Below are 56,674 nucleotides of genomic sequence, written 5' to 3'. Positions count from 1 at the left end.
ACGCAAAACGGTACTGCTTCAAACGGTACTGCTTGTTTATTACATGCGCTTTTGGTTAAGCGCTTGATGCTGTTTTCCGTCCGAAGGCGGGAAACCTGAATTAAGTGGTGCGGCTGGCAGGATTCGAACCCACGACCCCTTGGTTCGTAGCCAAGTACTCTATCCAACTGAGCTACAGCCGCACGCAGAAGCGGAATTATAGCCAAGCCTGTTTGAAAAAGGAAGGGGCGTTGACCAAATTATCGCTTTAGATGCGTCCTCCACGCTCAACGCGCGTGGTAAGTTGTTGGTTTGGGGGCGGAGAAGCCCCGGAAATTCGAACTTGGTCTGTGCGATGAACAAGGCATTTGTCAAAGAGTCGGACGAAAGTGACGACGATCTCGAACTCGGTCAGCCGGACGTTCCGGCGGGGACCAAGAACTACATCACGCCAGCGGGCCACAAGCGCCTGCGCGACGAGTTGCTGCAATTGCTCGATACCGAGCGCCCCGAAGTGGTCAGGCTCGTGTCGTGGGCGGCGTCAAATGGCGACCGCTCGGAGAATGGCGATTACATTTACGGCAAGCGTCGGTTGCGAGAAATCGACCGGCGTATCCGCTTTCTCGGCAAGCGTCTCGATCTCGCGGAAGTGGTGGACAGCAGCAGGCAGGAGAACGTCGACCAGGTGTTCTTCGGTGCGACCGTCGACTATTCCGGCGACGACGGCGAGGTGCATACGGTGACGATCGTCGGCGTGGACGAGGTCGACCTGGACGTCGGTCACGTGAGTTGGATCTCGCCGGTGGCGCGCGCGCTGCTCAAGGCGAAGATCGGCGATACGGTGCCGTTGCATACGCCCGCAGGCGTGCAGCAGATCGACATCCTCGACGTGCGCTATCCGCGCTAAAAGTTTTGAAGGCGCTTCGGTGCCCGGAACGTTGGACGAAAAAAGGCCGCTCCGAAGAGCGGCCTTTTTCATACTGATGAAACCAGTCCAGCTTAGAAGCGGTGACGCAGACCAACCGTTGCCGAGACTTGGTTCGGCGTCGACGAAACGCCTACGCCGTTGATCGTCGCGCCCAGACCCGTGCCATCCAGATCCGAAACGTGTTGGTATTCGCCTTGCAGATATACGTCCGTACGCTTGGACAGCGCGTACGCCGTTTGCAGGTCGACTTGGTGGAACTTCGGCTTCACGCCATCGATGCGGCTGTCGGTGTACGTGTAGTTCGCTGCGAGCGACAAAGCCGGCGTGAGGTTGTAACGGCCGTTGACTTCGTAGTTCGTGAAGCGAACGTGGCCGTCCGTCAGACCAACCAGGCCAGCGCCTTGCGAACCCGTGTTGCTGATGGCCGTTGCGTTGTCCAGCATCGTCTGCGTGAACACGAAGCCAACCGTTGCCGGGCCGAAAGCGTAGTTCACGCCGCCGCCGAAGATGCGTTGACGGCCAGCCACGAACGGGTTGTCGCCGCTGATCGCGCCACCGGTGTTCAGCGAACCGGCGTTGTTCAGTTGCATGTACGCGCCAGCGATGTTCAACGGGCCGTAGTTGTACGATGCGCCGACGCTGTATTGACGGTTGTCCGAGAAGCCGCCTGCTTCGTTCGAGAAGCCATACTGCGCGCCAAGCTTGAAGCCGGCGTAGTTCGCGCTCGTGTACTTGACCGAGTTGTTCACGCGGAACGTGTTGTCGAGGTTGTCGTTGTCGAACGGGTGGGCGAACTGCGTGCCGCCGTATTGCGTGCCCGTCAGAGCCAGAGGCCCGAGGAAGTCGACCACGGAGTCATATTGACGACCGAGCGTGACCGTGCCGAACTGTTCGCTCGACAGACCAACGTACGCTTGACGGCCGAATTCGCGGCCACCCTGGCCCAGCGTGCCGTTAGCGATGTTGAAGCCGTTTTCCAACGTGAAGATTGCCTTCAGGCCGCCGCCGAGGTCCTCAGCGCCGCGCAAGCCCCAACGGCTGCCGTTCACCGAACCGCTGGTTTCCTTGAAGTTGCTGTGGCCGTTCTGATTGTTCGTGTAGGTGATGCCTGCATCGATCAAGCCGTACAGCGTGACGCTGCTTTGGGCGTGAGCTGCAGTGGCGAAGACACCCGAGAGGGCTGCGACGATGAGAGTCTTTTTCATCTTTGTAACTCCGAGAGCAGATTGGGCCCTAGACCCAGGCTTTGAGGAAACCTCGTTCCGGCGCGCTGCGAGAGGCGCTGTCGGAGGAGTCATGCGTCACGAAGAGACACATGTGTTTCCGGACCAGACGAAGTGTAAAGACGGCGTTACAAGCGGGGCGTTCCAATTTCCGCAATAAATCATTCTTCTAACAGCAATGATCGATGAACCGCTTATTCTTCTTTTAATACAACGCTTTAAGCGCGAATAAAGTCGTAAGGGCGGAAGTGTCAACCAACTCGCGTTGCGCAAGCGCTACATATAAGTTGGCGCAAAGCAACAGGCGCTTTCCGAAAATACGGATTATTGAGCCAAGTGAAACAGAAGATTGCTTTTTTCGAGGGTAATTATTGCTGCAGCCGTAGCTATACTGAGGGCTCTGCTTTCCGAAGCAGACTTTTTCGTTGACGGAAAAGATCTCCAAACTTTGTCAGCGCGATCTTCGGGTCGCGCTTTTTTTTGCTTGAAATTCGCGGGCTCACCGGGCCGCGATCAGGCCGTGGCTTTCTCCTCTTCCCGCTCGACGACGTCCGCGCCGAGCGGCACTGCCCAATCCTCCATCACGTAGCGGCGGGCGTCCATGGGCGATGCGAGCAGGTTTTGCCAATGATCGCCGTGCCAGGAAGGATCGATTTGGAGCAAGCCGGCCGATGACGTTTCCGGCGCAATGGTCGGAGCGAATGCCAGTTTTAGCCAAAGCGCGATACGCTTGAATTGGATTATCACCGCGTCCTCCTTTACAAGTTAGTTTCGATAATCCTTAATTTCATAGAATTGGGCAAGACGAGTAAACACTTACGATTTTAATAAATCGGTTACGGGCGCGGTAATTTTTCCACTTAATAAATGCGTCTGCCTGTCGCTTGAGATAACGATGACGGAAAGCAATAATCGGGATGGTCTGAATTACAGATTAGTTAATGTGCAACAGCGATCGCCGTATTATCTTCCGGGCTCGATAACGATTATCGACCTCGGACTTGTGAGACCGGAGATTCGCAGGATGCGCTCCATCGCGGTAGCTCGCGGCGCGTCCATCGCCGGTCGACGGCCCGCTGGAGCGGCCTCTGGCGCGTATGGACGGTGTCCAAGCGACCATGACCAAAATCTATAAATAATCAGGGTTATCCGCCATTGTGTCAAAACTCGTGTTCAACGTTGTCGCCGCAAAAAATTCTAATTGCGACGACTCAAGCGTCGTAGATCGTAAATCCGGGTAATCACGTAAACCGACAAGATATTCCCTTAACCAGAATTACTTACCGATTACCGCGGCAGCTCGGCGACCAAAGCCCCGGTCACCCCGCTGCGTTAGAATGGGCAATCTCGTCCCATCGCTTACTCCCGCGAATCCCGCAATCTCCCGCCGTCCGATAATGCATTTCGATCCACCCGCCGAATTCAAGCTTCCCACCGATCCCATCGTCTTCGTCGATCTCGAGACGACGGGCGGCACGTTCGGCATCGATCGCATCACGGAGATCGGCATCGTCGAGGTCGGGCCAAGCGGCGTGTCGCAGTGGACCACGCTCGTCAACCCGCAGAAGCCGATTCCTGGCTTCATCCGGCAATTGACGGGCATCACCGATGCCATGGTGCGCGACGCGCCCACCTTCGAAGCGCTCGCGCAAGACCTGCTCGAACGCATGAACGGGCGGCTTTTCATCGCGCACAACGCCCACTTCGATCACGGTTTCCTGAAGGGCGAATTCCGGCGGCTCGACCTGCGCTTTACGCCGGATGTGCTGTGCACCGTGCAACTTTCGCGCGCCGTGTATCCCGCCGAAAGCCGCCACGGACTCGATGCGCTCGTCGAGCGTCACGCGCTCGTGCCGTCCGCGCGTCACCGTGCTCTCGCCGATGCGGATCTGCTTTGGCAGTTCTGGCAGCATCTGCATCGCTCGCACGCGGCCGATTTACTGAGCGCGCACGTCGAACGCGTGACGCGGCGCTTTCAGATCGCGGCTCATATCGATGAAGACACGATCGAGCGCATACCGGTTGGCTGCGGCGTCTACGTCTTTCGCGGCGACGACGATGCCCCGCTATATGTCGGCCGAAGCGTGCGCTTGCGTCAACGTGTGCGTTCGCATCTGGTCGGGCCACGCCGTTCCGCGAAGGATTTGCGGTTGTCCGCGCTCGTGCGGCGCGTCGAGTGGCGCGCGACCGGTGGAGAAATCGGTGCGTTGCTTGCCGAAGCGCAACTGGTGGCGGCACTGCGGCCGGCGCATAACCGCGTGCCAAAGGCGCGTACCGGCGACATGCGTGGCGCGCCGTGGCCCTATGCGGGTCCAATCGCAATCGAAGAACGTGATCCGGCGATGGCCGAACGCGTCTGGCATGTCATCGACCGATGGCAATATCTCGGTTCGGCTCGGAGCATCGTCGACGCGCGCGCCTTGTCGGCGATTGCTTCGGCGCCCGTCTTCGAACTCGCTACCTATCGCATCCTCGGCGAGCGCCTCGCGCGCGGACTGGGGTTCGTCGCACTCGAATGCGCGCCAGCAGCTTTCGCGAATCAGGTCACCAGCTAGCCAACCGCGCCCACGCCGCCCGCCGCGCACACATGCGACAACGCGTGTGAGAGCGGACCGTTCATCGACGAGTCATAGCGCGTCAGATGCTTCCAGCGCGCCACGCTTTGTGCAAGACGCAGCGGACAATCGTCGGCTTGACGTAGCGGTTCGACGCGCGCGAGCGCGGTCATGAGCGACTGCGTCAGGCGATCGAGCTTCGGGCGCGTGTCATGCGCGAGATCGGGCGGCGTGCCTTCTGGCGCAGCCTTCGCCGCGCGCCAGTTGGCGAAGAGCGCGTTCTGCACGTCCTTGCTGGCATCGATCTGATCGCGAAAGAACTGGCGCGCGAACGCGGGATCGACCTGCGCGGCGCTGGCTTTGTCTTCGACTTGCTTCAGGAGCGCGGCTTCGCGCGGTTCATCGGTGATCGGTTCGTGACGCGCCCACTTCCAGCGCGCGACGGGTTCGGCAAGCGCAAGCCGTTGCGAGACGAGAGCAATGAGATTGGTGAAGGCGGTGTCGTCGCCATCGGCGCTAACGGGCGCCGACAACGTGAAGAGCAGAGCGGCGACGCCAGTCACCGCGAGCACGCGAGATGAAGCGAGAAGAGAAGTCAGAGATCGGCTGCGCATGGGCTCGATGCAAAAGCGCCAGCATAACGCACCGCTGTGAGAGTTCATCCTGGATAGGCGAGTCTTGCCGCACGACTCTCGGCTGCCGTCAAAAGGATAAGGCGCGACTTCGCCTGGCTTCTGCCATGAAGAGACCGTGAGGTCCGTGCGCGCCGTGCGCACCGGGCGTCGTTTTCACGACGACGGCGTGACGATCCAGCGCGCCGCCTATTTCGAGCCGGTCGAGTTGCGCTGTTCGTCGAAGAACGCGCGAACATGCTCGGGCAACTCGGTGGCGAGAAATTCGACGGCAACCGGGTCCGGGTCCGGACTGTTCACTTTGTCGGGGGTCGGGATTTTCGTCGGTCTGGCGTCCATGATGCTCTCCTCTGTGTCGACAACGATTACTTACTAGCCATTCCGCGACGCAAGCCCGTTTCATGGCTTTTGCAGCGCCGCATGCGGCCTTGCGAATTCATTACTGCGTTCTGTGTGAATGCGTTATCGGTACGCCGGCAGTCCGACTTGAGCGATTTATCCAGTACGAACGGTTTTAAATAAGCATGTGGTCACGAATTACCGAATTTAAAAAACGTCCAACGCAAAAATTACTTAAAAAGCCAGATAATCGGTAGCTCCGGAAGCCGCGCCCAGCTTGGCTCGGCGACCGTGAGGCCATCGCGCACTAATAGTTTAGCGATTCCTCTATGGATATAACGATACCGGGAAACCAGCGTTGACGCTCGATTGTGCGCAGCGGAAAATAGCTCGTTGTTGTACGAAAGCGCACATAAAGAATCAATCATCGAAGTGTGACGCCCGAATGTGAAATCGGCGTGGTGATTTCGCTGTTAGTACGCAAGCGTTTCGGATCGAAACCGTACTGTTGTAATCGCACACTGAAAGCGTCTTCATGGCGTCACGCAAATCAGCTTGCGCTGCCGAATAGCTGCGCCACGACGGATCGCAGCCAGCGGTTTCCTGCTTCGTGGTGGTATCGCGCATGCCAGTGCTGACGCACGGCAAATCGATCGACGGGAAAAGGGCAGGGGTGAACGGCGACGTCGTTGACTCGCGCCAGCGTCTCGCCGATATTGCGCGGCAGCGTGGCGATGAGGTCGGTGGTCTTGATGATCGATCCGAGGCCGAGAAAGCCCGGCAGTTCAAGCACGACATCGCGCTCGATATGCTCGCGTAGCAGCGCCTGCTCAAGCAACTGCGCGCCCGTGCCGGCTGCAATCGCCACATGTCCCTCGGCGCAATATTGCTTTCGGCTGAGCTTCGCGCGCAGCCTCGGGTGGCTGCGGTTGGTCAGGCAAACCCAATCCTGCATATATAACTGCTGCTGGTAGATTCCTCCGCCAAGCCAGGGTACATGTCCGATCGCCAGATCCGCCTCGCCGGATTCCAGGGCGCGTTCCGTGTTGCCGTCGATTCGCGCCGCATCGAGACGCACGCCGGGCGCCTGCGCGCGCACATGCGCCAGCATCCGCGGGAGCAGCGTGATGTGACTGGCGTCGGTCATGCAGATTCGAAACCGCCGCTTGGCGGTCGATGGATCGAACGCAATTTCCCATGCAGCGAAGCGTCGCAGCGATTCGAGAATCTCCCGGCATGGACCGATCAGCGCGTCGGCCTGCGGCGTGGGCGCCATGCCGCTCGGCGTACGAATGAAAAGCGGGTCCTGCAGATGCGTTCGCAAGCGTCCGAGCCAGATGCTGATGGTCGGCTGGCTTTGTCCGAGCTGCTCTGCGACGCGCGTCACGCTGCGCACGTCGTAGAGCAAATCGAAGAGTTGCAGCAGCTTGAGGTCGGGAAGTTCGATCGGTTCCATCGGCCTATTGTCACGGAACAAGCCGCGCGAGTGATATTGCCAAACGCAATGTGGTCATTGAATTCATTGCATTGCCGATATGACCCGTGAGCCGTATCTTGGTCGCAGATCAGGGGGACGGCTGTGAAAATCGCGATTCTGGGTGCCGGTGCGCTCGGCTGCGCCATCGGTGCGGCGCTGACCGAAGGCGGCAACGAAGTGTGGTTGCTGAACCGCTCCGTCGCGCACGTGGACGCCATGCGCCGCGACGGCCTGCTCGTCGACGACGCCACCGGCTCGCGTCGCGTCACCGTGCGCGCCACGACGCAAGCCGCCGAGGCCGGCGCGGCCGATCTCATCATCGTGCTGGTCAAATCTTTTCATACCGATGCCGCCATGCGCGGCGCGCTCGAACTGATCGGTCCCGAAACGGTGGTGCTTTCGCTGCAGAACGGTCTCGGGCATGAAGACGTGCTGGCGGGAATCGTCGGACGCGAACGCGTGCTGGCCGGCAAGACATACGTCGGCGGCGTCATGCGTGGCGCGGGGCATATCGAGTCGGGCGTGGCCGGCAAGGCGACCATCGTGGGCGAACTCGACGGCCGCGTTACCGCGCGCGTTGCGGCCATCGCCGACACCTTCAACGCGTCCGGGCTCGCCACGACGGTCAGCGACAACATCCTCGGGACGATGTGGGACAAGCTCCTCGTCAACGTCGCCACCGGCGCGCTCACGGGCATCACGGGCCTGACTTACGGCCAGTTCTATGAAGACGCGCATCTCAAGGCCACGTCTCTCGCGGCGGTTGCCGAAGCGATGGCCGTGGCGAAAGCGGCGGGCGTCGCGCTCTCCGTCACCGATCCGGAACGGCCGTGGATTCTCGCAGGCGAAGGGCTCTCGCCCGCCTTCAAGACGTCGATGCTGCAAAGCCTGGAAAAAGGCTCCGCTACCGAGATCGATTTCATCAACGGCGCGGTCGTGCGCTGGGGCGAGCGGCACGGCGTGCCGACTCCCGTCAACGCGACGCTCGTCGCCTGCATCAAGGGCATCGAGCGGGCCATGACCGACCGAAAAGAATAAGGAGACAACCGCATGAACGGCAGCAAGGCGTATCTGGAACACGTCGCCATCTGGGTGAAGGACATCCACTGGCACATCCGTTTTTTCGAGGACGTGCTCGGCATGACCATGCGCGAAGTCGACGGCACGATCGACGAACCGCGCCAGTACTGGACGCTCGGCGGACTGCAGTTCATCCACAAACCGGACCATGACGCGCCCGAAGGCCGGCTCGGCCATTTGGGCGTGATGTGCGAGGACCTGGAAGCGGCGCTTCGAGCCGCGCAGCGCTACGAAGTCAATGAAATGCCGCAGGGACGCAACTGGATTCGCCTGCCGGACGGCCTTGCCGTCGAGCTGATTCAGGCCAAGCCCGCGTCGTGCGTGGCACGGGCGCTTTCCATCGATCCGCGGTCGGAGGCATGAGATGACGATTGTCGATAAATACTGGGACGACGCCCACGAAGGCGACGAGTGCACGAGCCCAACCTATACGGTCACGAAAGCGCGCATCCTCGCTTACGCCGACCTCACGGGCGACCACACGCCGGTCCACGTCGATGAGGACTACGCCAACGCGAGCCACTTCGGTTCGATCGTCGCGCATGGACTCTTCGGCTTGTCCATCGCGGACGGCCTCAAGACGCAGAGCGACTACCGCTTCCTGCCGGGCATGTCGCTTGGCTGGACGTGGGACTTCAACCTGCCGATCAAGGTCGACGACGTGCTGCATGTGAGGTTTCGCATCGGCTCGATGCGTGCCAGCAAGAGCCGTCCGGACTGGGGCATCGTCATCTTGCCGTCGGAGTTGATCAATCAGCACGGGCAGGTCGTCCAGCATGGCGAGCATCGTCTGATGGTGCCGCGCCGACCGGGAGCAAGGTAATGCAGGCACGTCCTCTGGAAGGCATGCGCGTCGTCGATTACAGCCACTTTCTGGCCGGTCCCTATGTCGGACGCTGTCTCGCGGCGCTCGGCGCGGAAGTCATCAAGGTCGAACGTCCGGTCAGCGGCGATGCGGGCCGGCAGCATGCAACCGTGCTCGACGACGAACAAAGCGCCTACTTCCTGCAACTCAACATGGGCAAGCGCGGCGTCAGCGTCAACATGCGCGATGCGCGCGGCAAGGAATTCATGCAGCGCCTGTGCGACTCGGCGGATGTGTTCGTCGAGAACTACCGGCCGGGCGCGCTCAAGAAGCTCGGCCTCGGTTACGAAGAGCTGTCCGCGCGCAATCCGGGTCTCGTCTATTGCTCGATCTCGGCTTACGGCCACACGGGACCGGACGCGCATCGCGCGGGCTTCGGGCTGATCGCGGAAGCGAAGAGCGGCATCATGCAGATGATCGGCAATCCCGGCGAGCCGCCGCCCCTGATGCGTATTTCGCTCGGCGACATGTACACCGGCATTCACGCGGTCGCGGCGATCAATGCGGCGCTGCTCGGCCGCGTGAAGAGCGGGCGCGGGCAGCATATCGACATGGCGCTCTACGACACGCTCGTGTCGATGCACGAATACGCGGTCCAGTGCTACACGATGCAAGGCGTCGTGCCCGAGCAAACCGGTCATGACATGCCGACATCGACGCTCTATGGCGTGTTTCGCGCCGCCGACGGCGACCTCGTGATCGCGGCGCAAGTGGACGATGCATGGAAGCGCTTCGCCGCGCTGCTCGAAGCGCACGGCGCACCGGCGGGCTTTGGCGCCGACGCGCGCTTTCACACGCTCAACGGGCGCAATGCGAATCGGCTCGACATTCTCGCGGTGGTCAAGCCCTGGGTCGCATCGCGGCCCGTTGCCGACGTGCTTGCGTTGCTCGACAGCATCGACGTGCCGTGCGCGAAGGTGCAGCGGATCGACGAAGTGCTTGCGGACCCGCAGATCATCGCGCGTGGCATGGTGATCGAGCAGGAGCATCCGCGCTTCGGCAAGCTGCGTCTGCCGAACCTGCCGTTCCGGTTCTCCGATTGCGATACGACCATTCGCGAAGTCGGGCCGGACCTCGGTCAGCACAACGCGGAAGTCGCGCAGTCGCTGGGGTTCGACGCGGCGCAGATCGACGCCATGCAGACCGACGGCGTGCTGTATTCGAAAGCGAGGCCGCGATGAGCGATCGGTACGCGGTGATCGGCAACCCGATCGGCCACACGAAATCTCCTTTGATCCACGGCCTGTTCTCGGAAGAAACGCGGCAGGACATGCGCTATACGGCAATCGAAGGACCGCTCGAACCGCACGACGCCTTTGCCGATACGGTGCGCGCGTTCATCGCGGACGGTGGCAAGGGCATGAACGTAACCGCGCCGTTCAAGCTCAAGGCGTTCGCCATGGCCGATGAACGCAGCGAGCGCGCAACCCTTGCGGGCGCTGCCAACGCGATGAGCTTCGAAGACGGCAAGGTCGTCGCCGAGAACTTCGATGGCGTCGGCCTGGTGCGCGACATCGAGATGAATCTCGGTTTGCCGATGGCCGCCAAACGCGTGCTTCTGCTCGGCGCGGGCGGCGCGGTGCGCGGGGCGCTGCTGCCGTTTCTCGATGCGCGGCCCGCCGAACTCGTCATTGCGAACCGAACCGTGCGGAAAGCCGAAGCGCTGGTGCGCGAAGTCGGCGCGCAAGCGTCGTTGACGGCCTGCGGATACGACGCGCTCGAAGCCATGGGCGGCTTCGATCTCGTGGTCAACGCGACCTCCGCGAGTCTCACGGGTGACTTGCCGCCCGTGCCGCCAAGCGTGTTCGATCCCGACGGCGCTGCCTACGAACTCGTCTACGGCAAACGGTTGACCCCGTTCCTTCGGCTCGCGCGCAATGCCGGCGTAAGGGAAATAGCCGATGGCGTCGGCATGCTGGTGGAACAGGCAGCGGAAGCCTTCGAATGGTGGCGCGGCGTGCGTCCGCGGACGCGCGCGGTAATCGATCGGCTCACCGTTCCGCTCGACTGACGAGGCATCCATGACACCCGAAACGGTTCGATTCTGCCGCTACGAAGTCGAAGGCCCGCTCCTCATCTTGACGATCGATCGTCCCGAGGTGCTCAACGCGCTGCATCCGCAGGCGCATCGGGAACTGGCCGAAGCGTTCGATCGATACGCCGCCGATGCTTCATTACGCGTCGCCATCGTGACCGGTGCCGGCGAGCGCGCATTCTGCGTCGGCACCGACCTCAAGGCGCTGGCGGCGAGCGGCGACCATACGAAGCCCGCGACGGGTTTCGCGGGCATCACGCATCGCTTCGACCTTTACAAGCCATTGATCGCGGCGGTGAACGGCCTGTGTCTCGGCGGCGGCATGGAGATTCTCGCGGCATGCGACCTGGGTGTCGCCTCCGATCACGCGCAATTCGGTTTGCCCGAGCCGCGCGTCGGACTGGCCGCGCTGGGCGGCGGTCTCTTGCAGCGCTTGCCAAGGCAGATCGGCATGAAGGACGCAATGGGCCTCGTGTTGACCGGCAATCGCATCTCGGCCGATGAGGCGCGCCGCATCGGTCTGCTCAACGAAGTCGTGCCGGCGGCTGAACTGATGAAGCGCGCGCGCGCCTTGGCAGAAGACATTCTCGCGTGCGCGCCGCTGGCCGTTCAGGCATCCAAGCAAGTGATGCTGCAAAGCCTTGCGCAAGCGAATCTTGCCGCGACCCTGCACGAAGACTATCCGCTCGCGCGGCGCATGCTCGATAGCGACGATGCCCGCGAAGGACCGCAGGCGTTTGCCGAGAAGCGCAAGCCGAACTGGACCGGACAGTGAAGCGCCGCGTTCTAAGCGGTGCTTGCGTAGGAAAACCGGAAGAGCGCGCGGTCGCAATCCGCCGCCGATACTCCGAGCGCGTCTTGCATGGCCGCCGCGCCGCATTCCAGCGCTTTGCGTGTCAATGCGCCCGCGAAAAGCAGATGACCGAAGCCGCCCGTGTCCTCCGTTCCACGCATGCGCTTTTCCTCGGTCTGCCGGCCGCTGAGCGCGTCGTGGACGCGGCCGAGCCGCACGCGCGTGAGCGCATGTGCGTCGCGAAGCTCGCGAATGGTGTCGCCGATATCGACGCCTTGCTCGAGATCGAAGCGCATGCACCATTGAAAAGGTGCCAGGCCGCCGCCCACATCCACGAGCGTCTCGCACAACGCGCGCTGAACATTCCGGTAATGCGGCATCAGCTTGCGGGTCCACTCGGTCGGTGCGTCGAGTCTCGCGAGATAGTCCGGCGATTCGAGATCGCGCGCGGAATCGACGTCGATCACGCACAGATAGCGCGGCCCGTCGCCACTGATACGTTCCCATCGCTCCGCATGCCGGAAGCCGGGCAGGGCGAGCCGTTCTGGCAGATGCTCGAACGAATGCCAGCGCAGATATTCATCGACCGTGTCCGCGTCCACGTCGTGGCGGATAACGACCATGGCCTGCGTGCGCGTCGTCATGAGCGTTCCCCGTGGAAGAAGTCGTCGAAACACGAGCATGCGCGCGTCATTGCCGTAATGCAATTACCGATTGAAATACCTTTCCAAAATCGATACGCTTTCTAAGAACATAGACGGCCGCGATCAGACGGCTGCATCGAGCGAACTGGCATCGGAGAGAGACACATGGCTTTCATCAGATACGCCGCAATCGGCTGCAGCGGCATGGGACGACGACATCTGCACGGTCTCGCGCAACTGAAGCGCAGCGGACTTGCGAACATCGAGCTTGCGGCCGTCTGCGATCTCAACGCCGAGAGCGCGCGCAGCATGGCCGACGAAGCCGCCGCGCTCTTCGGCGCGCGGCCCGCCGTGTACGCGGACATTGGCCAAATGGCGCGCGAGAATCCGGAGATCGTCGCCGCCGATATCGCCACGGACGCCGGCTCGCACATGAGCGTCGCGTTGCAGTGCTTCGCGGCCGGCCTTCACGTGCTGTGCGAAAAGCCGCTCGGCATCACGGTGTCAGAGTGCCGCAGGATCGTGAATGCGGCGAGGGATGCCGGGCGCGTGCTCTCGGTCGCGGAAAATTTCCGGCGCGATCCGATCAACCGGCTCGTGAAGGCGCTGCTCGACGATGGCGCCATCGGCACGCCGCGCCTGATGCTGGAAACGAGTATCGGCGGGCGCGATGTGATGGTGCAGACGCCGTGGCGGCATCAAAAGCCATCGGGCATGGTGGTACTCGATTCGGGCGTGCACAACGCGGACATCATCCGCTTCTACATGGGCGGCGTGGCGAGCGTCTACGGCGAAAGCCGGCTGGCACGAGAAGACGCGCCGCGTGGCCGCGCGCGCAGGCGGTTCGGCATCCGAGACGGACAAGTGGTGGCGCGCGCCGGACGGCATGCCAACGGAATTCGAAGCGAGCGGCGACGACGCCACGTATTCGCAACTGCGCTTTACTTCGGGCGCCATCGGCCAGTGGGTGAACGATCGCGCGGGACATGGCGAGCATCGCGAGAGCCGCGTCATTCACGGCTCGAAAGGCTCCATCGTGGCGCCGGGCGACCGCAATGGCCGTCCTGTCACGCTTCATCTCGACGATGGCTCCGTCATCGCCGATGCGCGCATTCTCGAGCATGCGCCGAGCTATCGCCTGGGGCCAGTTGCTGCCGCGCTTTTCGGCGATGCGCGTCCGTGGACCTATTCGTTTGCCTTCGACGAAGTGGACCAGCGCATTCTCGCGCTTCAGCTTCACGAACTCGCCGATTGTGTGATGCACGGCAAAGCGCCCGAAGTGACCGGCGAGGAAGCGCTTGCCGATGTCGCGCTCGCGTATGCGCCGATCGAATCGGGCAGGCTCGGCCGCAGCGTGAGCCTCGCCGAAGTGATCGATGGCGAGGCCGCACCCTATCAGGCGGAAATCGACGAGATGCGCCGCCGGTCCTGACACGTCGACTTCGGGAGCGAAGTTTGAATCCACATCACGTACAGCCGCTTGCCGCCGACCGCGCGCCCGCAGCGCGCGCGGGCGTCTCCACGCGCCGTCTGAACCAGATCGGCATGTTCGCGCTGCTCATCGCGGCGCTCGCCGTGCTGATCGTCCTGCCGCTCGGCGCGTTGATCCTGCGCGGCTTCGTGCGTATCGACAATGGTCATGCCAGCGCATCGCTTGCCGCTTTCGGGAAGGTATTCGGCGATATGAGCTACTGGATGGCGATGGGCAACACGCTCGTCATCGCGCTCGGTTCCATGCTGCTCGCGACCGCGCTCGGCGTCATGCTCGCGTGGTGTCTCGTGCGCACCAACGTGCCGTGGCGCGGCTTTCTCGAACGCGCCGCCGCCATGCCGATCTTCATTCCGCCGTTCATCGGCGCGTTTGCGTGGATTCTGTTCGGCGCGCCGCGCATCGGCATCTTCAACGTGGCGGCGAAGTGGATGAGCATCGGCCAGCCGTTCAACGTGTACTCGTATCTCGGCATCGTCTGGGTGATGGGCATCTACATCGCGCCTTACGTGATGATGATCGTCGCCGGCGCGCTGCGGAACATGGACCCGAGTCTCGAGGAAGCCGGGCAAGTGGCCGGCCTTCAGCCGCTTTCGCACGATGCGCGTCATCACGCTGCCGGTGGTCGGTCCGTCCATTCTGTCGGGCGCGGTGCTCGCGTTCGTCATCAGTCTCGGGCTCTTTGGCACGCCTGTGCTGCTTGGCATGGCGAAGGAGATTTATCTCGTCACCACGCGCATCTACCTCGAATTGCAGCAGTTTCCGCCCGATGCGGGCATCGTTGCCGTGCTGGCGATCTATCTCATGGTGCTTTCGGTCGCGGCCAATCTCGTGCAGCAATGGATGCTGCGCGGCCGTTCCTTCGTCACCGTCACCGGCAAGGGATTCAGGCCGCGCCTGATGAAGCTCGGCGCGAGCCGTCATGCGATCGCCGCCGCGATCTGGTGCTATCTCGCGCTCACGGTCTTCGCGCCGATTGCGATCATCGCGGCGGCGGCGTTTTCGACCTACGCGTGGTCGGGACACTTCACCTGGAACAACCTGCGCTTTCTCTGGACCACGGTGGACGTGCGCACGACCTTCGTCAACAGCCTTCTCATCACGATCATCGCGGCGAGCGCGACGACGGTTCTGGGCGTCGCGGTGTCGTGGTTCACGACGCGCTCGAAGATGCGCGGCCGTCAATGGATCGAAGCCATCGTCCTTTTGCCGATGTCGGTGCCGAGTCTCGCCTTCGCGCTCGGCGTGTTCTTCTTCTGGGTCGCCATGCCGAAGTGGGTCGGCGTGTACGGCACGGTGTGGATCATCATCATCGCGCTGGTGGGGCGCTACATCAGCTACTCGGTGCGCGCCATTTCCAGCAGTCTCGTGCAGATTCATCCCGAACTCGAAGAGAGCGCGCGCATCTCGGGCTACGGCTGGACGCGCGCGCTGTCACGCATCACGTTGCCGCTCATCATGCCGAGCGTGATTTCGAGCTGGGTGATGATCTACAGCATCTTCGTGTCCGAGCTTTCCATCGTGCTGCCGCTTTATACCGCCGAGACGCGCACGCTTTCCATCCTCAGCTTCGATACCTGGTCGATCGGCCAATTCTCGCAAGTCGCCGCGCTTTCGCTGCTGCAACTGATGATGGGCGTGGGTGTCATGGCGGCGGTCGCCGTCATCACGCGCCGCCGCGAGAGTTCGATTGTCTGACGCGCGCCATACGATCACCCGATACGAGAGTCCACGCCATGACCGTTGCCATTCAGTCCCTTACCAAGCGCTTCGGCGGCGTGCACGCCATCGACGATCTCACGGTGCAGTTCCGCCCGAACGCCATCACGGTGCTGCTGGGCGCGAGCGGCTGCGGCAAGACCACGACCTTGCGCTGCATCGCCGGGCTGGAGCAGCCGACGAGCGGCGAGATCGAGATCGACGGGCGCACCGTGTATTCATCGACGCGCAACATCGACCTGCCGCCCGAGAAACGCGAACTCGGCATGGTGTTTCAGTCGTATGCCATCTGGCCGCATTTGAGCGTGATGGAAAACGTCGCGCTGCCGCTGCGGGCGCGCGGCACGGCGCACGCGGCCATCGACACGCGCGTGCGCGACACGCTCGCTTCGGTGGGGCTCGGTCAGCAAGTGGATCGCAGCGCGATGCAACTCTCGGGCGGCCAGCAGCAGCGCGTATCGATTGCGCGCTGTCTCGTGGCCGATCCGCGTCTCATCCTGATGGACGAGCCGCTCAGCAATCTCGACGCGAAACTGCGCGTGGAGATGCGTCACGAGATTCGCAATCTGCAGCGGCGCATCGGCGCGACCATCTTGTTCGTCACGCACGATCAGGAAGAAGCCATGTCGCTCGCCGATGAAATCTTTCTATTCGATCGCGGACGTATCGTGCAGCGCGGCGCGCCCGAGGAACTGTATTTCCGGCCGGCGGTGCGCTATGTCGCGGAGTTTCTCGGCAAGGCCAATCTCTTTCCGGTTGCGCTGCGTTCGCACGCGGGCGAAACGGAAGTCGTGGCGCAATCCGGGCAGATCGTCGTGAAGGGCGATGTGACGGGCGCCGCCAACGGCAACGAAGCGCTCTGCATGGTGCGGCCCGAAGCGTGGCGCGTGCAGGCGCGCTCGCACGCGGGCGTGCCGGGCCGCGTGCGTGAAAGTTCGTTCGTCGGCGACCGGCGCGAGTTGCGCGTGGAAACGCCGCTCGGCGATCAGACCGTGGTGACGCCCGGCTTCGAACGCTACGCCAACGGCGATGAAATCACCCTGAGCGTCGCGCCCCAGCATTTGCATCTGATGAGAGGAGAGCTTCAATGATCGCTGTCGGCACCGGTCTCTTTACCATGTGGAACGACATCCCGCCCGCCTACGGCCGCGAGTTTGCGCTGATGCACACGCGCGACCACGTGCCCGAGCACATGGCCTATCTCGGCGATGACGGCATCCGCTGGGCGCGGCGCTGTATCGACGGACAAGGCGACATGCCGCGCTTCTTCACGTTTTACGGGCTGACGAGTCTTGACGTGCTCACCGACGAGAAGCACGCGAAGTGCAAGGTGACGGAGACCGCCTGGTTTCTGAAGATGCGCCCGCATTACCGCGACCGCATTGCGTATCACTGCTCAGTGCTGGCAAGCGCGGGCGGCGGCACGGGCGGCACGGTGGCGACGCTCTTGATCGACTTCGCCGACGATGCACGGCAGGATGCGCCGCGTCTCGCGGCGCTCGTGGATGACCTCACGCGTTTGTCGCCCGTGGTCGGCGCGCATCTCGCCGCGCCCGAATGGAACGTGCCGATCCGCGTCGGCGAAGCATTGCCGGCCGGGCGCGAGGGCAACGAAGCGGTGGGCGTGGTGATCCTCGAAGGTTTCGATCGATACGAACTGGCCGCGTGTCTCGAGGACGTGCGCGAGCAACTCGTGGCAAGCGGCGTCGCGGGACGCGTGCGTTCAGCCGGGCATTACGCGCAGGCGTACCGGCTGGACTATGACGAGCTTGCGCATCTCGAACACTTCCGTCGCGACGACGCGCTCATCACCGAACGCTTCGACCTGAAATAGCCGAACGACTACAAATCATCAGGAGACAACATGACCACTTCGATAAAACGGCGCCGCCTCGTCCAGACACTCTCGCTCGGAAGCGCGGCGCTCGCGCTCGGCATCTCGCCGCTGATCGCGCACGCCGAGCCCGACAGCACGCTGATCGCGGATGCGAAGAAGGAAGGCAAGCTCGTGGTGTATGGCGATCTCTTCACGGTGCAGATCATCGTCAAGGGATTCACCGCGAAGTATCCGGGCATCGACGTGACGACCGCGACCGGCGACGCCTGGCAGATCTATAACCGCTTCATCGGCGAACAGCAGGCGGGACGTCCGGTGATGGACGTGTTCTATCAGGCCGAGGACACCATCATCACGGCGGGCGCGTCGGGCACGCTCGCCGATGTGTCGTACGGCGACAAGGGCGTGCTCTTGCCCATCGCCACGCCCGCACAGGGCACGACGTATCTGCGCGGCAACGGCCAGCTGTGCCTCTTCGCCTACAACAAGCAGTCGATCGGTTCTGCGCCCATTCCCGCCGACTGGCAGGACTACGCGAAGCCGAAGGACGAATGGGACGGACTCGTGGCGACGACGAATCCGGCGTCGTCTTCCGCGACCTTCGCGGTGATCGCGAGTCTTTATCAGCATTACGGACCCGAAGCCGGCGGCGCGATCCTCAAGGGCGTGCGCAAGACCAACGCGGAACTGGTGGCCTCCATGGGCGTGATGACGACCAAGCTGCAAACCGGCGAACGTCCGCTCGATTTTTTCACCAACACGACGGCCGCGACGGGTCTCATCACGCAAGGTGTGCCGGTTGAAGTGAGAGTGCCGGCATCGGGCGCGGTGGCGCAGTTCAACGCGGTGGCGATCAGCAAGACGGCGCCGCATCCGAACGCGTCGAAGCTCTTTCTGGATTACGCATTGAGCGCGGAGACGCAGACGCGGCTCGCGGCGGCGGGCGCGTATCCGGTGCGCAAGGACGTTGCCGCGCCGAAGGGCTTGCCCGCGCTTACGAACGTCAAGCTGCTCAAGCTCGATTTGCCGCAGGCGCTGAAGGATCGCGACACGATCCTCAAGTGGTGGTCGGCGAGCACCGGTTTCAATACGCGTTGAGGAGAAACGATGATCGAGGAAGTGAATTTGCATGACGTGTCGGTGGCGAACCTGACCGTGGCGGGCGGCGCGCCCGTTGCACTGATCGAGGCCGCCGCGGCGGCGGGACTCGGCAAGGTCGGCTTGCTTTTGCGCACGGCGACGCCCAAGCCGCTCGCGCACGAAGTCATCGGCCGGCCAGACGTGGTGCGCGAGATCAAGGCGGCGTGCCGTGCGAACGACATCCGCGTGTTCGACGTGGAAGCGTTCATTCTTTCGCCCGCCGCCGATATCGACACTTATCGCGCGGCGCTCGCCACCGGCGCGGAACTGGGCGCGACGCATATCTCGGCGGTCGGCACGGAACTGCTGACCAACGACGCGTTTTTATCGGCGCCGGAACGCATCGAACTGTTCGGCCGCTTGTGCGATGCCGCCGCCGAATATGGCCTGCATGTGGGCGTCGAATTCATGCTGTATCGCGACGTGCGCACGCTTGGTGAAACGCTCGAGTTGCTGAATGCGGCGGGGCGCGCCAACGCGGGCGTGATTCTCGACGTGCTGCATTTTCATCGTAGCGGCGCGCGCCCGGAAGAACTCGACGCGGTGCCGGCCGAACGTATTGCCTACGTGCAGTTGTGCGATGCCATCGAACGAAGTCCGTCGCTCGACGGGCTCGCCAACGAAGCCCGCACCGCGCGCCTGCATCTAGGCGATGGCGTGATTCCGCTCGATGCGATTCTCGACCGCTTGCCCGCCGACGCGCAACTCGTGATCGAGACGCCGGTTGCGGCGGATGCCGATCTATCCGATGCACGCAAGGTAGCCCATTGCACCGATGCCGCACGTCGTTTCTTCGCGCGGCGCGCAAGCCAGCGAGGTTGAACATGACGATCAGCCAGGCATTCGAAGGACGCGTCGCCCTCGTGACGGGCGCTGCATCGGGAATCGGGCTCGCGTGCACGGAGCGCTTGATGTCGGAAGGCGCGACGGTGGTCCTATGGGACATCGACCAGAAGCGGCTCACCGCGTGCCAGGAACGTCTGGGCGAGCGCGCGATTGCGCAGCGCGTCGACGTCACGAACGAGGACGAAGTACGCGCCGCGCTCGAAGCGGCGGTGGCGCAGACGGGCAAGCTCGATATCGTGGTCAATAGCGCGGGGATCGTCGGATCGAGTGCGTCGGTGTGGGAGATGCCGCTCGATGCGTGGAACAAGGTGCTGCTGCTGAACCTGACCGCGACGTTCATCGTCTGCAAGGCGGCCGTGCCGTATCTGCTCAGAAACGGTTATGGACGCGTGGTCAACATGGCGTCGATTGCGGGCAAGGAAGGCAATGCGAACCAGTCGGCGTATTCGGCTTCGAAGGCGGGCGTGATCGGTCTTACGAAGTCGCTCGGCAAGGAACTGGCTCAGCGCAATATCACCGTCAATGCAATTGCGCCGGCATCCGTGCAAAGCGAGTTGCTCGCGCAGATGCCGCCCGAGCAGATGAAGATGCTGCAAGCCAAGATTCCGATGGGACGTCCCGGCACCGTGCAGGAAATCGCCGCCCTGATTCGCTGGTTGAGTAGCGAGGAGAGCTCGTTTTCCACAGGCGCGGTGTTCGATGCATCGGGCGGGCGGGCGACTTACTGACGCTTCAATGCGTCGGCGTCGGCACGCGGTTCAGGTCGAGCGGCAAAACGAGATCCTCCTGCACCGCGTCTTCGTCTTCGTAACGATGAATGCCCGCCGCATGCCGGCCCGCGACATAGCCGAAGGTCATCGCGGGACCAAGATTGATTCCGCCTGACGGATAGAATCCGCCCATCACGCTCGCCATGTCCGTGCCCACGGCGTAAAGGCCGGCGATCGCCTGGTCGTGCAAATCGAGCACTTGCGCCGAGCCGTTCGTCTTTAATCCCGCGAAGGTGCCGAAGCTGCCCGGGTACACCTTCACCGCGTAGAACGGACCGTGTTCGATAGGCGCCACACATGGGTTCGGCCCCTGATGCAACGGGTCGCCCATCTTGCGGTTATAGGGCGTCGAACCGCGTCCGAATTCCGGGTCCTCGCCGCGCCGCGCGTGGTCATTGAACGCGATGACGCTTTTAACCAGCGCATCGGAATCGATACCGCAGCGGGCGGCCAGCTCTTCCAGCGAATAACCGCGTTGCAGGTAGCCGTTGCGGATGAAGCGGCGCATCGGAACCGGGAAGGGCCGCACGTAGCCCAGGCCGTATCGGCGCAAGAATTGGTGATCGCAAATCAGCCATGACGCGACATCCTGACCGTCGGGCGCGCCCGCGACCATAGCGGCGGTGTAGTCGTAATAGCCATCGGCTTCGTTGACGAAGCGCTTGCCGTTCGACAGCACGCCGATCACACCGGGCTTGCCGCGATCGATGATGTGCGGAAAGTGCCCGATGCTGCCATCCGAATGCGTGACGCGCGACACCGGCGCCCATGCGGCGGGCGAAGCGACATCCGTCACGAGCGAGCCGCCCGCCGATTCACCCAGGCTGATGCCATCGCCCGAGCAGCTTTCAGGCGGCAGCGCCAGATGCTCGCGGCCTGTCGGCGTGCGCGGGAAAAGCGCCTTGCGGCGCGTGAGGTCGTTCGGAAAGCCGCCGGCGGCGAGCACCACGCCCTTCGCCGCGCGAATCGTGACTTCGCCTCTCTTCGTCGATACGACAGCACCATGCACCGCGCCATCCTCGACGATCAGACGCTTGGCGGGCGCGGACTCCATCAAGGTCACGCCGAGATCGTCGGCGGACTTGGCAAGACGCCCGACGAGCGCCACGCCATTCACGAGATGCATTGCGCGGCCGTGAAAAGCGAGGTCGCGCAAATGACGCGTGAAGCGTTTCGCCACGTGGATGAACGAGCCGAACGAGCGTGTCATGCTCAGAAAAGCCATGAGGTCGGCGCCCGCCATGATCGGCATGCCCATGAACGAAGTTTCGCGCATGGTCTTGCGCAGGCGCTTGTTGAGCGGACCGATTTCGCGCGCATCGTAGGGCGCGGCGATCACCTGATGCCCTTGCGTCGCGGCGCCTTCGACGTGGCCATGCACATCGGGAATCTGATTTCCGTCCACGAACCGGAGCGCGGTGTGCTCGTGAAAGAAGCCGACCATGTGCGGACAATTGTCCAGAAAGGCATCGACGCGTTCGGGATCGTAACGATCTCCCAACTCGTTCCTGAGATACGTGCGCGGCTGTTGCGGATCTTCGATGATGCCCGCGCGTCGTGCGAGCGGATTGCCCGGCACCCACATCCAGCCGCCCGACCATGCCGTGGCGCCGCCGAAGACGTCGTCCTTCTCGACGACGACCACTTTGAGCCCGTGCCACGCCGCAGTGACGGCGGCAGCGAGACCCGAGGCGCCGGAGCCCACGACCAGCAGGTCGCAGTCGATTTGATTCGGAGTATTCATGTGCCAGGCCGGTTCGTGGTGTTCGATTGTGGCTGCTTCAGTTTCGTCGACAGCGCATCAAACCCTGACGCGCACCGGAATGTCCCGCAGCCCGACCACGAATTCAGGATCGGCGACGGGCACGGCGCGCGCCGCGAATTTCGCGACACGCCATCCGAACACAAGTGCGGGTCCGAGCGTCGTTCCCGGCCCCGGATAAGTGCCACGAAAGATCGATGCGAGGTCGTTGCCGCATGCGAAGAGTCCGGGAATGGCGTCGCCGTGGTTATCGAGTACCTGACCGTCGGCGTTGCCGGACAGCCCCGCGCTGCATGCCAGATCGGCGGGCCACACCGTGACGGCGTAATACGGTCCCGCGCCGATGGGCCGCACGCAGGGATTGGGCTTCTGCGATGCATCGCCATTGAAGCGGTTCATCGCGCTTGCGCCGCGCTTGAACTGCGGGTCTTCGCCGCGCGCCGCGTCGCGGTTGTACGCGGCGACCGTGCGCTCCAAGCCGCTGGCATCGACCTCGAGCTTCGTCGCCAGTTCGGCCAACGTGTCGCCCTTGATGAGATACCCCGCCTTCACGAAGCTGGCAATGCGCGCCTGGCTGCGTTTCTTCATCACGAGTCCGAGGCCATAATCGCGCAGGAACGCGGCATCGACGATCAAATGCGCCGGCACGCTCGTGCCCTGGCCATTGTCGCGCAGCATGCCCATCACGAAGTCGTGATAAGAATCCGATTCGTTGACGAAGCGCTCGCCACGCGCGTTCACGGCGATGAGTCCCGGCTTCGCGCGATCGAGAAGAATGTGCGGCCAGACGCTATCGGGCTTGCCTTCGCGACGCAGGATGGAGCAGGGCATCCACAGGCCGGGGCTTTCGCAGCCATCGTCGAGCCTGGCATCGAGATCGAGCGCGCGCTCGATGCCATCGCCCGTGTGCGTTTGCGGCGAGAGCGACAACGGTTGTGCGGCAGCGGGGAACAACTGCTTGCGCAACGCCGGGTTGCGCGTGATGCCGCCCGTTGCGAGCACCACGCCCCGGCGCGCGCCGATGCGCGTTTTCGAGCCGCCTTTCTGTCCGACCACGGCGCCCGTCACCATGCCGTGCTCGACGACGAGTTCCAGCAACGGTGTCTCGAAACGCACTTCCACGTTTTGCTTGCGCAGGCTGTAGAAGAGACGCGCGGCGAGCGCGTTGCCCATGACGAGATTCGTGCCTCGCTTGTGGCGCAGACGGTCGGCGACATAACGTCCGACCACCGACAACGTGCGTGTGAAATTTTTCTTCGACGCGAACGGTTCGAGCAGCGCATCGAGGTCCGTGCGCGCGACCATCATCCCGCCTAAGCCCATGAACTCGGGGCGCGGCGGCCTTACGCGGGCGAAGTCATCGCCGAGCAGCCGGCCATCGAAGGCGACGGGCGCGAGCGCGCGTCCGCCGAACGCCGCGCCGGGACCGCTGACGTAATCGGGATGTGCCGCCGCGGCCACGAATTTGACCTCGCTGATGCGCTGAATTTCCTCGATGGCCTGCGGGCCGCTCGCCAGGAACGCCTCGCGTGCATCGTCGCCGCCGCGATCGCCGACCACCGACGCGAGGAAGCGCCGCGCGTCGTCGGTTTTATCGGGAACGCCCGCGCGCACGCTGTCGCTCGTGCCGGGCACCCAGGTCGTGCCGCCCGAGGTCGAGGTAATGCCGCCGACCGCGTCGGTCTTCTCGCAGATGAGCACCTTCAGACCTTCGTGATGCGCGACGAGCGCCGCGGTCATGCCGCCCGCGCCCGCGCCGAACACGAGCAGATCGACTTCTTCGTCCCAGGGTTGAGTCATCGAATTCATGCGCTTTGTCTCCTGTCTCATGCCGTGCGGTCGATGCGCGCTTCGGCTGCGGTGGCGACCGCCACCGGCGCTCTCGATGCGGCCGCGCGATGCACCGCGAATGTCGTCGCGAGCGTGCGCGTTGCGTCCTCGCCTGAACAGACCGGCGCTTCCTTGCCGTCGATCACCGCCGAGAAATGCCGCAGCTGCTCGTGATACGGATCGCCGCGATGCGGTGTGCTTCGTTCCACGGTCAGCGGGTCATGCCAGCCTTTGCCGCTGCGGTAATCCCAGACATCGAGCAAGGGCAGCGTGAGCGATCCATCGGTGCCCGTCAGAAAATGCGTGTTGACGTTCTGACGCGGGTAGTGCGCAGCTTCGCCCGCCGCGAGATCCCAGTTCCAGGGCGATGCCGCGCAATCCGAGACCGCGAGCGTGCCGAGCGCACCGCTTGCAAACCGCAGCAGCACGGCGGCCGTGTCCTCCACTTCGAAGCCGCGCACCGCGTTGGATGTCTGCGCTTGAACTTCGATCACTTCGCCGAGCAGAAACCGCATGATGTCGATGTCGTGGATCAGGTTGATGAGCACCGGACCGCCGCCTTTTTCGCGGCGCCACGCCATCTCGAAGTAGCTGTCGGGTTTATAGAACGTGGCAAGCGCCATGGCCGCAACCGGCGTGCCGAGGCGGCCGGATTGAACGATCTCGCGCGCGCGCCGCAGGATCGGGTTATGCCGCCGATGATGTCCGACGATGAGCGGCACTTGCGCTTGCGACGCCGCGCGGGTCAGTTGTTCGGCTTGCTCGACGGTATCGGCGATAGGCTTTTCCATCAGCACCGCGACGCCCCGTTCGATGCACGCCAGTCCGACTTGCAGGTGCGTCGCGTTCGGCGTCGCGACGATCGCGCCTCGCGGTTTGACCTCGTCGAGCATGGCGGTGTAGTCGGCGAACCAGCGCAGGCCTTCGGCGCGTGCGAACGCTTCGGCCGCCGGCGACGGATCGGCCACGGCCACGATCTCGCAATCGGGATGCAGCCGCGCGCGTTCCACATGCATGCGCCCGATCGCGCCGGCGCCGATGAGGGCAAGGGTCGTCCTGCTCATTCGTGTCTCCTGTTGTGGTGTCTCGCGCCGCGCGTGTTGCGTGAAGCGTTTGCCGGCACGCTATATCCTGTTACCGCGAATACGAAGCTATTTCGGAATAGTATTCCAACTTCAAAGTTTATTCCACACCAAATTGGATCGTGATGCTGGAGGCGATCCATGCTTCGTGCGCAGGCTCGCGAACCGATCCGTCGATGAAGCGGAATGTGTCGCGGAGCCTACGTACCCGGCGTCTTTGGAGTTCGAAACGGCGGTGACGCGGCCTTTACGAACATCGGCGGACGGCCAGCGACCGACAGCGTCGCGAAGCTAGTCTGAACGCGTTGAACGCCGCGGCGTGGATAGACGAAGCGCGCTTTATCCGTGCGTAAAGCGACGCCAACGTGATGCGTTCCCTGTTTCATCGCCTTCAGTTTTCCCGCGAGACAGCCGATAAAAAAGCGATCGGCGCACATTGCGCGTAAACCCTCGAATTGAAGACTCTCGATGAAGCTCAGCCTCAAGATCCCGCTCGCTTTTGCCGCCGCGCTCTTTTTCATGTTCGCGGGCGCGTTGTACGGTATTTTTGCCCTCAATCAATCCATCGACACCTATCGGACAGTGGTGGCGGATAACGTCGCGAGCGAACGCATGGTGTCCGCGACGCTGGTCGCCTTCAAGTTGCAAGTGCAGGAGTGGAAAGACACGCTCTTGCGCGGCAAGGACCCCGAGAAACTGCAGAAGTACTGGTCGGCTTTCCAGACTCGCGAAGCGACCGTGCACAAACTGGCCGATGAACTCAAGCGCACGCTTCCCGCGGGCGAGAGCCGCGATTTGATCGACCGCTTCGCTTCCGCACACGCCGCAATGGGCGATGGCTACCGGCGCGGCTTCGATGCGTTCAAGGCCGCGGGCTTCGAACCGTCCGCTGGCGATAACGCCGTAGCGGGCGTCGACCGCGAACCGGCCGCGCTGCTCGAACAGGCGGCCCAGAAGATTGCCGCCGATAGCGCCGAAGTGTCCGCGCACGCCGATCACGCCGCGCGGCAAGCGTCGTTCATCAGCGTCACGTTGATGCTCTTCGTGCTGGCGCTCTCGTTGATCGGCGGATATCTCTTCAGCCGCACGGTGTCCGGTCCGCTCGTCCGTGCGCTCGGTTGCGCGCGCGCCGTGGCGAAGGGCGATCTCTCGCACGAGTTCGAAACCGGCGGCAAGGACGAAATCGCCGAGTTGCTGGTGGCGCTCAAGCATATGCAGACGAGTCTCGCGACGGTCGTGAGCAAGGTGCGCCAGAACGCGGAAGGCGTGGCGACCGCGAGCGCGGAAATCGCATCGGGCAATCTGAATCTGTCTTCGCGTACCGAGGAGCAGGCGGCGTCGCTCGAGGAAACGGCGGCAAGCATGGAAGAGATCACCGCGACGGTGCGTCAGAACGCGGATAACGCGGTCGCGGCTTCGTCGCTTGCGGAGAATGCATCGCAGACCGCCACGCGCGGCGGCCAGATGATGGAAAAGGTCGTCGAGACCATGCACGGCATTTCCGAGAGCGCGGGCAAGGTGGGCGAGATCATCGCCGTGATCGACGCCATCGCGTTCCAGACGAACATCCTTGCGCTGAACGCGGCCGTCGAAGCGGCGCGCGCGGGCGAGGAAGGGCGCGGTTTTGCGGTCGTGGCATCGGAAGTCCGCTCGCTCGCTCAACGCAGCGCGACGGCCGCGAAGGAGATCAAGGAGCTGATCGAGCAGTCGGCCGGCCGCGTAGAGACGGGCTCGTCGCTCGTGCGGGACGCGGGTAGCATCATTGCGGATATCGTCGGCTCGGTCGAGCGCGTGACCGATGTGGTCGGCGCGATTTCGTCGGCGTCGAAGGAACAGACCACGGGCATCGAACAGGTCAACATGGCCGTCACGCAGATGGACGAGGTGACGCAGCAAAACGCCGCGCTGGTCGAGCAGGCATCGGCGGCGGCTCAGGCGCTGGCGGAGCAGGCGAGGTCGTTGCGTGACGTGGTGGCGATTTTCAAGCTGCGGGGAGATGGTATGGGGACGATGCGGGCCGCGTAGGTGTCGGTTTCGCAGCTTGGCCGCGCGCGATGCAGGTCGTAAATGAGACCGATGCCCGCGTATGCGCCGCCGCCTTCAGCACGGTGTCGCCCTGCCAGTAGCCGAAGCGATGGTTGAAGGGCTTGCAGTGCTCGAGATCGGCATGGCAGGCCACGAACGCGACGCCATGCCAATGAGCCGGTCGATATGCGCGATAAGCCGAGCGAAGTGCCACGGTCGATGTGCGGCCGAGGCGTGACGTCTTTCGGGATTGACGAGCTCGTCCGTGTCGCGGTTCGGCTTTATTTTCCGCGGCCGTTCTTACGCTTATGACTGACGAGCTTCACGATATCGTTCGTTGGCGTGCTCGTCATGAGCCGTGGAATGTCTTCGAGATTCACCCAGCGGCATCGCGAAATTTCATTGCTCGGACGCGGCTTGGCCCGAGCGGAGATATCGCAATAGAAGACGTGATGGTGCTTTTGCTTGCCTCTGAAGTCGAAGAGATACTTGGCCGACTTGCCGGAGAGTTGTGTTTCCTCCTTGAGTTCTCGAAGCGCGGCGTCAGGGAGATGCTCCCCGCGCTTGAGGATTCCGCCTGGCAGGGCCCATTTCGATTGGCGACGTGCCACTAGAAGAATGCGTTTTCCCTTTCGACAGATAACAGTGGCGCGCTTCTTCAATTGAACTCCACTTTGTTCTTTTGGATGTGATGGCTCATATCTCATCCACCTTTGTCGTCGAATAGCTTCGGCTCTTGGCGTCAGCTGTGAAGAGCCGCTGACGGGGCAGAAACGTGCGCTAATGCTATTACAAGAAAGCGGCCTTTTGTGATCGATTTCATAAAAACACACGAATGAGAAAATCGGCGGCTTGACACAAAAGTTTCATTGAGCAGATGCGCGTCGTAGGTGCCCTGCGCGTCTTCAATGTCGATGACGCTGCCAGCGGCGATTGCACTGGCAGCGGCGCGTTCCTCGACGTATTGCGAGGTTCGCGATCGAGCGGCGGTCAGGCGTTTGCAGGACGGCCGGTCTTGACGGTTTCGAGGGCCTTGATCGCGGCGACGATGCGCTTTTCCGGCGCGGCGTCGAGCACGGCGAGTGCGGCGCGCAGCAGTTCGCTCTTCTTTACGCGGATGCCGTTGTCGAGACACTTCTGCTTGAGCGATGCAATCTTCGCGTAGTCCGCTTTTGGCATGGTGAAGCTGTCGCGCACGACTTTATCTTTCTTCGCTCGCTTGGCTTTCGCCGCGGGTTTGGTCGTCGCGGCGGGTTTGGCTGTATCGGCAGGGGCGCGCGCGGTCGGTTTCTTTTCCCTGGCTTCGGTTGCCTTCGTCTTCGGCTTCGTTTTCGACTTCGTCGCGGGAGCCGAGGATGCACCGGCTATGGGCTCGGCAACCGCTTTCTTCGCGGGCCTTTTCACTCCACCCGATGCGGGCGCCGCAGCCTTCGACCGGGTTTTCGTTGCGGTCTTCGTGGCCGGCTTCTCGTCTTTTGCGACGGCGTTCTTGGGAGCATCGACAGCCTTGGTGGCGGGGGCATCGATTTTGGGTGTGCTCATTTTTTCTCCTCTTGATGTGGAGAAAACAGTATATACGGTTTTGTCTCGTGGCGAATGTCGCCGTGGGTCGAGGACATGGGCTGATGTCTACCGAGGTAGTCCATGTCGATGAGCGGATGAGTCCGCGCGGCATTCGACCCATGTTCTGCGACGAGCGCGGAGGAGGGAGGCTGAACTTGCTTCGCGGCGCGTTCAGCAGTTCGCCATTCTCAGCGGTGCTTCGGAAAACTTAGACGCACTGAGTTTTGTGATTGCTTGATTGCCGCGCTTCGAGACTCGCGACCGGCGTTTGCATGAAGCGCGTTTCGAGGACCGTGGCGGAGGCAACGTATGGCTTGTTTTCATGGCGTTACGTGTGCGCGGTGTTTCGGTGCCATCTGATCGCTGATATGGACTCGGTTGGCCTGCGTTTATTGGGAAGACCCCACAACGCAAAAAGCCCAGTCAACCTGACTGGGCTTTTTGCGTGATACGTTTGGTGCCGGAAAGAGGAATCGAACCCCCGACCTTCGCATTACGAATGCGCTGCTCTACCGTCTGAGCTATTCCGGCATCAGAGAAACGAGATTATAGAGACTCCTTTCCCAATTTGGCAAGACCCTGAATCAAACTTTCTTTTCCGAGTGATAACGCGTCACGCGATCGACCTCGCTCTTCGAGCCGAGAAACACCGGCACGCGCTGGTGCAGGCTCGTTGGAACGATATCCAGAATGCGTTGCTCGCCATCCGTCGCGGCGCCGCCAGCCTGCTCGACGATCAGCGCCATCGGGTTCGCTTCGTACATCAGACGCAGCTTGCCCGGACGGTCCGGCGTGCGCTTGTCGGCGGGATACATGAAGATGCCGCCGCGATTCAAGATGCGATGCACATCCGCCACCATCGACGCGATCCAGCGCATGTTGAAGTCGTCCTTGCGCGGGCCGTCCTTGCCGTCGTTCAACTCGCCGATATACCGCTGCACCGGCTCATACCAGTGACGGCTGTTGGACGCGTTGATCGCGTACTCGCGCGTTTCGGTCGGAATGCGCATGTCGCTCTGCGTCAGCACCCACGAGCCCAGCTCGCGGTCCAGCGTGAAGCAGTTCACGCCGTTGCCGGTCGTGAGCACGAGCACGGTTTGCGGGCCGTACACCGCATAGCCCGCGGCGACCTGCGCCGAACCCGGCTGCATGAACGCTTCCTCGCTTGGCTCCGCGCCGTCCGGACAGCGCAGCACCGAAAAAATGGTGCCGATCGACACGTTCACGTCGATGTTCGACGATCCATCGAGCGGATCGAAGGTCAGCAGATAGTTGCCTTTCGGATAACGATTCGGGATCGGGAAGATCTTTTCCATCTCTTCCGATGCCATCGCGGCCAGGTTGCCGCCCCATTCGTTGGCTTCGAGCAGAATTTCGTTGGACAGCACGTCGAGCTTCTTCTGCACTTCGCCCTGCACGTTTTCGCTGCCGGCCGTACCGAGCGCGTCGCCGAGTGCGCCCTTGCTCACCTGATAACCGATTTGCTTGCATGCACGCGCGACGACTTCGATTAGAAGACGCAAGTCGGCCGGCAGATTCTGGTGTTCGCGCTGCTGCTCGATCAGATATTTCGTGAGCGTAGTGCGGCTGGAGATGGACATGCTGGGCTCCGTGAGCGTTTGACGAATCTCATGATTCTAACCGCTTGCCCCATGCGCTCCGTATGACAGAGACCGCTGATGCCCGACATAAGCAAGAACGGCCACCGCGCTAAACAACACGGGGTGGCCGCTAAACAGTAAAAAAGTGTGATGAATCAGTGATTAAGCAGCGAGCGCCTTTTCGACGACTTCGCGCACATCGCGCGATTTCGCTTTCGACGCTACTTCAGTCAACGCCGCATGCATCTTCTCGCGCAACTGTGGCGTGAAGCGGCGCCACAATTCGAGGCCGCGCGCGAGGCGGGCGGCGACTTGCGGATTGAGCGCATCGAGCGCGATGACCTGTTCGGCCCAGAACGCGTAGCCGGAACCGTCGGGCGCGTGGAATTGCGCCGGGTTGCCGCTGCAGAAACTGAAAATCAGCGAGCGCGCGCGATTCGGGTTCTTCAGCGTGAACGCCTGATGCTGCATCAACTGGCGCACGATCTCGATGATCTTGCGGTCCGGCCCGCCACGCTGCGTCGCCTGCAGCGCGAACCACTTGTCGATGACGAGCGCCTCGTGCTCGAAGCGGCGATAAAAGTCGTCGAGCGCGGTGTCGGCGACGGTGGGATCGGCGCCCGCTGTCGCGCTTGCCAGGAGCAGCGCGGAAAGCGCCGCCGAACGATCCGTCATGTTGTCGGCCGAATCGTACTGAGCCTCGGCAAGCCTGATGGCTTCGCTCGGGTCGTCGAGCTGGCTCAGGTAGGCAAGGGCGAGGTTCTTCAGGCCGCGCTTGCCCGCATCTTCCGGCGTCGGACGATATTCGCCCGGCGTGCGGTTCGCCTCGTAAGCGGCGAGCCACTTGTCGCGCAGTCCTGCCGCGAGCTGGCGGCTCATGAACACGCGCGCCGCGTGCACGGCGGCGGGGTCGGAGACGGACATCTGCTCGGCGAGATAGCTTTCCGACGGCAGCATCATTGCGAGTTCGCGGAAAGCGGGCGTGAGCGTGGTGTCGTCGAGCACGCGGGAAAATGCCGCGATGATGTCGCTATCGAGCGTGAGCGTTTCGCCCTTGGCCGCGCGCGCTGCGAGCGCCAGCAGTTCGCGCGTGGCGAGCCGCTGACCGGCTTCCCAGCGATTGAAGGGATCGCTGTCGTGGGCCAGCAGAAACGCCAGTTGTTCGTTCGTGTAGTCGAATTCGACGATCACCGGTGCCGAGAAATTGCGCAGCAGCGAGGGCAGCGGTGCTTCGCTCACATCGACGAAAGTGAACGACTGTTCGCGCTCCGTGAATTCGAGCACGCGCGTCGTGCCGTTCGGCTCTTTTTCGCCTTCGAGACGAAGCGGCAAATCCGCGCCATTCGCGCCGATCAGACCGACCGCGAACGGAATCAGGAGCGGACCTTGTTGCGTGGCGCGCGCGGCTTCGTTGCCCTCGGCGTAGCCTTGCGCGAGCGTCAGCGTGTAGCGCTTGGCGGCGGCGTCGTAGGAAGCGCGCACCGACACACGCGGCGTGCCCGCCTGGCTGTACCAGCGCTCGTATTGCGCGAGGTCGCGGTTATTAGCGTCGGCCATGGCGTGACGGAAGTCGTCGCAAGTCACGGCCTGACCGTCGTGGCGCTGGAAGTACAGGTCCATGCCTTTGCGAAAACCCTCGCGGCCAAAGAGTGTCTGATACATCCGCACGACTTCCGAGCCTTTCTCGTAGACGGTCATCGTGTAGAAATTATTGATCTCGACGTAGCTTTCCGGGCGCACCGGATGCGCCATTGGGCCGGCGTCCTCGGCGAACTGCATCTGACGCAAGACGCGCACGTCCTCGATCCGCTTGGTCGCGCGCGCGGCCGCGCTCGCCGCGCCGTCCACGTCGCCCGCGGCCATATCGGCGGAAAATTCCTGGTCGCGGAAAACAGTGAGGCCTTCTTTCAGGCTCAACTGGAACCAGTCGCGGCAAGTCACGCGGTTGCCGGTCCAGTTATGGAAGTACTCGTGTCCGACGACCGCTTCGATGTTGGAGAAGTCGATATCGGTCGCGGTTTCCGGATTGGCCAGCACGTACTTCGTGTTGAAGATATTGAGGCCCTTGTTCTCCATTGCGCCCATGTTGAAGTCGCTGACCGCGACGATCATGAAGCGGTCCAGATCCAGTTCCAGCCCGAAGCGCTTCTCGTCCCAGCGAATGGAGTGGATGAGCGAATCCATGGCGTGGCGCGTCTTGTCGAGATCGTGCGGCTCGACCCAGACCTGCAGCAGCTTCTCTCGCGAACCGGACTGAATGCGCTCTTCTATCCTCACCAGCTTGCCGGCGACCAGCGCGAAGAGATAGCTCGGCTTCTTGAACGGGTCTTCCCAGACGGCGAAGTGGCGGCCGTCGGGCAGATCGCCTTCATCGATCAGATTGCCGTTCGAGAGCAGCACCGGATACGCGGTCTTGTCGGCGCGCAGGGTCACGGTGTAGGTTGCCATCACGTCCGGACGGTCGAGGAAATAGGTGATGCGCCGGAAACCTTCCGCCTCGCACTGCGTGAAGAAGTTGCCGCTCGACACATAAAGCCCGGACAGCGTGGTGTTCGCGGCAGGATTGCAGACGCTTTCAATGACGAGTTCGAACACGTCGCCCGGAATATTGCCGATGGACAGACCGTTATCGCTTACACGGACGTCCGTATGCGGCTTGCCGTCGATGGTCGCGCTAACGAATTCGAGTTGCTCGCCGATCAGTTCGAGCCGCGCGGTGTTGTCCGCCGCGTCCGGGTTGCGATGCAGACGCATGCTGTTTCTGACAACGGTCCGCGAGGGCACGAGGTCGAACTCGAGCGCGACGGAATCGATCAGGAACGCGGGTGGCGTGTAGTCCTGGCGGCGGATCACGGTGGATGCGGTCGTTTCGGTCGTGGTGGACATGGCAAGATCTTGAGTGAGTTGAGCGGCGCGGTCGCGCTCGTGAGCCGGGTGGTTTCGGGCACAAAAGCGGGCGCGGCATGTCGAACCATTGTACTGAACGCCCGCCGATCGTGAAGCCGGACGGTCAGCGAGGCGTCCGCGGCCACAGCAAGAGCGGCTCAAACCGGAACGACATTGAACGAAGCGAGGAAGACCATGATTTCCCGGATCGAAGGCAGCGGCCCGTGGCGCATGCTGGCCCGCGCGGCGCTCGCGCTTGGCGTGCTCTGGCTTGCCGGCTGCACGACCTACGTGCAGACGCAAGTCACCGCGTTCTCGGATTGGAGCGGCGGCAGCGACGCCACCCGTACCTACGCCTTCGCGCGCAACAACGATCAGCAGAACAGCATCGAGCAGACGACTTACGAGACGCTCGTCGCCACCGAGCTTTCGAAGTATTCGTTCCGTCAGGCGCCGGAAGCGAGCGCGAACTACAGGGTGGCGCTCAATTATTCGGTACGCGGCGATTTGATGACGGTGCGCCAGCCCGTCTATTACGATCCCTGGCCGATGTACGGTCCGTGGGGGCGCCCGGGCTTCGGACCATGGGGCGGCGGCTGGGGCGGCTATGCCTACGGCGGTGGCCCGTGGGGCCCGACGGGCTACGTCGATCAAAGCTTCCCGGTTTATATCCACGCGCTGCAGATTCGCATGAACGAGCGTGCTTCCGGGCGTGAAGTCTATAAGGTGACGGCGGTCAATTCCACGGAAGATCCGTCGCTCTATCACGCCATGCCGTATCTCACGCGCAGCGCGCTGGCCGACTTCCCGCTCGGCAACGGCACGGTTCGCACGGTCACCATTCCTGTCGACAAGAACGGTGGCATGTCGAGCGAAACCACGGCATCCATCGGCAACGAGCGCAGCGTTCCCATTCCACCGCCCAATGCGCCACCGCCTCCGCCGCCGCGCAACGCGCCGCCGCCCGCGACCATTCAGTGATCCGCAAGCGCCCCGAATCGAAACGGGGCGCCTGTTCCGTCAAAACGAATCGGAAATATTTTCTTCGGGGCGAATCGCGACAATCGTTTGCGGCGAGCGGGCATGGATCAAAACACGCGTCCGGCCCCGCTAAACAAGGTTCCGACGCCGTCGGAATGAGTCGCAATATATGCAGCTTGCGCGAAATAGCGATATATTCGCGTGATGACAAAATCGTGTCCGCCCAGCCCGAAAGCCGTTCCCGAACCATCGACATGGGACGCGCGCATTGCCCGCCGTCTCGTCACGCCACTCGTCGGAACGCCGGTAACGCCCAATCACCTTACGACACTACGGCTCGCCATCGGTCTTGGCGGCGCGTACTATTTGTCGCTCGGTTCGTTCTGGCTTTGCACGCTCGGCGCGTTGCTGATCGCACTGTCGAATCTCGTCGATCACACCGACGGCGAGCTCGCGCGTATCAGCGGTCAGTCGAGCAGGATCGGCCACCTGTACGACCTCGCGTGCGATGCGCTCGTCACCGTGCTGCTGTTCGCGGGCATCGGCTTTTACGTGAGCGTGCATCATCCGGCGTGGCCCGTTTCGGCGCAGTGGCTCGGCGGCATCGCGGGCATTGCCGTTGCGTTGATCTTTTTCCTTCGCATGCGGATCGAGTCGACGGTCGGCAAGGCCGCCACGAAGCAGGCGTCGATGGCGGGCTTCGAAACCGAGGACGTGCTTTACCTGCTGCCGGTGATTACCATCCTGAACGGCATGACGCCGTTTCTGATCGCGGCGGCCGTCGGCGCGCCGCTTTTCGCGATCTACGTGGCGGTGGATTATCAACGCGTGATGCGTCGCGAGCGTCGCGCGAAGAGCTCGAGCGCGAGCCAGGCGCAAACGCGTAGCGAGAACGGCAAGGACTTCCAGGCGGTGAGATGAGCGATACGGCAACCCCACTTCACGACAAGCTCAACGAAACGAGCAACGGGACCAGCAAAGCCACGCCGAGCGCGCGCGACATCGACACGACGTTGTCCGCGCGCATCTCGGCGCTGCCGACGCCGCAATTGCGCCAGGACTACGACAAGCAGGGCGCGTTTCTCTACCTCGAAGACTTTCTGCCGCGCGATTACACCGAACGCCTGATCGCCGCGGTGCACGATGTCATGCCCGCCGTGAATCGCAATTACTTGCCGGGGCACAAGGCGGGCGGCAGCGTGAGCCGTCATACGCTCGACAAGCTTGCGCCGTTCATCGCGGACCTGTACCGCTCGGAAGCCCTTATCGAGTGGCTCGAAACGCTGACGGGCGACAAACTGCAACTCTCGCCCGAAGACGACGCGCACGCCTACGCGCTGTATTTCTATACGCGGCCAGGCGATCACATCGGCTGGCACTACGACACTTCGTATTACAACGGCCGCCGTTACACGCTGTTGCTCGGTGTCATCGACGACTCCTCCTGCCGTCTCGACTACGAACTGCACACGCGCACGCCCGAGATTCCCGATCAGCCGGGCTCGGTGCAGTATCCGCCGGGCGCGCTCGTCTTCTTCGACGGCGACAAGCTGCGTCATCGCATCACGCCGCTCGGCGAAAATGAAATGCGCGTCTCGCTTACGTTCGAATACGTGACCGACCCGAACATGAAGCCGTTTCAGCGCTTCATCTCGAACATGAAAGATTCGATCGCGTACTTCGGTTTCAAGCAGGTCTTTCGCCGCAAGGGCGGCAAGAACGGCGCCGCATGAGTCGCGCTGGCACTTTCCTGCTGTCGGCCGGCGTGGTTCTGTTCGTCGCGCTGCTCGGCTGGCAAGGCTTCGGCTCCGTGGCCTCGACGCTCGCCGCGGCGGGCTGGGGACTCGTCGCCGTCGCGGCGTTCCATTTCGTGCCGCTTTTCATCGATGCAATCGCTATCAGCAGTCTCTTCTCGAACAAGGAACGCGACGTCTCCTTGCGCGATGCCTTGCTCGCGCGCTGGACGGGTGAATCGGTCAATAGCCTGATGCCCGCCGGGCAGATCGGCGGACCGATGCTCATGGTCCGCTATCTCACGCAGCGCGGCATGCGCGCCCGCGACGCCGCCGCGGTCATTACCGTCAGCACGACCATGCAGACGGTCGCGCAATTGCTTTTCGCGCTGGTCGGCGTCGTGCTCCTCACCGGTTACGCGACGGGCGGCTCCGCTTCCACCGTACGGATCGCGGTGCTCGCGGTCATCGGCGTGATCGGCGCGATGATTCTCGGCTTCTATCTGGCGCAGCGGCGCGGTCTCTTCGGTCGCGCCATGCGCTTCGCCTCCGGCATCGCGGCGCGCTTCTCGAAGAAGCACGACTGGTCTTCGCTCGTCACACGCGCCGAAGCGGTCGATACCGCCGTCCACGAGATGTATCGCGAACGCGGCAAGGTGGCGGCGAGCTTCGGCCTGAGCCTCGTCGGCTGGGTGGTCGGCACGGGCGAAGTGTGGCTCGCGCTGAGTCTGCTCGGGCACCCGGTCGGCTGGACCGAAGCGCTGCTGCTCGAAAGTCTCGGCCAGGCCATTCGCGGCGCGGCGTTCGCCATTCCCGGTTCGCTCGGCGTGCAGGAAGGCGGCTATCTGCTGCTCGCACGTCTGGTCGGCCTGCCGCCCGAAGCGGCGCTCGCGCTGTCGCTTGTGAAACGTGCGCGCGAGTTGCTGCTTGGCGTGCCGGGCATCGTCTATCTGCATTTCGTTGAAAAAGGCTGGCAGCGCCGCCGTCTCGCGCGTGTGCCGGAAATCGACTGAACCACCCTCGAAGGGAATCACACCATGCGCGCAATTATCCTTGCGGCCGGGATGGGCTTGCGCCTCGTGCAGCCCGAAGGCCAGCAAAAGCCGAAGTGTCTCTTGCGTTTCGGCGACGCGTCGCTCCTTGAGCGCCATCTGCACTTGCTGAAGGCAGCCGGTGTCGATGAAGTCGTCTTCGTGACGGGCTTCAAGCACGAACAGATCGAAGCGGAACTGGCGGGCATCGACTGGAAGCCCAAGACGGAAACGGTGATCAACGCCGACTTCTCGCTTGGCAGCGTGCTCTCCGTGCATACCGCGCGCGACGCCATGACGCGCGGCGGCGATGTCCTCCTGATGGACGCCGACGTGCTCTACGACGAACGCATTCTCGCGCCGCTGGTGGCGGGCGGCTCGGCGAACCGTCTTTTGATCGACCGCGACTTCGAAGCCGGCGACGAGCCGGTGAAGCTGTGCGTGGCGCACGGCGTGCCGGTCGAACTGCGCAAGCAAGTGGCGGCGGGCTTGGATTACGACACGATCGGCGAATCGGTGGGATTCTTTCGCTTCGATCAGAAGACGGCGCAGCGCCTGGCCGAAATCGTCGCGGATTACGTGGAAACTGGGCGTGCGAACTTGCCGCATGAAGAAGCGGTGCGCGACCTGTTGCTGGAAAAGCGCCACGCGTTCGATATCGCCGATGTCACCGGCGCACCGTGGATCGAAATCGACTTTCAAAACGACGTGACGCGCGCGGCTCTCGACGTGCTGCCGCAATTGAACGCCCTCAGTCAGTTTGCCGGAGCCCTGAAATGAACGCACCCTCGCAACTTCCCGTCGGTTTTTCGCGCACGCTGCGCCTGCGCGAGATGCTGCAAAGCAATCGCCTCGAATTCTTGATGGAGGCGCACAACGGCATTTCCGCGCGCATCGCCAAGGAAGCGGGCTTCAAGGCGATCTGGGGCTCGGGCCTGTCGATCTCCGCGCAGTTCGGCGTGCGCGACAACAACGAAGCAAGCTGGACGCAGGTCGTCGACAACCTCGAATTCATGGCGGACGCCAGCGACTTGCCCATTCTCCTCGACGGCGACACCGGCTACGGCAACTTCAACAACGTGCGCCGGCTCGTCAAGAAGCTGGAGCAGCGTGGCATCGCGGGCGTGTGTATCGAAGACAAGCAGTTTCCGAAGACCAACAGCTTCATCAACGGCGAAGCGCAGCCGCTCGCCGATATCGACGAATTCTGCGGCAAGATCAAAGCCGGCAAGGACTCGCAGAGCGACCCGAACTTCTCCATCGTCGCGCGCGTGGAAGCGCTGATCGCGGGCTGGGGCATGGAAGAAGCGTTGAAGCGCGCCGAGGCGTATCGCCAGGCGGGCGCGGACGCCATCCTGATTCACAGCAAGCTCTCGAAGCCCGACGAAATCCTGACCTTCGCGCGCGAATGGGCCGGGCGCGGGCCGCTCGTCATCGTGCCGACGAAGTACTACAGCACGCCGACCGACGTGTTCCGTCAGGCGGGCATCAGCACGGTGATCTGGGCGAACCATCTGATTCGCGGCGCGGTCTCGGCCATGCAGGCCATCGCGAAGGAAATCCACGATAGCGAGACGCTCATCAACGTGGAAGACCGCATTGCGTCGGTCAACGAAATTTTCCGTCTGCAGGATGCCGACGAATACTCGGCCGCCGAGAACATCTATCTGAGTTCGGCCAATGCGCAACGCAGCGCCGTGGTGCTGGCGGCAAGCCGCGGCGCGGGCCTCGAAGCGCTGACCGCCGAGCGTCCGAAAGTCATGCTGCCGGTCGCGGGCAAGCCGCTCTTGCGCCATCTGGCCGAGGCGTTCAAAAAGGAAGGCATCAACGACATCACGGTGGTCGGCGGTTATCGCGCCGATGCGATCGATGCGTCCGGTATCCGTCTCGTCGTCAACGCGGAGCACGAGACGACGGGCGAGCTGGCATCGCTCGCGTGTGCCGTGAAGCATATGAGCGGCGACACCGTGCTTTCGTACGGCGATCTTTTGTTCCGCAGCTATATCCTGCGCGATCTGGTGGAATCGGATAGCGACTTCTGCGTGGTGGTGGATTCGTCGCAGGCGCCGCAAGCGGGCGCGAGCGGCACCGACTTCGCGTATTGCTCGCACGCCGACGACCGCTCGCTCTTCGGCCAGAAAGTCTGGCTGCAAAGCGTGGTCGGCGCGGGCCAGAATCTGACCGATGGCCGCGCACCGCAAGGCCGCTGGATCGGCCTCATCAACGTGCGCGCCAACGCGCGAGAAGCATTGCAAACCACGCTCAAGCAATTGCAGCAACGCGCCGACTTCGACAAGCTCGACATGGCCGCGCTGCTCAATGCACTGGTCGCGGCGGGCAAGAAGGTCGAAGTGCAATACGTGCACGGCCACTGGCGCGGCGTGAACGACCTCGACGACTTCCGTCGCGCCGGCGATTTCGCGCACGGTCAAATGCCGGTCGGCACGGAGAACGAGCGTGATTGAAGCTGCCGGGTTCGTCGAAGCGGCGCGCGCGCGTGGCTTCGACTGGTACGCGGGCGTGCCTTGCTCGTATCTCACGCCGTTCATCAACTACGTGCTGCAGGACGACTCGCTGCATTACGTCTCGGCGGCGAATGAAGGCGACGCCGTCGCGCTGATCGCGGGCGTCGCGCTCGGCGGCGCGGGCAAACGTCGCGGCATCGCCATGATGCAGAACTCCGGCTTGGGCAATGCGGTGAGTCCCCTGACGTCGCTCACGTGGACGTTTCGCCTGCCGCAGTTGCTGATCGTGACGTGGCGCGGCCAGCCAGGCGTCGCCGATGAGCCGCAACACGCGCTCATGGGTCCCGTGACGCCGCAGATGCTCGAAACGATGGAGATTCCGTGGGAACTGTTTCCGACGGAAAGCGAAGCCATCGGTCCGGCGCTCGACCGCGCGACGGCGTATATGGACAAGACGGGCCGCCCGTACGCGCTCGTCATGCAAAAGGGCAGCGTCGCGCCTTTCGAGCTCAAGAAGACCGGCTTGTCGGGCGTCAAGTCGAACGCCACGCCTGCCGCCGTGCAGCGCTTCGAAGGCGAGCGCGTGACGCGTCATGCGGCGCTCGAACGCGTGATCGCGAACACGCCTGCCGGCGAAACGGTCGTGCTGGCATCGACGGGATTTTGCGGCCGCGAACTCTACGCAATCGATGACCGCGCGAACCAGCTCTATCTCGTCGGCTCGATGGGCTGCGTCACGCCGATGGCGCTCGGCCTCGCGCTGTCGCGCCCGGATCTGACCGTGGTCGCGCTCGACGGCGACGGCGCCGCGCTCATGCGCATGGGCGTGTTCGCCACGCTCGGCGCTTACGGGCCGCCGAACCTCGTGCACTTGCTGCTCGACAACGGCGCACACGAATCCACCGGCGGTCAGGCGACGGTTTCGCGCGGTGTCGATTTCGCGTCGATCGCTTCCGCGTGCGGCTACGCGCTCGCGCTCGATGGCGACGACATCGGCGTGATCGACCGCCTGCTGCAAGCGCGCGACGTGAATGGCGCGCGCTTTGCCCGGCTGTCGATTCGCGCCGGCACGCCGGGCGACTTGCCGCGTCCGAAGATCACGCCCGAAGACGTGCGCGCGCGTCTGCAACGACACATTGGAGACCGCTGATGCTGCTGCTCAATCCTGGTCCCGTCACGCTGTCCGAACGCGTGCGCAAGAGCCTTTTACAGACCGACTTGTGCCATCGCGAGCCGGAGTTCTTCGACCTTCAGGACGAAGCGCGCAAGCGTCTCGTCGCCGCCTACGAACTCGATCCCGCGAAGTGGAGCGCCGTGTTGATGACCGGTTCGGGCACGGCCGCCGTCGAGAGCATGATTGCGGGCATCGTGCCGGAAGGCGGGCGGCTTCTGATCGTCGAGAACGGCGTGTATGGCGAGCGCATCGCGCAGATCGCGAAGCAGTACCGCATCGACCATGAAGTCGTGAAATACGAGTGGATGCAGGCGCCGGATACCGATGCGATCATCGCGCGTCTCGATGGCTTCTCGCATGTCGCGATCATCCATCACGAGACCACGACGGGGCGCCTGAACCCGCTCGACACGCTGTCACGCGCGTGCGCCGAACGCGGCATCGGGTTGCTCGTCGATGCCGTCAGCAGCTTCGGCGCCGAGGCGATCGACTTCGACGGCGGCGGCATCGTCGCGGTGGCGGCGACAGCCAACAAATGCCTGCACGGCGTGCCGGGCGCGGCGTTCGTCATCGCGCGGCGCGATGCCTTGCAGAACGCCGCGAGCCGCACGTACTACCTTGGCATCGCGCGTCTGGCCAAACTGCAGGACGAGCGCAATACGCCGTTCACGCCATCGGTGCATGCGTATTACGCCCTCGTCGAAGCACTGCGCGAGTTCGAGGAAGAAGGCGGCTGGCGCGCGCGGCATCGGCGTTACGCGACGCTCGCCGAGCAGGTGCGCGCGGGTTTGGCTGCGCTCGGCATCGAGAGCGCGTTGCCGGCGCAGGAGTCGTCGGTGGTATTGCGGGCGTATCGCCTGCCTGCTGGCGTGAATTACGAGAAGCTGCACGACGCGTTGAAGGCGAAAGGTTTCGTCATCTACGCAGGGCAGGGCGGCTTGTCGAAGGAACTGTTCCGTATCTCGACGATGGGCGCGCTGGATTCCAACGACATGCAGCGCCTGCTTTCGTCGGTCGCGGAATTGCTGCGCTAGGAACGCTTGCAAAAAATCGCCGTGATGAAGGGCGCGACGTGGTGCACGACCGCGTCGCTGCCCGCATCGCGCACCTTCTTCAGCACTTCGTCGTCGCCGCCCCAGACGACGGCACCGTAGGATGAATCGCCAATCGGGTCGCCCTTGCCTTCCTTGAAGATCGGATCGTTCTTCTGATATCCCACCACCGCGTAAATCTTGAATCCGTAAGCCGTGAGATTCACGCCCTTGACCGGCCGGAACGCGTTGATCGAATTCGGCTCGACGCGCATGGGCTTGGTTTCGATGAGATTGGTTTCCAGGAGCGGCGCGATGAAATCATGCGCGTTGGAATGGCAGTCGAGCGGGCCTTCGATTCCAAAAGCCTGACAGAGCGCCGGCAACGCGAGCAATGAAACGAGAGCGGTCTTGACGGCGATGCGGGAAGTGCGCGCGGTGTGCTTCATGGAGGCCATTGCGAACGAATGGTTGAACGCGGAGGCTCCACTTTATCCGCTATGCACACGCCATGCTCGAATGGCGGCCATCGTTCTAAAAAGAAACGGGCTACTGGCTGCCGGTTGGCAATCAGTAACCCGAACTTCGCGGAACTACGCAGCGTAATGTTCGACTACGCCGCCAGTTCCAGCGCCGCCGTCTGCCGACGCTCGCGCGAATGCACGCGCTTGCCGGCCGCATACGTCTCGTACACTGCACGATCGTCGCCGAGAAGCGCGAACGCGAACAGCAGTTCCTCAAGCGTATTCACGCGCTGCGTGCGGCGTGCGAGCAGCGGCGTCGCAGCCGGGTCGAGTACGACGAAATCCGCTTCGCTGCCGGGCGCGAGCGTGCCGATCTTGTCGTCGAGTTCGAGCACTTGCGCCGCGCCCGTCGTCGCGAGCCAGAACATGCGCGTCGCCGTCAGATGATGCCCCGTCAGACGCGCGACCTTGTGCGCTTCGTTCATGGTCTGCAGCATGGAGAACGAGGTGCCGCCGCCGACGTCCGTTGCGAGCGCAACCGGCATGTTCGAGGCGCCGGCCTTGTCGAAGTCGAAGAGGCCGCTGCCGAGAAACAGGTTCGACGTGGGACAGTGTGACGCCACCGCGCCCGTTTCGGCCATGCGCTGACGGTCGGCATCGTCGAGATAGATGCAGTGGCCGTACACCGCGCGGCGTCGCAACAGACCGTAGTGATCGTAGATGTCGAGATAGCTGCGGTGTCCCGGAAACAGGCTCTCGACCCACTTGATCTCGTCGGTGTTCTCCGCCACGTGACTCTGGATGAACACGTCCCGATGCTTCTGCGCGAGCACGCCGCAGGCTTCGAGCTGCGCTTCCGTCGAGGTCGGCGCGAAGCGCGGCGTGAGCGCATATTGCTGACGCCCGCGGCCATGCCAGCGCCCGATCAGTTCGTCGCTGTCGTCGTAGCCCGACTGCGCGGTGTCGCGCAGGAACTCGGGACAATTGCGGTCCATCAGCACCTTGCCCGCGACCATGCGCAGGTTGCGCGCTTCGCTTTCGGTGAAGAAGGCATCGGCGGATTGCTTGTGGACCGTGCAATAGACGAGCGCGGTGGTCGTGCCGCTGGCCAGCAGTTCGTCGATGAAGAAGCTCGCCGTTTCGCGCGCGACCGCCGGATTTTCGAAGCCGCGTTCCGTCGGAAACGTGTACGTGTTGAGCCACGGCAAGAGGCCCGGCGCGGGCGACGCGATCATGTCCGTCTGCGGATAGTGGATGTGCGAGTCGATGAAGCCCGGCACGATCAGCTTGTCGCGCAGCGTATGCACGGTGGCGTCCGCGGCGAGCTTGTCGCGCACCGACGCATACGAACCCGCCGCGACCACCTTGCCATCTTCGACGATCAAGAGGCCATCGGCCTCATGGACCGCGCCGTCGGCGGCATGCGCGGGATCTTCCCGGAAGGTGAGCAGCTGGGCGCGGTAGGCGGTTTGAGTCATGATGCAACGTCTCCAATCTTCGTGGTTTTCAAAGCTGTGAAAGCAGCACTAACGAAAAGCCCGCGATGATCCACATCGCCGGCTTGATTTCCTTCGCGCGTCCTGTCGCCGACTTGAGCACGACGAACGCGAGAAAGCCATACGCGACACCGTCCGTGATCGAATACGTGAGCGGGATGAGGATCATCGCGAGGAACGCGGGAATGGCTTCGTCGAAGCGCTGCCATTCGATCTTGGTGATGGCTTCCATCATGAACACGCCGACGAGCACCAGCGCGGGCGCGGTGGCGATGGCGGGCACGAGCGACAGAAGCGGCGAGAGAAACAGGAACGGCAGGAAGCACAGGCCCGCGACGACGGCGACGAGTCCCGTGCGCCCGCCCGCCGAAATGCCCGCCGCCGACTCGATATACGCGTTCGCCGGACTCGTGCCGAGCGGCGCGGAAACGAGCGCGGAGAAGGCGTCGACCATCATCGACTGGCGGATGTTGCGCGGGTTGCCGTCCTTATCGTAGAGCTTGCCGGCTTCGGAGATCGCCATGAAAGTGGAGAGCGCGTCGAAGAAGGAGGTGAACAGCATCACGAAGATGAATGGCCAGTAGGCCACCTTCAGCGCGCCGATCAAATCGAGCTGGCCGAGCGCGGAAAAGTCCGGCGCGGACACGAACCCGTTCCAGTTGACGAGCGTTTTCGTGGCGATGGCGGCGGGCCAGTAAGCGGTGCCGTCGCCCCAATAGCGGCCGATGGGAATCGCGATGATCGTCGTGAACACGATGCCGAGCATGAGCGCGCCGGTGGTCTTGCGCGCCACCAATATGGTCGTCACGGCAAGCCCGATCAGGAACGTGATGACCACCGGATTGAGCGATGCCGAATGCACGATGGTCACCGGATCGCCCACCACGAACTTCGCGTTCACGAGCCCGATGAGGCTGATGAACAAGCCGATGCCGCACGAAACCGCGTGCCGCAGATTGTCGGGAATGGCATCGACCACGAGCTTGCGCGCGTTGAAGATCGCGAGCACCGCGAAGATCACGCCGGCCCAGAACACGCAGCCGAGCGCGGTCTGCCACGGCATCTTGCCGCCGTGAACCATGACGAACGCAAAGAGCGCGTTCATGCCCATGCCCGGCGCGACGAGCACCGGATTGCGCGCGTAAAGGCCCATCGCGCAACTGCCGAGAAAACTGACGATGACGGTGGCCGTGAGCGCCGCCGGAAACGGCACGCCCGCCTGCGAGAGAATGCCCGGATTGACGACGATGATGTACATCGCCGTGAGAAACGTCGTGATGCCCGCGACGACTTCGGTCTTGACGAGCGAGCCCGCCGCGCGCACGCCGAAGAAGCGTTCGAGCGCGGTGGCGTCGCGTTGAGTTGTTGCCGTGCTTTCCATTTCTTACTGCTTCCAGTGCGTGTCCAGGCGCGCGATCATCGCGGCGCGTTCTTCATCGGTGACGAACGAGGCTTCGAGGCTGTTGCGCAAGAGCGTGTAGACCTCGTGATCCGAGAGCTTCAGGGCATCGACGATGGCGAAATAGTTCGCGTTGACGTAGCCGCCGAAGTAGGCGGGATCGTCCGAATTCACCATGACCGCGACGCCCTGATCGAGCAGGTCCTTGAGCGTGTGCTTGGCCATGTCGTCGAACACGCAAAGCTTGATGTTCGAGAGCGGGCAGACCGTGAGCGCAATGCGCGAGTCGGCGAGACGCGCGACGAGCGCCGCGTCTTCGATGCTGCGCACGCCGTGATCGACGCGATCCACCTTGAGCAGATCCAGCGCTTCGTAGACATACGACGGCGGGCCTTCCTCGCCCGCGTGCGCGACGAGCTTGAGGCCGCGTTCGCGCGCTCTCGCGAACACGCGCTCGAACTTCGACGGCGGATGGCCGCGCTCCGACGAATCCAGCCCGACACCGATCAGCCGATGCGCGTACTGGTCGAACAGCGGCAACGCGGCATCGAAGGTGGCGAGCGCGTCTTCCTCGGAAAGATGGCGCAGGAAGCACAGAATGATCTTCGACGTGAGACCACGCTTTTCGCCTTCGGCGAGCGCGCGCTCGATACCGGCCACCGCCGTGTCGATGGAAACGCCGCGTTCGGTGTGCGTTTGCGGATCGAAGAAGATTTCCGTATGCGTGACGTGGTCCGCGAGCGCGCGCTCGACGTAGGCCATCGTCATGTCGTAGAAGTCTTCCTCGTGCAGCAGCACGCTCGCGCCGGCGTAGTAGATGTCGAGGAACGACTGGAGATCGGTGAAGGCGTAGGCCGCGCGCAAGGCGTCGATGGAATCGTAGGCGAGCGTCACGCCGTTGCGTTTCGCCAGCGCGAAAATCAGCTCGGGTTCGAGCGATCCTTCGATATGGATATGCAACTCCGCCTTGGGCGCGCGCGCAATCTTGTCGGCGAGTGTGGGATTCATGGGCTTGTCTTTGTTGGGGCTGGGACTTCCGCCTGCGGCTAGTCAGGCGGTCTGCTGCGACGACGCAGAAGTGCTGGCGTTGGCTTCGACCGCTTGCAGCAGTTGGGCTGCCGCTGCAACGGCGATCACTTCCGGCGCTTTGTCGACGATGCCGTCGATACCGATCGGACACACCATCCGGCCGATACGCGCGGGGTCGATCCCGCGCGCCGCGAGCCGGTGCTCGAACTGCTTGCGCTTGGTATGCGAGCCGATCATGCCGAAGAACGCGAAATCGCCACGCGCGAGAATTCGTGCGGCGAGTTCGAGATCCACCGTATGGTTGTGCGTCATCACGATGAAGTACGTACCGGGCCGCGCCTGGTCGATGGCTTCGTCCGGCGCGTCGTTCGGCTCGATGCTTACGTTATCCGGCACGAACTGCGCGGCGGGGAAGGCCGCGTCGCGTTCGTCGACCCAGGTGACGTGACACGGCAAGGTCGCGAGCACGCGCACGAGCGCGGCCCCGACATGGCCCGCGCCAAACAGCACGACCTGGAAATCGCGCGGCGCGATGGTCTCGGTGAGCAGCGCGCCGCTTTCGTCGAAGCCCGCGCCGTCCCACAGGAGACAGTCGGTGTCTTCGGCGCCCGGTTCGGGGTCGGAGAGCATGACGGCATCGGGCATCGGCGCGAACGAAACGCTGCGCACGGTCGAAAGACCTTGCGCCGTGCGCTTCGCGAGCGACGTCACCCAGTTGAGATCGCCGACATCGAGCCGCTCGAACGACAGAACGACCGCACCGCCGCAGCACTGGCCGAGGCTCGGACCGAGCGCGAAACGCTCGAGCCGCCGCATGTGCGGACGGCGCTGGCCGTCCTTCAGCACTTGCCGGGCGGTTTCGATCGCCTTCCATTCGAGATGGCCGCCGCCGATGGTATAGCGGGCTTCCTCGCGCGTGACGATCATTTTCGTGCCCGGCTCGCGCGGCGCGGAGCCTTCGACACGCGCGACCGTCACGAGCACGACGGCATCGCCGTGCGCGAGCAGGTGTTGCAGGTCGGTCAGCCAAACTTGCATCGAGGGGCTCCAGAGTCTTTTGCGTTGTCGCAGGCGTTAGTTTACCGGGGCGGCGGCCGCGCTTTGTGTTACGGATGCATCGAGCGCGTCGAGGATCGCTTCGGGCGTCGCGGGCGCGCGCAACGGCGGTGCGTGAGCGGCATCGGCCGTATTGGCGGCGATGGCCGCGCGGATGGCCAGCAGCACCGAAAACGCCAGCAGCAAGGGCGGTTCGCCGACCGCTTTCGACCGGAAAATCGTCGGCTCGGCGTTGTCGTTGCGATAAAGCGTGGTGTTGAACACGGGCGGCGTATCGCTGATCGCCGGGATCTTGTAAGTGGAAGGCGCGTGCGTCATCAGGCGTCCGTCGCGGTTCCACCAGAGCTCCTCGGTCGTGAGCCATCCCATGCCCTGAATGAAGCCGCCTTCCACCTGACCGACGTCGATAGCCGGATTGATCGAGCGCCCGGCGTCGTGCAGCAGATCGGCGCGCAGAAGCTTCCATTCGCCGGTGAGCGTATCGATGACGACTTCGGACACCGCCGCGCCATACGCGAAGTAATAGAACGGATGGCCTTGCAGCGTCCGCGCGTCCCAATGGACTTTGGGCGTGGCATAGAAGCCGTCCGACCACAACTGCACCCGCGCGAGATACGCGGCCGACACGAGTTGCTCGAACGGCATCTGCCCGCCGTTGACCTGCACCACGCCGCCATGAAAGCGCACGTCCGCGGCCGCGCCGCCGAGCTGCTTCACCACGAGTTCCGCCAGACGCGCGCGGATGGTGAGCGCCGCCGCTTCCGCCGCCTTGCCGTTCAGATCGCTTCCCGTCGATGCCGCCGTCGCCGATGTATTCGCTATCTTCGACGTATCCGTCGCTGTCACGCGCACGCGCTGCAAGCCGATGCCGAGCACGCTCGCCACCACCTGCGCGACCTTGGTGTTGAGCCCCTGGCCCATTTCCGTTCCGCCGTGATTCACGAGCACGGAGCCGTCCTTGTAGACGTGCACGAGCGCGCCCGCCTGGTTCAGAAACGGCACGTTGAACGAGATGCCGAACTTGACCGGCGTGAACGCGATACCGCGCTTGAGCACCGCGCTTTTCGCGTTGAACGCGGCGATTTGCGCGCGGCGCGATTCGTATTCGCTCGTTGCGATGAGTTCGTCCGTGAGCGGCGCAATCACGTTGTCCGCGACCGGCTGACCATACGGCGTGACATTGCGCTCGTCGATGCCGTAGTAATTCGCGCGCCGCACGTCGAGCGGATCGCGCTTCAACGCATATGCGACTTCGTCGAGCATGACTTCCATGACAAGCGCGCCTTGCGGGCCGCCGAAGCCGCGAAACGCCGTGTTCGACTGCGTGTTGGTCTTGCAGCAAAACGCACGGATATCGACATCGCCGAGAAAGTAGGCGTTGTCGAAATGACAGACGGCGCGCGTCGCGACCGCGCCCGACAGGTCCGCCGAATAGCCCGCCCGCAGCGCGATTTCCACGCGCGCGCCGGTGATGCGGCCGTCGTCGTCGAAGCCGCATTCGTATTCGTAGACCGCGTCGTGGCGCTTGCCGGTGATCATGAAGTCGTCGTCGCGATCGGCGCGCAACTTCACCGGACGCTTGAGCAGATGCGCCGCCAGCGAGGCGACGCACGCGAAGACGGCCGACTGCGATTCCTTGCCGCCGAAGCCGCCGCCCATGCGCCGGCATTCGCACAACACGGCGTTGGTCGGCCAGGCGAGCATGTGCGCGACGACTTGCTGCATCTCGCTCGGATGCTGCGTCGAACTATGCACGAGCATGCCGTGCTGTTCTTTCGGGATGGCGTAAGCGACTTGTCCTTCGAGATAGAACTGTTCCTGTCCGCCGACTTCGAATTCGCCTGACAGCCGATGTTTGGCTGCCGTGATTCGTCCGTCCGGATCGCCGCGCCGCAGATGCAGCGGCGGCAGCACGAACTCCTTGCGCGCTTTCGCTTCGCGCGGCGTGAGCACGGCTTCGAGCGGCTCGTAGCGCACGACGTCTTCGCTTTTCGCGAGCGCGGCGGCGCGGCGCGCGAGATCGTGCGTCTCGGCAATGACGGCGAAGACCGGCTGGCCGAGATACTGCACTTCGTCGACCGCGAGGATCGGGTCGTCGTGCAGAACGGGGCCGCAATTGTTCTCGCCGGGAATGTCGGCGGCGGTGAGTACGGCGACGACGCCGGGCGCGGCGCGCACCGCGTCGAGATCGAGCGAGACGATGCGCGCGTGCGCATGACGCGACAAGCCGAGCGCCGCGTGCAGCGTGCCGCGCAATTCGGCGATGTCGTCGGTGTAAATGGCTTCGCCGCTCACATGCAGCGCCGCGGACTCGTGCGGCAGCGAGGCGCCGGCGGCATCGAGCGCGGCATCGAGCTGGATAGGTTCGCTGGCCTTGTTCATCGCGGGTCCTTTTGGACGCTGGCGCGCAGTGGCGTGATCGCGGCGATCGGGATCGGGATCGGGAAGGGCCGCGTCATGACGTCTCGATCCCGTGTGCGCCGAACGCAAACGCGTTGAGTTCCGCGAGCGCGAGCGGCGCGTCGCGGCGCGTTTCCAGATAGAAGCGCCACAGCACGTTGCGCGCCACCTTCGCCCGATACGCGCTCGACGCGCGCATGTCGCTGAGCGGCTGAAAGTCGGTATCGAGCGCAGCCATCGCGGCGCGGGCGCTGGCTTCGGACCATTCGCGGCCGGTCAGCGCGGCTTCGGCGGCGGCCGCGCGCCTGGGCGTCGCGGCCATCCCGCCGAACGCGATGCGCGCGCTTGCAACGCGGTTGTCGTCGGCCAAACGAATGGCGAACGCCGCGCACACGGCGGAGATGTCCTGGTCGTAACGCTTGCTGACCTTGTACGTGCGAAACCGCAAGTCGGCCGATGCGCGCGGCACGCGAATCGCCGCGACGAATTCGCCCGCTTCGAGCGCGGTTTTTTGATAGCCGAGGTAGAAGGTATCGAGCGGCATCGTGCGCGTACGCTCGCCTTTTTGCAGCACGATTTCAGTATTCAGCGCGATGAGCGCGGGCATGGAATCGCCGATCGGCGAGCCGTTCGCGACGTTGCCGCCGAGCGTGCCCGCATTGCGGATAGGCCGCGAGGCGAAGCGCGTCCACAGTTCCGCGAGTTCGGGGTAATCGGCGGTCAGCGCGGCGTAAGCCTCTTCGAGCGATACGGCCGCGCCGATGGTCAGCGTCTCGGCGTCACGCTCGATGTGCTTCAGTTCATCGACGTTGCCGATAAACAGCACGTCGCCGAGATCGCGAAATTGCTTCGTGACCCACAAGCCGACATCCGTGCTGCCCGCAAGCAGACGTGCATTCGGATTCGCTGCACGCAGGCGCGCGAATTCGGCGCGCGTGACGGGCGCGGTGAACGCGGGCGTGCCAAAAGCCGCGCCGCGTGCGTCCGGCGCGCGGTATTCGAACGTAGCCGAACGGCGCAGCGAAGTCAGCGCGTCTTTGAGCGCGGCACGATCGAAGGCGGGGCGCGGATAGTCGAACATGCGCTCGGCGGCATCCACGATCGGCCGATACCCCGTGCAGCGGCACAGATTGCCCGAGAGCGCGGCGTTGATCTCATCGCGCGAAGGCGGCCCGGCTTCGGGCGGATGCGCGTGATACAGCGCCCACAGCGACATGGCGAAGCCCGGCGTGCAGAAGCCGCACTGCGAGCCGTGGCAATCGACGAGCGCCTGCTGCACGGGATGCAGCGCGCCGTCTTCGGCGCGCAGGTTTTCGACGGTGAAGAGCGCGCGCGAATCGAGCGTCGGCAGGAATTGAATGCAGGCGTTGACCGCCTTGAGCGCGAGTTCGCCGCTGGCGTCCAGCTCGCCCACGACGACCGTGCAGGCGCCGCAATCGCCCTCGGCACAGCCTTCCTTGGTGCCGGTGCAAAGGTCTTCCTCGCGCAGATGCTGAAGCACCGTGCGCGTGGCGGGCGCGTCGCCGATTTCACGAACGGCGCCGTGGTGAAGGAAGCGGATGGTTTGCGTTGTCATGAGCGACTCGGGGACATTGCGGACCGGGCGCGCGTTACGCGGTTTCCGCCTGCTTCATGGGTTGCCGTCGAATTCGACGCTGGCTGCCTTTGAACAAACGGACTGCGCGCACGTAGATCGCCATCCAGTCACGACCTTAACATCCCAATATCTCAAAAAGATTGTCGGGACCGTATCCAGATTATGCGGATGTGCTGATGCGAGGAAGAGGCAAGACGCGCGGGCCGTGTAAAAGCCCGCGCCGGGGAAGGGGGATGAAACGTGGCGGAATCAGCGCGCGGCGGCGCGCAGCTTGCGTTTCAGACGCAGACTGCCGCCGACGAGCAGGAAAATCACCCCGAAGGCGATCAGCGACCATTGCGGCAGCGAGATCCCGAGAATGGGCGGATAAGGCGTCTCGCACAGGCCCGCGACCTTGAACACTTGCGGCAGCCAGCGTGCGGGCGGCAGGTTGTCGACGATGGGCTGAAGCGCGTCGAAACCGCAACTGAAACCGGGATGCGACTGCACGTAGACATGGCGCAGCGCCGTCGCGACGCCGCCGAGCGCGGAGATCACCACCAGCAATTCGAGCAGCGCGACGCCGCGCCAGCCGCGCATTCCCGCGCCGAGAAAGGCGAACACGGCGATCAGCACGAAGAAGTAGCGCTGGATGATGCAAAGCGGGCAAGGGTCTTCGCCCTGGAAGAACTGCAGATACAACGCTCCGCCAACGAGCGCGAGACTCACGAACCCGAGCAACACGAGCAAGCGCTTCTCGCGGCCGAGGGAGCGGTCGTCCTGATGCATCGTAAAGTGATTTAGATGGTTGTTCATTTGTTTCGCAACGATTCGAGAAAGAAGCACCTGAGTTGCGGGAGATCGCGGAGGAATTCTAGCGCGAACGTCCGGCGCGAAACATTAGCGCGTCGTATCGAGCACCGCTTCGACTGCCCGGCCGATGGAGAGCAGCGTGTCGTCCGCGTGCGGCGCGCCCGCGAGCATGAGCCCCACGGGCGCCTCGCCACGCCGATGACAGGGCAGCGACAGCCCGCAGGCATCCAAAAAATTGAAGGTCGTGGGATTGCGCAGGATAAGCGCGTTCGTGCGCGTGAAGAGATCGTCGTCCTGTTCCAGCTCGGCGATACGCGGCGGCAGAACCGGCACCGTCGGGCAAAGAATTGCGTCGAAACGCTGCCACAGTGTCGTGCGCGCTTCGTCGATCATCGCGGCGCGCGCTTCGCACAGGTCGATGTAATCCGCCGCGCTCGCCGACTCGGCGCGCAGCAGACGAGCGAGCACGCGCGGATCGTACTCGGCGGCGTGATCGGCGAGCAGCTTGCGATGCCACGCATATGCTTCGATGGCGACGAGACTGAAGCGGCTGATGTCCGGCAGACGATCGAGCGGCCCGAAGCGCACGTCTTCCACGAGCGCGCCCGCCGCCGACAGATGATTGATGGCCGCATCGACGGCGCTGGCAACGGCGGGATCGAGGCCGTCCGTCACGTAATTGGTGAGCACACCGAGGCGCACGCCTTCGAGCGGACGCGTGGCGGGCACATCGGGTTCGCGGCCAGCGAGAATGCGATCGACTAGCGCGCAACACGCGACCGAGACGCCTATCGGCCCGAACGAATCGAGCGATTTGGACAGCGGCACGCCGCCTTGCCTCGGAATGCGGCTGGCGGTGGGTTTGAAGCCGGTGAGGCCGCACATCGTGGCGGGGATGCGGATGGAGCCGCCGGTGTCGGTGCCGAGCGCGATGGCCGCCATGCCGTCCGCCACCGATGCCGCCGCGCCTGACGACGAGCCGCCCGCGATGCGTTCGTCGCCCAGCACGTTTGCGCGATATGGCGAGTGCGGCGTGCCGAAGTGCGGATTCAGGCCAAGCCCGGAGAACGCGAACTCGCTCATGTTGGTGCGCCCGACGATCACGCCGCCTGCGCGGCGCAGGCGCGCGACGCTCACGGCATCGGCTTGGGCGGGCGCGGTGCTGGCGAGCGCGCGGGAGCCGGCGCGCGTGACTTGCCCTTCGATATCGAAGAGATCTTTCACGGAAACGGGGATGCCCGCGAGCGGCGAAAGCACGGTGCCGGCGCGGCGCAGCGCGTCGAGGGCATCGGCGGCGGCGCGGGCGTGGGCGGCATCGACATGCGTGAAAACGATGGAACCTTGACCGGCCGGATTGGCGATACGTTCTAGCGCGGATTCGACGAGTGCGCGACTGGTGGTGCGACCGCTTTTCAGATCGGCGGCGAGATGGGCTAGCGGGGCAAACTGCGGCGAAGTGGTTGGCATGGCGTCGGGCAGTGGCATTGCCGAATGCGAAACGCGCGTGACGTGCGATGCGCGCTTGAGGCACTCGGGCGGCGCGACGATGGGCTTCTTGTGCGGAGGTCCATCGGCGAGTGAATGGATGGGCGGTGGGGGCCCGGGGTGGGTGTCATTCTAAGCCAGGGTGGGGGGAAATACTTGGGGGATGGTTTGTTGAGGCGCGGGCAGGTGGTTTGACGGTAGGTGGTCGATAGGTGGATGTGGGCGTGGAAGTTGGAGATTTTGTGGAGGGTGTTTGATTGTGAGGTGTCTCTGTTTTGTGTTTTTGTGAGAGAGGCTTTGCGAGCCGTTGCTGCCGGTCGCGTTGTCGAGCATGCAACGGCAGTTAATAGATTAGTCCGGCCATCCGGATTGTGGTCTCCGAGCATTACTAGTGTAAGAAGACCATACGTTACGAGAGGGGCTTTTTCACCTGATTGCTGTTCCAACTGGCCATGGGGGCACCGAGTCTATATAGACTCTCAAATACAATACAGTGTGCGGTCATTCTAAGTGACTCGCCGTCGGATCGAATCAGAGAACGTGCGACCGGCAAAAAACAGCTCTTATGTACCTGTTCATGGGGCGATAGAGCTTATTAATAATCTAGGACGCCGTCGACGCGTCCATCAAAAAACCACGACGATGACTGGATCAAGAGCAGGCGCAGAAGTAGGGATTGAAGTTACGGTTAAGGAAGGCGACACAAGCACGGAGCGGGGCGCACTGCTCGAACAGCTAGCTAGACGACTTCTCCTAGCGCTACAGTTCGAGCACGTACGAACAACGGTACGGGTAACAGGATGCGAGCTCGACGTGGTAGCCGAGGACAAGCAGACAGGAAGTCGAATCTTGGTCGAGTGTAAGGCTTATCGAGATAAGACGATCAGTGCTGACGTTCTAACTAAGCTTATGGGCAACTTAGCCTTCCACGATGAATTTAAGGCCGCCTGGCTGATTACCACGGGTAAGTTGGGCAAAGACGCGAATGGTCTTATAGAGCATCATCGGTCAGGTCCGCCGGAGAAACGCGAACGTCTACGAGTTTGGGAGCCGAGGCAAGTGGTTCATTTACTTGTCTCCACAGGACAGATAGTTCCGATTGAGGCACTTCCCTTGCCGTCTTCGCACGTGGTATTAGGCAGTTATACCCTTTGCGTTACTGACCTCGGGGAGTTTTGGGCGGTATCTGCAGTTGGGCCGAAATCTGGCGTCGCGGATACCGTCTTGGCCTATAACGCCAAAGATGGAGCTCCTGTTCGGAGCGCTGCTATCCTACAGCAGTTGAATGCAAGGGACTCAAATCTGAAGTCGCTGCAATGGGTTTCCGGAAGCGACGAACTGGTATCAGTCGGGACAATCGCCGACACTTCGCTAAAGCAGGAACTAGACAGTATTGCTCCCGTTCCAGTGGCCGACGACTGGTCTGATTATCGACCTGCACGACCGGAAGATTTCGTCGGGCGTGACGAACTACTTCAGGGCATTGTTGACTACTTCGAATACGTGCGGACTGCTCAATCGTCGACGCGCCTTCTTGCGATAAAAGCTCCATCTGGATGGGGTAAGAGTTCGTTTTTAGTCAAGCTTCGCTCAATCTGTCACTCGAGTAAAAACAGGGATAAGGTTTTTTTCTATGCGGTCGACTGCCGGACTGCTAGTTCAGCACGGTATCCGGAACTTGCATTAAAAAAAGTGCTTCGACGAAGCGATTGAGTCGGGGTTCGTTGCGAGCGACGACAAGTCCTGCAGGATACCTTCAGCGGGACAGCCATTTACCGACACATCAATGACTTCCTTGCTCGAGGATTTAAAAAATAATAACAAGGTGGTTGTTTTATTTTTTGACCAATTTGAGGAAATAACCACAAAGCAAGAACTCGCCGACTTGTTTGTGCAGATTAAGATGCTTTCTTCGGCTGTGGAATCGGCCCAAGAAAATGTAATTCTTGGCTTCTCATGGAAGACAGATGGGTCAATCCCGGCAGACCATCCTGCATATCACGTATGGCATTCGTTTTCTGATCGACGTCGCGAATTTGAGCTGCCGCTTTTTACCAAGGGTGATATATCGAAGCTTTTGAGCCGATTCTCGCGGGAGTTGCAAGTTCCTATTTCACATAGCCTAACTCGTCTACTGGCCGAGCATTGTCAAGGGTATCCGTGGCTGCTAAAGAAACTCTGCGTACACGCATTCCAAGTTCTGCAAGCAAAGCCGGCGATGCAGCGAGAGCTATTAGATCGCGCATTGGATGTTGACGCGCTATTCAAAAAAGATCTGTCGGATCTTGATCATCTTCAAGTCGCTTGCCTAGAGCGAATAGCGAGTGATTCTCCGGCTGACCACTTAAAATTGTTGAGCAGTTTGGCGACAATACTGTTGATTTGTTGCTACATAAACGCCTTATAGTAAGAAATTCCGGGAAGTTGGTGCTTTACTGGGACATATTTCGAGATTTTGTTCTGTATAACCAAGTTCCTGCTATACCCGCTCGTTATGTGCCGGTGTCGACGCCTTCTACTGCGAAGCTGGTTATCGAGGCCTGCGCAAAAACTTCTTCGATTACGAGTCTGTGCACCCGACTCTCGCTTCAGAAAGGCACTTTGGACAACGTGGCCCGCGATCTTGTTATGATGGGTGTTTGCGCGTACGACCGAAAGAACGAACGTCTTCGATTGGTGCATCAGAGTCAACGTGATCTTCTCTCCGCTGCATTCAAGTTCTTTTCTACGCATGCTCTTTTGCGCAAAGTTATTGACGCGCATGGGAAGGGCTTTCGCCAGCTCCCATTGACCAGTCTTGTTGGTATTTGGAGTCAAAGCTTTTCGGCTAACGAGTATTCTGAAAAAACTATTGCTGCAATCTCGCGTCGCTTAGTGTCTTGGTTCCAATCGCTCGGAATCTTAGGCGTAGACAGTTCAGACTTGGTGACGCATCGTGTCGAACAGACTCCCCCTAGTGATTTCGGGCATTTTCGCGCCGAAGGCCGTCGGAGAAAAGGGCGACGTCTTTTTGTCGGCGAGGCTCCTCCTGCACGAGTACTTGATGTCATAAAGCGACTTATGAGGCCAGCATATAGAAGCGAGCCCACGGATCGGAATGCGCTCTATGTTCTGAACGGCCTTCGCTTGATCACATCGACAATTGAACCAGCTTTGCTTGATCGCCCAAAACAAAGGGGAGAAGAGTCTTGGCTGGCACTAAAGGTTATTTCTGAACCGACAATAAGAGCGGCAATTGAACTTCTTGAGTCCAACCCGGGAGTTGGTGGCCTCGAAGTCGGGCAGGTTTTCAAAGGTCGATTTGATATGGGCGTATCTGAAGCATCAATGCGGCGTTATGGCAGCGGAATCTTGGTGTGGGTTAAGTGGCTCGAAGAACTTGGGATTGTGAATTTCGAGCGATTAGAGACAACGCCGCTTCAGCGCGTTCGTTGGAATCCG

The 56,674-nt window shown here is 62.7% G+C and carries 51 protein-coding genes, 2 tRNA genes and 1 pseudogene (1 of these 54 cut by a window edge); 28 read left to right on the top strand and 26 right to left on the bottom strand.

Annotated features, from left to right (window positions below; all coding sequences use genetic code 11):
* Positions 1 to 105 precede the first annotated feature (105 nt).
* Positions 106 to 182 (bottom strand) — tRNA-Arg (locus P9292_RS22080).
* Positions 183 to 334: 152 nt separating this feature from the next.
* Between P9292_RS22080 and greB the strand changes: the two genes are divergently transcribed.
* A complete protein-coding gene (gene greB / locus P9292_RS22075) occupies positions 335 to 886 on the top strand; it encodes a transcription elongation factor GreB (RefSeq protein WP_250463802.1) in 552 nt (183 codons plus the stop codon).
* Positions 887 to 978: 92 nt separating this feature from the next.
* Here the strand turns inward: greB and P9292_RS22070 are convergent, their stop codons facing one another.
* On the bottom strand, positions 979 to 2,112 hold the full coding sequence (locus P9292_RS22070; RefSeq protein ID WP_244827357.1) for a porin: 1,134 nt from the start codon (positions 2,110 to 2,112) through the stop codon (positions 979 to 981).
* Positions 2,113 to 2,643: 531 nt separating this feature from the next.
* Positions 2,644 to 2,838, bottom strand: coding sequence for a hypothetical protein (locus P9292_RS22065; protein ID WP_309845158.1), 195 nt, complete (start codon positions 2,836 to 2,838; stop codon positions 2,644 to 2,646).
* A 689-nt stretch (positions 2,839 to 3,527) separates the two neighbouring features.
* Between P9292_RS22065 and P9292_RS22060 the strand changes: the two genes are divergently transcribed.
* Positions 3,528 to 4,685 carry an exonuclease domain-containing protein gene (locus P9292_RS22060; RefSeq protein WP_309961242.1) on the top strand — a complete coding sequence of 386 codons (1,158 nt, stop codon included), beginning with the start codon at positions 3,528 to 3,530 and terminating at the stop codon, positions 4,683 to 4,685.
* On the opposite strand, the gene P9292_RS22055 is transcribed toward P9292_RS22060, so the two are convergent.
* From P9292_RS22055 to P9292_RS22045, 3 genes are all read right to left on the bottom strand, one after another.
* The gene (locus P9292_RS22055) at positions 4,682 to 5,299 is read right to left on the bottom strand and encodes a chorismate mutase (RefSeq protein ID WP_309961240.1); all 618 of its coding nucleotides are present in this window, start codon (positions 5,297 to 5,299) and stop codon (positions 4,682 to 4,684) included. The genes P9292_RS22060 and P9292_RS22055 overlap by 4 nt on opposite strands.
* A gap of 207 nt (positions 5,300 to 5,506) precedes the next feature.
* The gene (locus tag P9292_RS22050) at positions 5,507 to 5,656 is read right to left on the bottom strand and encodes a hypothetical protein (protein ID WP_244827361.1); all 150 of its coding nucleotides are present in this window, start codon (positions 5,654 to 5,656) and stop codon (positions 5,507 to 5,509) included.
* 550 nt (positions 5,657 to 6,206) lie between these two features.
* Positions 6,207 to 7,112, bottom strand: coding sequence for a LysR family transcriptional regulator (locus P9292_RS22045; RefSeq protein ID WP_250463810.1), 906 nt, complete (start codon positions 7,110 to 7,112; stop codon positions 6,207 to 6,209).
* Positions 7,113 to 7,235: 123 nt separating this feature from the next.
* Here P9292_RS22045 and P9292_RS22040 point away from each other — a divergent pair, with 123 nt between their 5' ends.
* Genes P9292_RS22040 through P9292_RS22015 form a run of 6 tightly spaced genes read left to right on the top strand, consistent with a single transcriptional unit; the run spans position 7,236 to position 11,888 of the window.
* Positions 7,236 to 8,171, top strand: coding sequence for a ketopantoate reductase family protein (locus P9292_RS22040; protein WP_309961238.1), 936 nt, complete (start codon positions 7,236 to 7,238; stop codon positions 8,169 to 8,171).
* 12 nt (positions 8,172 to 8,183) lie between these two features.
* Positions 8,184 to 8,576 (top strand): VOC family protein, encoded by a 393-nt coding sequence (locus P9292_RS22035; protein ID WP_250508709.1) that lies wholly within the window; start codon positions 8,184 to 8,186, stop codon positions 8,574 to 8,576.
* Position 8,577: 1 nt separating this feature from the next.
* Entirely contained in the window at positions 8,578 to 9,036 is a 459-nt protein-coding gene (locus P9292_RS22030; RefSeq protein ID WP_309961235.1) for a MaoC family dehydratase, read from the top strand.
* The gene (locus P9292_RS22025) at positions 9,036 to 10,259 is read left to right on the top strand and encodes a CoA transferase (protein WP_309961233.1); all 1,224 of its coding nucleotides are present in this window, start codon (positions 9,036 to 9,038) and stop codon (positions 10,257 to 10,259) included. The genes P9292_RS22030 and P9292_RS22025 overlap by 1 nt, the downstream gene beginning before the upstream one ends.
* Positions 10,256 to 11,089: a shikimate dehydrogenase gene (gene aroE / locus P9292_RS22020; RefSeq protein ID WP_309961231.1), complete on the top strand. Its 834-nt coding sequence runs from the start codon at positions 10,256 to 10,258 to the stop codon at positions 11,087 to 11,089. The genes P9292_RS22025 and aroE overlap by 4 nt, the downstream gene beginning before the upstream one ends.
* 10 nt (positions 11,090 to 11,099) lie before the next feature.
* Positions 11,100 to 11,888 (top strand): enoyl-CoA hydratase-related protein, encoded by a 789-nt coding sequence (locus P9292_RS22015; RefSeq protein ID WP_309961229.1) that lies wholly within the window; start codon positions 11,100 to 11,102, stop codon positions 11,886 to 11,888.
* 11 nt (positions 11,889 to 11,899) lie between these two features.
* Here the strand turns inward: P9292_RS22015 and P9292_RS22010 are convergent, their stop codons facing one another.
* Complete coding sequence (locus P9292_RS22010) at positions 11,900 to 12,550, bottom strand: DUF4286 family protein (RefSeq protein WP_309961227.1); 651 nt, start codon at positions 12,548 to 12,550, stop codon at positions 11,900 to 11,902.
* Between the two features lie 165 nt (positions 12,551 to 12,715).
* On the opposite strand from P9292_RS22010, the pseudogene P9292_RS43235 reads away from it, so the two are divergent.
* Positions 12,716 to 13,303: pseudogene (locus P9292_RS43235) on the top strand (Gfo/Idh/MocA family protein); the annotation flags it as partial.
* A gap of 70 nt (positions 13,304 to 13,373) precedes the next feature.
* Positions 13,374 to 13,982, top strand: a complete 609-nt coding sequence (locus P9292_RS21995) for a Gfo/Idh/MocA family oxidoreductase (protein ID WP_309961222.1) — start codon at positions 13,374 to 13,376, stop codon at positions 13,980 to 13,982.
* Here P9292_RS21995 and P9292_RS21990 read toward each other — a convergent pair.
* Positions 13,946 to 14,191, bottom strand: a complete 246-nt coding sequence (locus tag P9292_RS21990; RefSeq protein ID WP_309961220.1) for a hypothetical protein — start codon at positions 14,189 to 14,191, stop codon at positions 13,946 to 13,948. The genes P9292_RS21995 and P9292_RS21990 overlap by 37 nt on opposite strands.
* Positions 14,192 to 14,238: 47 nt before the next feature.
* Positions 14,239 to 14,532: a hypothetical protein gene (locus tag P9292_RS21985; protein ID WP_309961218.1), complete on the bottom strand. Its 294-nt coding sequence runs from the start codon at positions 14,530 to 14,532 to the stop codon at positions 14,239 to 14,241.
* Positions 14,533 to 14,639: 107 nt separating this feature from the next.
* Here P9292_RS21985 and P9292_RS21980 point away from each other — a divergent pair, with 107 nt between their 5' ends.
* Genes P9292_RS21980 through P9292_RS21955 form a run of 6 tightly spaced genes read left to right on the top strand, consistent with a single transcriptional unit; the run spans position 14,640 to position 20,309 of the window.
* On the top strand, positions 14,640 to 15,737 hold the full coding sequence (locus tag P9292_RS21980) for an ABC transporter permease subunit (protein ID WP_309961216.1): 1,098 nt from the start codon (positions 14,640 to 14,642) through the stop codon (positions 15,735 to 15,737).
* Between the two features lie 38 nt (positions 15,738 to 15,775).
* Positions 15,776 to 16,849 (top strand): ABC transporter ATP-binding protein, encoded by a 1,074-nt coding sequence (locus tag P9292_RS21975; protein ID WP_244827372.1) that lies wholly within the window; start codon positions 15,776 to 15,778, stop codon positions 16,847 to 16,849.
* Positions 16,846 to 17,592, top strand: coding sequence for a hypothetical protein (locus tag P9292_RS21970; RefSeq protein WP_250508716.1), 747 nt, complete (start codon positions 16,846 to 16,848; stop codon positions 17,590 to 17,592). The genes P9292_RS21975 and P9292_RS21970 overlap by 4 nt, the downstream gene beginning before the upstream one ends.
* A gap of 30 nt (positions 17,593 to 17,622) precedes the next feature.
* Complete coding sequence (locus tag P9292_RS21965; RefSeq protein ID WP_250463878.1) at positions 17,623 to 18,693, top strand: ABC transporter substrate-binding protein; 1,071 nt, start codon at positions 17,623 to 17,625, stop codon at positions 18,691 to 18,693.
* Between the two features lie 9 nt (positions 18,694 to 18,702).
* Entirely contained in the window at positions 18,703 to 19,557 is an 855-nt protein-coding gene (locus tag P9292_RS21960) for a sugar phosphate isomerase/epimerase (protein ID WP_250508717.1), read from the top strand.
* A gap of 2 nt (positions 19,558 to 19,559) precedes the next feature.
* On the top strand, positions 19,560 to 20,309 hold the full coding sequence (locus P9292_RS21955) for an SDR family NAD(P)-dependent oxidoreductase (RefSeq protein WP_284507686.1): 750 nt from the start codon (positions 19,560 to 19,562) through the stop codon (positions 20,307 to 20,309).
* 4 nt (positions 20,310 to 20,313) lie between these two features.
* Here the strand turns inward: P9292_RS21955 and P9292_RS21950 are convergent, their stop codons facing one another.
* The 3 genes from P9292_RS21950 to P9292_RS21940 are packed head-to-tail and all read right to left on the bottom strand — an operon-like array spanning position 20,314 to position 25,007.
* Positions 20,314 to 22,095 (bottom strand): FAD-dependent oxidoreductase, encoded by a 1,782-nt coding sequence (locus P9292_RS21950; protein ID WP_309961212.1) that lies wholly within the window; start codon positions 22,093 to 22,095, stop codon positions 20,314 to 20,316.
* Between the two features lie 57 nt (positions 22,096 to 22,152).
* On the bottom strand, positions 22,153 to 23,922 hold the full coding sequence (locus P9292_RS21945) for an FAD-dependent oxidoreductase (protein ID WP_309961210.1): 1,770 nt from the start codon (positions 23,920 to 23,922) through the stop codon (positions 22,153 to 22,155).
* 17 nt (positions 23,923 to 23,939) lie between these two features.
* Complete coding sequence (locus P9292_RS21940; RefSeq protein WP_309961208.1) at positions 23,940 to 25,007, bottom strand: Gfo/Idh/MocA family oxidoreductase; 1,068 nt, start codon at positions 25,005 to 25,007, stop codon at positions 23,940 to 23,942.
* Between the two features lie 486 nt (positions 25,008 to 25,493).
* Here P9292_RS21940 and P9292_RS21935 point away from each other — a divergent pair, with 486 nt between their 5' ends.
* On the top strand, positions 25,494 to 27,050 hold the full coding sequence (locus tag P9292_RS21935) for a methyl-accepting chemotaxis protein (RefSeq protein ID WP_309961207.1): 1,557 nt from the start codon (positions 25,494 to 25,496) through the stop codon (positions 27,048 to 27,050).
* Positions 27,051 to 27,331: 281 nt separating this feature from the next.
* Here P9292_RS21935 and P9292_RS21930 read toward each other — a convergent pair whose 3' ends face one another.
* The 5 genes from P9292_RS21930 to pepN all read right to left on the bottom strand — a co-directional run bounded on the left by P9292_RS21930 (position 27,332) and on the right by pepN (position 33,100).
* Positions 27,332 to 27,712, bottom strand: a complete 381-nt coding sequence (locus tag P9292_RS21930) for an NUDIX hydrolase (protein ID WP_250463896.1) — start codon at positions 27,710 to 27,712, stop codon at positions 27,332 to 27,334.
* 328 nt (positions 27,713 to 28,040) lie between these two features.
* Complete coding sequence (locus P9292_RS21925) at positions 28,041 to 28,592, bottom strand: hypothetical protein (RefSeq protein ID WP_309841957.1); 552 nt, start codon at positions 28,590 to 28,592, stop codon at positions 28,041 to 28,043.
* A 476-nt stretch (positions 28,593 to 29,068) separates the two neighbouring features.
* A tRNA-Thr gene (locus P9292_RS21920) sits at positions 29,069 to 29,144 on the bottom strand.
* Between the two features lie 53 nt (positions 29,145 to 29,197).
* Positions 29,198 to 30,214 (bottom strand): class 1 fructose-bisphosphatase, encoded by a 1,017-nt coding sequence (locus tag P9292_RS21915; RefSeq protein WP_244827384.1) that lies wholly within the window; start codon positions 30,212 to 30,214, stop codon positions 29,198 to 29,200.
* A 162-nt stretch (positions 30,215 to 30,376) separates the two neighbouring features.
* On the bottom strand, positions 30,377 to 33,100 hold the full coding sequence (gene pepN / locus P9292_RS21910) for an aminopeptidase N (RefSeq protein ID WP_309961205.1): 2,724 nt from the start codon (positions 33,098 to 33,100) through the stop codon (positions 30,377 to 30,379).
* A 195-nt stretch (positions 33,101 to 33,295) separates the two neighbouring features.
* Here pepN and P9292_RS21905 point away from each other — a divergent pair, with 195 nt between their 5' ends.
* The 8 genes from P9292_RS21905 (at position 33,296) to P9292_RS21870 (ending at position 41,518) form a co-directional block, all read left to right on the top strand.
* Positions 33,296 to 34,081: a DUF4136 domain-containing protein gene (locus P9292_RS21905; protein ID WP_409015185.1), complete on the top strand. Its 786-nt coding sequence runs from the start codon at positions 33,296 to 33,298 to the stop codon at positions 34,079 to 34,081.
* 204 nt (positions 34,082 to 34,285) lie between these two features.
* A complete protein-coding gene (locus P9292_RS21900) occupies positions 34,286 to 35,002 on the top strand; it encodes a CDP-alcohol phosphatidyltransferase family protein (RefSeq protein WP_309964121.1) in 717 nt (238 codons plus the stop codon).
* Positions 34,999 to 35,814, top strand: a complete 816-nt coding sequence (locus P9292_RS21895; protein ID WP_309961204.1) for a 2OG-Fe(II) oxygenase — start codon at positions 34,999 to 35,001, stop codon at positions 35,812 to 35,814. The genes P9292_RS21900 and P9292_RS21895 overlap by 4 nt, the downstream gene beginning before the upstream one ends.
* Complete coding sequence (locus P9292_RS21890; protein ID WP_250492011.1) at positions 35,811 to 36,827, top strand: flippase-like domain-containing protein; 1,017 nt, start codon at positions 35,811 to 35,813, stop codon at positions 36,825 to 36,827. Before P9292_RS21895 ends, P9292_RS21890 begins: the two co-directional genes overlap by 4 nt.
* Before the next feature lie 24 nt (positions 36,828 to 36,851).
* Positions 36,852 to 37,625 carry an NTP transferase domain-containing protein gene (locus P9292_RS21885; RefSeq protein WP_244827388.1) on the top strand — a complete coding sequence of 258 codons (774 nt, stop codon included), beginning with the start codon at positions 36,852 to 36,854 and terminating at the stop codon, positions 37,623 to 37,625.
* Entirely contained in the window at positions 37,622 to 39,310 is a 1,689-nt protein-coding gene (aepX, locus tag P9292_RS21880; RefSeq protein WP_244827389.1) for a phosphoenolpyruvate mutase, read from the top strand. Before P9292_RS21885 ends, aepX begins: the two co-directional genes overlap by 4 nt.
* A complete protein-coding gene (aepY, locus tag P9292_RS21875; protein WP_309961201.1) occupies positions 39,303 to 40,460 on the top strand; it encodes a phosphonopyruvate decarboxylase in 1,158 nt (385 codons plus the stop codon). Before aepX ends, aepY begins: the two co-directional genes overlap by 8 nt.
* The gene (locus tag P9292_RS21870) at positions 40,460 to 41,518 is read left to right on the top strand and encodes a 2-aminoethylphosphonate aminotransferase (RefSeq protein WP_244827391.1); all 1,059 of its coding nucleotides are present in this window, start codon (positions 40,460 to 40,462) and stop codon (positions 41,516 to 41,518) included. The genes aepY and P9292_RS21870 overlap by 1 nt, the downstream gene beginning before the upstream one ends.
* Here the strand turns inward: P9292_RS21870 and P9292_RS21865 are convergent.
* The 9 genes from P9292_RS21865 to P9292_RS21825 all read right to left on the bottom strand — a co-directional run bounded on the left by P9292_RS21865 (position 41,515) and on the right by P9292_RS21825 (position 53,233).
* Entirely contained in the window at positions 41,515 to 41,964 is a 450-nt protein-coding gene (locus P9292_RS21865; protein WP_244827392.1) for a hypothetical protein, read from the bottom strand. The two genes, P9292_RS21870 and P9292_RS21865, sit on opposite strands and share 4 nt — an antisense overlap.
* A gap of 164 nt (positions 41,965 to 42,128) precedes the next feature.
* Positions 42,129 to 43,457: a guanine deaminase gene (gene guaD, locus P9292_RS21860; protein WP_244827393.1), complete on the bottom strand. Its 1,329-nt coding sequence runs from the start codon at positions 43,455 to 43,457 to the stop codon at positions 42,129 to 42,131.
* A gap of 28 nt (positions 43,458 to 43,485) precedes the next feature.
* Positions 43,486 to 44,856 (bottom strand): NCS2 family permease, encoded by a 1,371-nt coding sequence (locus tag P9292_RS21855; protein WP_244827394.1) that lies wholly within the window; start codon positions 44,854 to 44,856, stop codon positions 43,486 to 43,488.
* A 3-nt stretch (positions 44,857 to 44,859) separates the two neighbouring features.
* The gene (locus P9292_RS21850; protein ID WP_244827395.1) at positions 44,860 to 45,882 is read right to left on the bottom strand and encodes an adenosine deaminase; all 1,023 of its coding nucleotides are present in this window, start codon (positions 45,880 to 45,882) and stop codon (positions 44,860 to 44,862) included.
* A 42-nt stretch (positions 45,883 to 45,924) separates the two neighbouring features.
* Positions 45,925 to 46,941 carry a xanthine dehydrogenase accessory protein XdhC gene (gene xdhC / locus P9292_RS21845; protein WP_244827396.1) on the bottom strand — a complete coding sequence of 339 codons (1,017 nt, stop codon included), beginning with the start codon at positions 46,939 to 46,941 and terminating at the stop codon, positions 45,925 to 45,927.
* Between the two features lie 36 nt (positions 46,942 to 46,977).
* Positions 46,978 to 49,341, bottom strand: coding sequence for a xanthine dehydrogenase molybdopterin binding subunit (gene xdhB, locus P9292_RS21840; RefSeq protein ID WP_309961199.1), 2,364 nt, complete (start codon positions 49,339 to 49,341; stop codon positions 46,978 to 46,980).
* 73 nt (positions 49,342 to 49,414) lie between these two features.
* Positions 49,415 to 50,935, bottom strand: coding sequence for a xanthine dehydrogenase small subunit (xdhA, locus tag P9292_RS21835; RefSeq protein WP_250525563.1), 1,521 nt, complete (start codon positions 50,933 to 50,935; stop codon positions 49,415 to 49,417).
* Between the two features lie 270 nt (positions 50,936 to 51,205).
* Complete coding sequence (locus tag P9292_RS21830; RefSeq protein ID WP_244827988.1) at positions 51,206 to 51,724, bottom strand: disulfide bond formation protein B; 519 nt, start codon at positions 51,722 to 51,724, stop codon at positions 51,206 to 51,208.
* A 111-nt stretch (positions 51,725 to 51,835) separates the two neighbouring features.
* Positions 51,836 to 53,233 carry an amidase gene (locus P9292_RS21825; RefSeq protein WP_409015184.1) on the bottom strand — a complete coding sequence of 466 codons (1,398 nt, stop codon included), beginning with the start codon at positions 53,231 to 53,233 and terminating at the stop codon, positions 51,836 to 51,838.
* Between the two features lie 642 nt (positions 53,234 to 53,875).
* On the opposite strand from P9292_RS21825, the gene P9292_RS21820 reads away from it, so the two are divergent.
* The 3 genes from P9292_RS21820 to P9292_RS21810 all read left to right on the top strand — a co-directional run.
* Positions 53,876 to 54,946, top strand: a complete 1,071-nt coding sequence (locus tag P9292_RS21820) for a restriction endonuclease (RefSeq protein WP_309964118.1) — start codon at positions 53,876 to 53,878, stop codon at positions 54,944 to 54,946.
* Positions 54,947 to 55,019: 73 nt separating this feature from the next.
* Positions 55,020 to 55,640: a hypothetical protein gene (locus P9292_RS21815; RefSeq protein WP_309961197.1), complete on the top strand. Its 621-nt coding sequence runs from the start codon at positions 55,020 to 55,022 to the stop codon at positions 55,638 to 55,640.
* A gap of 20 nt (positions 55,641 to 55,660) precedes the next feature.
* A protein-coding gene (locus tag P9292_RS21810) for a hypothetical protein (RefSeq protein WP_309961195.1) crosses the window boundary here: on the top strand, positions 55,661 to 56,674 show its 5' portion. It continues 18 nt past the right edge of the window; the window shows 1,014 of its 1,032 coding nt (coding positions 1–1,014); the start codon lies at positions 55,661 to 55,663; its stop codon lies off the right edge, out of view.

It is taken from the genome of Caballeronia sp. LZ001 (assembly GCF_031450875.1).
GTDB lineage: Bacteria > Pseudomonadota > Gammaproteobacteria > Burkholderiales > Burkholderiaceae > Caballeronia.
The sequence above is the reverse complement of the archived record's forward strand: the minus strand, read 5'-3'. Positions and strand labels throughout refer to the sequence as shown.

Excerpts from the sequence above, each read along its gene's own strand:
- P9292_RS21850 (WP_244827395.1), bottom strand. The coding sequence starts at position 45,882 with ATGAATCCCACACTCGCCGACAAGATTGCGCGCGCGCCCAAGGCGGAG.
- P9292_RS21825 (WP_409015184.1), bottom strand. The coding sequence starts at position 53,233 with ATGCCACTGCCCGACGCCATGCCAACCACTTCGCCGCAGTTTGCCCCG.
- P9292_RS21965 (WP_250463878.1), top strand. The coding sequence starts at position 17,623 with ATGACCACTTCGATAAAACGGCGCCGCCTCGTCCAGACACTCTCGCTC.
- P9292_RS21830 (WP_244827988.1), bottom strand. The coding sequence starts at position 51,724 with ATGCATCAGGACGACCGCTCCCTCGGCCGCGAGAAGCGCTTGCTCGTG.
- P9292_RS21970 (WP_250508716.1), top strand. The coding sequence starts at position 16,846 with ATGATCGCTGTCGGCACCGGTCTCTTTACCATGTGGAACGACATCCCG.
- xdhB (WP_309961199.1), bottom strand. The coding sequence starts at position 49,341 with ATGAACAAGGCCAGCGAACCTATCCAGCTCGATGCCGCGCTCGATGCC.
- aepX (WP_244827389.1), top strand. The coding sequence starts at position 37,622 with ATGAACGCACCCTCGCAACTTCCCGTCGGTTTTTCGCGCACGCTGCGC.
- P9292_RS22030 (WP_309961235.1), top strand. The coding sequence starts at position 8,578 with ATGACGATTGTCGATAAATACTGGGACGACGCCCACGAAGGCGACGAG.
- P9292_RS22010 (WP_309961227.1), bottom strand. The coding sequence starts at position 12,550 with ATGACGACGCGCACGCAGGCCATGGTCGTTATCCGCCACGACGTGGAC.
- aroE (WP_309961231.1), top strand. The coding sequence starts at position 10,256 with ATGAGCGATCGGTACGCGGTGATCGGCAACCCGATCGGCCACACGAAA.
- P9292_RS22060 (WP_309961242.1), top strand. The coding sequence starts at position 3,528 with ATGCATTTCGATCCACCCGCCGAATTCAAGCTTCCCACCGATCCCATC.
- P9292_RS21945 (WP_309961210.1), bottom strand. The coding sequence starts at position 23,922 with ATGAATTCGATGACTCAACCCTGGGACGAAGAAGTCGATCTGCTCGTG.
- P9292_RS21960 (WP_250508717.1), top strand. The coding sequence starts at position 18,703 with ATGATCGAGGAAGTGAATTTGCATGACGTGTCGGTGGCGAACCTGACC.
- xdhC (WP_244827396.1), bottom strand. The coding sequence starts at position 46,941 with ATGCAAGTTTGGCTGACCGACCTGCAACACCTGCTCGCGCACGGCGAT.
- P9292_RS21865 (WP_244827392.1), bottom strand. The coding sequence starts at position 41,964 with ATGAAGCACACCGCGCGCACTTCCCGCATCGCCGTCAAGACCGCTCTC.
- P9292_RS22045 (WP_250463810.1), bottom strand. The coding sequence starts at position 7,112 with ATGGAACCGATCGAACTTCCCGACCTCAAGCTGCTGCAACTCTTCGAT.
- P9292_RS21905 (WP_409015185.1), top strand. The coding sequence starts at position 33,296 with ATGATTTCCCGGATCGAAGGCAGCGGCCCGTGGCGCATGCTGGCCCGC.
- P9292_RS21955 (WP_284507686.1), top strand. The coding sequence starts at position 19,560 with ATGACGATCAGCCAGGCATTCGAAGGACGCGTCGCCCTCGTGACGGGC.
- P9292_RS21870 (WP_244827391.1), top strand. The coding sequence starts at position 40,460 with ATGCTGCTGCTCAATCCTGGTCCCGTCACGCTGTCCGAACGCGTGCGC.
- P9292_RS21815 (WP_309961197.1), top strand. The coding sequence starts at position 55,020 with ATGACTTCCTTGCTCGAGGATTTAAAAAATAATAACAAGGTGGTTGTT.
- P9292_RS21855 (WP_244827394.1), bottom strand. The coding sequence starts at position 44,856 with ATGGAAAGCACGGCAACAACTCAACGCGACGCCACCGCGCTCGAACGC.
- P9292_RS21975 (WP_244827372.1), top strand. The coding sequence starts at position 15,776 with ATGACCGTTGCCATTCAGTCCCTTACCAAGCGCTTCGGCGGCGTGCAC.
- P9292_RS21940 (WP_309961208.1), bottom strand. The coding sequence starts at position 25,007 with ATGAGCAGGACGACCCTTGCCCTCATCGGCGCCGGCGCGATCGGGCGC.
- xdhA (WP_250525563.1), bottom strand. The coding sequence starts at position 50,935 with ATGACAACGCAAACCATCCGCTTCCTTCACCACGGCGCCGTTCGTGAA.
- P9292_RS22035 (WP_250508709.1), top strand. The coding sequence starts at position 8,184 with ATGAACGGCAGCAAGGCGTATCTGGAACACGTCGCCATCTGGGTGAAG.
- greB (WP_250463802.1), top strand. The coding sequence starts at position 335 with ATGAACAAGGCATTTGTCAAAGAGTCGGACGAAAGTGACGACGATCTC.
- P9292_RS21915 (WP_244827384.1), bottom strand. The coding sequence starts at position 30,214 with ATGTCCATCTCCAGCCGCACTACGCTCACGAAATATCTGATCGAGCAG.
- P9292_RS22025 (WP_309961233.1), top strand. The coding sequence starts at position 9,036 with ATGCAGGCACGTCCTCTGGAAGGCATGCGCGTCGTCGATTACAGCCAC.
- P9292_RS21900 (WP_309964121.1), top strand. The coding sequence starts at position 34,286 with ATGACAAAATCGTGTCCGCCCAGCCCGAAAGCCGTTCCCGAACCATCG.
- P9292_RS22070 (WP_244827357.1), bottom strand. The coding sequence starts at position 2,112 with ATGAAAAAGACTCTCATCGTCGCAGCCCTCTCGGGTGTCTTCGCCACT.
- pepN (WP_309961205.1), bottom strand. The coding sequence starts at position 33,100 with ATGTCCACCACGACCGAAACGACCGCATCCACCGTGATCCGCCGCCAG.
- P9292_RS21925 (WP_309841957.1), bottom strand. The coding sequence starts at position 28,592 with ATGAGCACACCCAAAATCGATGCCCCCGCCACCAAGGCTGTCGATGCT.
- guaD (WP_244827393.1), bottom strand. The coding sequence starts at position 43,457 with ATGACTCAAACCGCCTACCGCGCCCAGCTGCTCACCTTCCGGGAAGAT.
- P9292_RS21985 (WP_309961218.1), bottom strand. The coding sequence starts at position 14,532 with ATGCCCATCACCCAGACGATGCCGAGATACGAGTACACGTTGAACGGC.
- P9292_RS21820 (WP_309964118.1), top strand. The coding sequence starts at position 53,876 with ATGACTGGATCAAGAGCAGGCGCAGAAGTAGGGATTGAAGTTACGGTT.
- P9292_RS21935 (WP_309961207.1), top strand. The coding sequence starts at position 25,494 with ATGAAGCTCAGCCTCAAGATCCCGCTCGCTTTTGCCGCCGCGCTCTTT.
- P9292_RS22050 (WP_244827361.1), bottom strand. The coding sequence starts at position 5,656 with ATGGACGCCAGACCGACGAAAATCCCGACCCCCGACAAAGTGAACAGT.
- P9292_RS21950 (WP_309961212.1), bottom strand. The coding sequence starts at position 22,095 with ATGAATACTCCGAATCAAATCGACTGCGACCTGCTGGTCGTGGGCTCC.
- P9292_RS22055 (WP_309961240.1), bottom strand. The coding sequence starts at position 5,299 with ATGCGCAGCCGATCTCTGACTTCTCTTCTCGCTTCATCTCGCGTGCTC.
- P9292_RS21885 (WP_244827388.1), top strand. The coding sequence starts at position 36,852 with ATGCGCGCAATTATCCTTGCGGCCGGGATGGGCTTGCGCCTCGTGCAG.
- P9292_RS21980 (WP_309961216.1), top strand. The coding sequence starts at position 14,640 with ATGCGCGTCATCACGCTGCCGGTGGTCGGTCCGTCCATTCTGTCGGGC.
- P9292_RS21895 (WP_309961204.1), top strand. The coding sequence starts at position 34,999 with ATGAGCGATACGGCAACCCCACTTCACGACAAGCTCAACGAAACGAGC.
- P9292_RS21990 (WP_309961220.1), bottom strand. The coding sequence starts at position 14,191 with ATGACCATTGTCGATACGCACGAAGCCGCGCAGGATCAACGCGCCGAG.
- P9292_RS22015 (WP_309961229.1), top strand. The coding sequence starts at position 11,100 with ATGACACCCGAAACGGTTCGATTCTGCCGCTACGAAGTCGAAGGCCCG.
- P9292_RS21890 (WP_250492011.1), top strand. The coding sequence starts at position 35,811 with ATGAGTCGCGCTGGCACTTTCCTGCTGTCGGCCGGCGTGGTTCTGTTC.